The sequence below is a fragment of the Streptomyces sp. NPDC086989 genome (genome assembly GCF_044745505.1).
Lineage (GTDB): Bacteria > Actinomycetota > Actinomycetes > Streptomycetales > Streptomycetaceae > Streptomyces.
The window spans coordinates 9,299-65,498 of record NZ_JBIVAL010000019.1 but is presented as its reverse complement, the minus strand read 5'-3'; the positions used below and the strand labels follow the sequence as shown (position 1 = coordinate 65,498).

General features: G+C 73.8%; 50 protein-coding genes, 1 pseudogene and 1 riboswitch (1 of these 52 only partly in view). Of the genes and pseudogenes, 33 read left to right on the top strand and 18 right to left on the bottom strand.

The genetic code is table 11. The features are described 5' to 3' along the window. On the bottom strand, positions 1-1,371 hold the 5' portion of the coding sequence (locus ACIPK4_RS34050) for a chitinase C-terminal domain-containing protein (RefSeq protein WP_402320148.1). The gene continues 1,023 nt to the left of window position 1, outside the view; the window shows 1,371 of its 2,394 coding nt (coding positions 1-1,371); the start codon lies at positions 1,369-1,371; its stop codon lies beyond the left edge, outside the window. Positions 1,372-1,648: 277 nt separating this feature from the next. After that, positions 1,649-1,778, top strand: a riboswitch (FMN riboswitch). A gap of 224 nt (positions 1,779-2,002) precedes the next feature. Between ACIPK4_RS34050 and ribD the strand changes: the two genes are divergently transcribed. The 10 genes from ribD (at position 2,003) to ACIPK4_RS34000 (ending at position 10,796) form a co-directional block, all read left to right on the top strand. Next, on the top strand, positions 2,003-3,082 hold the full coding sequence (ribD, locus tag ACIPK4_RS34045; RefSeq protein WP_402320280.1) for a bifunctional diaminohydroxyphosphoribosylaminopyrimidine deaminase/5-amino-6-(5-phosphoribosylamino)uracil reductase RibD: 1,080 nt from the start codon (positions 2,003-2,005) through the stop codon (positions 3,080-3,082). Beyond that, positions 3,083-3,721: a riboflavin synthase gene (locus ACIPK4_RS34040; RefSeq protein ID WP_054220592.1), complete on the top strand. Its 639-nt coding sequence runs from the start codon at positions 3,083-3,085 to the stop codon at positions 3,719-3,721. Continuing rightward, a complete protein-coding gene (locus ACIPK4_RS34035) occupies positions 3,718-4,371 on the top strand; it encodes a nicotinamide riboside transporter PnuC (RefSeq protein ID WP_402320145.1) in 654 nt (217 codons plus the stop codon). The genes ACIPK4_RS34040 and ACIPK4_RS34035 overlap by 4 nt, the downstream gene beginning before the upstream one ends. Then, the gene (locus ACIPK4_RS34030) at positions 4,368-5,660 is read left to right on the top strand and encodes a bifunctional 3,4-dihydroxy-2-butanone-4-phosphate synthase/GTP cyclohydrolase II (protein WP_054220590.1); all 1,293 of its coding nucleotides are present in this window, start codon (positions 4,368-4,370) and stop codon (positions 5,658-5,660) included. Before ACIPK4_RS34035 ends, ACIPK4_RS34030 begins: the two co-directional genes overlap by 4 nt. Positions 5,661-5,740: 80 nt before the next feature. Continuing rightward, complete coding sequence (gene ribH / locus ACIPK4_RS34025) at positions 5,741-6,226, top strand: 6,7-dimethyl-8-ribityllumazine synthase (RefSeq protein ID WP_030298869.1); 486 nt, start codon at positions 5,741-5,743, stop codon at positions 6,224-6,226. A gap of 35 nt (positions 6,227-6,261) precedes the next feature. Beyond that, a complete protein-coding gene (locus tag ACIPK4_RS34020) occupies positions 6,262-6,543 on the top strand; it encodes a phosphoribosyl-ATP diphosphatase (protein ID WP_054220589.1) in 282 nt (93 codons plus the stop codon). 77 nt (positions 6,544-6,620) lie between these two features. Next, positions 6,621-7,469 (top strand): ATP phosphoribosyltransferase, encoded by an 849-nt coding sequence (gene hisG / locus ACIPK4_RS34015; protein ID WP_054220588.1) that lies wholly within the window; start codon positions 6,621-6,623, stop codon positions 7,467-7,469. Between the two features lie 52 nt (positions 7,470-7,521). Then, complete coding sequence (locus ACIPK4_RS34010) at positions 7,522-7,986, top strand: PH domain-containing protein (RefSeq protein ID WP_402320139.1); 465 nt, start codon at positions 7,522-7,524, stop codon at positions 7,984-7,986. 285 nt (positions 7,987-8,271) lie between these two features. Then, on the top strand, positions 8,272-9,726 hold the full coding sequence (locus tag ACIPK4_RS34005; RefSeq protein WP_376197061.1) for a hemolysin family protein: 1,455 nt from the start codon (positions 8,272-8,274) through the stop codon (positions 9,724-9,726). Further along, positions 9,723-10,796 (top strand): hemolysin family protein, encoded by a 1,074-nt coding sequence (locus tag ACIPK4_RS34000; RefSeq protein WP_376197063.1) that lies wholly within the window; start codon positions 9,723-9,725, stop codon positions 10,794-10,796. The genes ACIPK4_RS34005 and ACIPK4_RS34000 overlap by 4 nt, the downstream gene beginning before the upstream one ends. Positions 10,797-10,848: 52 nt before the next feature. Here the strand turns inward: ACIPK4_RS34000 and ACIPK4_RS33995 are convergent, their stop codons facing one another. Together ACIPK4_RS33995 and ACIPK4_RS33990 are read right to left on the bottom strand one after the other, a co-directional pair. Beyond that, positions 10,849-12,789 (bottom strand): AAA family ATPase, encoded by a 1,941-nt coding sequence (locus tag ACIPK4_RS33995; protein WP_402320135.1) that lies wholly within the window; start codon positions 12,787-12,789, stop codon positions 10,849-10,851. 378 nt (positions 12,790-13,167) lie between these two features. Next, the gene (locus ACIPK4_RS33990) at positions 13,168-13,803 is read right to left on the bottom strand and encodes a uridine kinase (protein WP_402320132.1); all 636 of its coding nucleotides are present in this window, start codon (positions 13,801-13,803) and stop codon (positions 13,168-13,170) included. 173 nt (positions 13,804-13,976) lie between these two features. On the opposite strand from ACIPK4_RS33990, the gene ACIPK4_RS33985 reads away from it, so the two are divergent. The 6 genes and pseudogenes from ACIPK4_RS33985 (at position 13,977) to ACIPK4_RS33960 (ending at position 19,283) form a co-directional block, all read left to right on the top strand. Beyond that, on the top strand, positions 13,977-15,389 hold the full coding sequence (locus ACIPK4_RS33985) for a peptidase C39 family protein (protein ID WP_402320129.1): 1,413 nt from the start codon (positions 13,977-13,979) through the stop codon (positions 15,387-15,389). A 105-nt stretch (positions 15,390-15,494) separates the two neighbouring features. Next, on the top strand, positions 15,495-15,917 hold the full coding sequence (locus tag ACIPK4_RS33980) for an SPW repeat protein (protein WP_402320126.1): 423 nt from the start codon (positions 15,495-15,497) through the stop codon (positions 15,915-15,917). Between the two features lie 116 nt (positions 15,918-16,033). Beyond that, positions 16,034-16,186, top strand: coding sequence for an SCO1431 family membrane protein (locus ACIPK4_RS33975; protein ID WP_107096132.1), 153 nt, complete (start codon positions 16,034-16,036; stop codon positions 16,184-16,186). A 536-nt stretch (positions 16,187-16,722) separates the two neighbouring features. Continuing rightward, positions 16,723-17,235 (top strand): annotated as a pseudogene (locus ACIPK4_RS33970) (TetR/AcrR family transcriptional regulator); the annotation flags it as partial. Positions 17,236-17,718: 483 nt separating this feature from the next. Continuing rightward, positions 17,719-18,894, top strand: coding sequence for an acyl-CoA dehydrogenase family protein (locus tag ACIPK4_RS33965; protein ID WP_054226859.1), 1,176 nt, complete (start codon positions 17,719-17,721; stop codon positions 18,892-18,894). Continuing rightward, positions 18,891-19,283 (top strand): GNAT family N-acetyltransferase, encoded by a 393-nt coding sequence (locus tag ACIPK4_RS33960; RefSeq protein WP_402320121.1) that lies wholly within the window; start codon positions 18,891-18,893, stop codon positions 19,281-19,283. The genes ACIPK4_RS33965 and ACIPK4_RS33960 overlap by 4 nt, the downstream gene beginning before the upstream one ends. Before the next feature lie 148 nt (positions 19,284-19,431). Here the strand turns inward: ACIPK4_RS33960 and ACIPK4_RS33955 are convergent, their stop codons facing one another. Then, positions 19,432-20,244 carry a phytanoyl-CoA dioxygenase family protein gene (locus ACIPK4_RS33955; protein WP_402320118.1) on the bottom strand — a complete coding sequence of 271 codons (813 nt, stop codon included), beginning with the start codon at positions 20,242-20,244 and terminating at the stop codon, positions 19,432-19,434. Between the two features lie 559 nt (positions 20,245-20,803). On the opposite strand from ACIPK4_RS33955, the gene ACIPK4_RS33950 reads away from it, so the two are divergent. Together ACIPK4_RS33950 and ACIPK4_RS33945 are read left to right on the top strand one after the other, a co-directional pair. Further along, positions 20,804-21,937: a hypothetical protein gene (locus tag ACIPK4_RS33950; protein ID WP_402320115.1), complete on the top strand. Its 1,134-nt coding sequence runs from the start codon at positions 20,804-20,806 to the stop codon at positions 21,935-21,937. 15 nt (positions 21,938-21,952) lie between these two features. Beyond that, a complete protein-coding gene (locus tag ACIPK4_RS33945; RefSeq protein WP_402320112.1) occupies positions 21,953-23,053 on the top strand; it encodes a phosphotransferase family protein in 1,101 nt (366 codons plus the stop codon). Between the two features lie 25 nt (positions 23,054-23,078). On the opposite strand, the gene ACIPK4_RS33940 is transcribed toward ACIPK4_RS33945, so the two are convergent. Next, positions 23,079-23,528 carry a hypothetical protein gene (locus ACIPK4_RS33940; RefSeq protein ID WP_054226855.1) on the bottom strand — a complete coding sequence of 150 codons (450 nt, stop codon included), beginning with the start codon at positions 23,526-23,528 and terminating at the stop codon, positions 23,079-23,081. A 217-nt stretch (positions 23,529-23,745) separates the two neighbouring features. Here ACIPK4_RS33940 and ACIPK4_RS33935 point away from each other — a divergent pair, with 217 nt between their 5' ends. The 4 genes from ACIPK4_RS33935 to fxsA all read left to right on the top strand — a co-directional run bounded on the left by ACIPK4_RS33935 (position 23,746) and on the right by fxsA (position 27,735). Beyond that, positions 23,746-24,186, top strand: a complete 441-nt coding sequence (locus tag ACIPK4_RS33935; protein WP_030240692.1) for an Lrp/AsnC family transcriptional regulator — start codon at positions 23,746-23,748, stop codon at positions 24,184-24,186. Positions 24,187-24,322: 136 nt separating this feature from the next. After that, on the top strand, positions 24,323-25,957 hold the full coding sequence (locus tag ACIPK4_RS33930) for an amidohydrolase (protein ID WP_402320108.1): 1,635 nt from the start codon (positions 24,323-24,325) through the stop codon (positions 25,955-25,957). 322 nt (positions 25,958-26,279) lie between these two features. Then, complete coding sequence (locus tag ACIPK4_RS33925) at positions 26,280-27,059, top strand: polyprenol monophosphomannose synthase (RefSeq protein ID WP_402320105.1); 780 nt, start codon at positions 26,280-26,282, stop codon at positions 27,057-27,059. A 94-nt stretch (positions 27,060-27,153) separates the two neighbouring features. Beyond that, positions 27,154-27,735, top strand: a complete 582-nt coding sequence (gene fxsA / locus ACIPK4_RS33920; RefSeq protein ID WP_402320102.1) for an FxsA family membrane protein — start codon at positions 27,154-27,156, stop codon at positions 27,733-27,735. Positions 27,736-27,859: 124 nt separating this feature from the next. Here the strand turns inward: fxsA and ACIPK4_RS33915 are convergent, their stop codons facing one another. The 3 genes from ACIPK4_RS33915 to ACIPK4_RS33905 form a co-directional block, all read right to left on the bottom strand. Continuing rightward, the gene (locus ACIPK4_RS33915) at positions 27,860-28,234 is read right to left on the bottom strand and encodes an RNA polymerase-binding protein RbpA (protein ID WP_007262928.1); all 375 of its coding nucleotides are present in this window, start codon (positions 28,232-28,234) and stop codon (positions 27,860-27,862) included. Between the two features lie 323 nt (positions 28,235-28,557). Then, a complete protein-coding gene (locus tag ACIPK4_RS33910; protein WP_402320099.1) occupies positions 28,558-29,937 on the bottom strand; it encodes an MFS transporter in 1,380 nt (459 codons plus the stop codon). A gap of 57 nt (positions 29,938-29,994) precedes the next feature. Next, on the bottom strand, positions 29,995-30,765 hold the full coding sequence (locus ACIPK4_RS33905; RefSeq protein ID WP_402320096.1) for a glycerophosphodiester phosphodiesterase family protein: 771 nt from the start codon (positions 30,763-30,765) through the stop codon (positions 29,995-29,997). A gap of 182 nt (positions 30,766-30,947) precedes the next feature. Between ACIPK4_RS33905 and ACIPK4_RS33900 the strand changes: the two genes are divergently transcribed. Beyond that, the gene (locus ACIPK4_RS33900) at positions 30,948-32,450 is read left to right on the top strand and encodes a PLP-dependent aminotransferase family protein (RefSeq protein WP_402320094.1); all 1,503 of its coding nucleotides are present in this window, start codon (positions 30,948-30,950) and stop codon (positions 32,448-32,450) included. 46 nt (positions 32,451-32,496) lie between these two features. On the opposite strand, the gene ACIPK4_RS33895 is transcribed toward ACIPK4_RS33900, so the two are convergent. Together ACIPK4_RS33895 and ACIPK4_RS33890 are read right to left on the bottom strand one after the other, a co-directional pair. Continuing rightward, positions 32,497-34,152 carry a hypothetical protein gene (locus tag ACIPK4_RS33895; RefSeq protein ID WP_402320091.1) on the bottom strand — a complete coding sequence of 552 codons (1,656 nt, stop codon included), beginning with the start codon at positions 34,150-34,152 and terminating at the stop codon, positions 32,497-32,499. 49 nt (positions 34,153-34,201) lie between these two features. Next, a complete protein-coding gene (locus ACIPK4_RS33890) occupies positions 34,202-34,396 on the bottom strand; it encodes a hypothetical protein (RefSeq protein WP_048475521.1) in 195 nt (64 codons plus the stop codon). 346 nt (positions 34,397-34,742) lie between these two features. Between ACIPK4_RS33890 and ACIPK4_RS33885 the strand changes: the two genes are divergently transcribed. Both ACIPK4_RS33885 and ACIPK4_RS33880 read left to right on the top strand, forming a co-directional pair. Beyond that, entirely contained in the window at positions 34,743-35,165 is a 423-nt protein-coding gene (locus ACIPK4_RS33885) for an ankyrin repeat domain-containing protein (protein WP_402320088.1), read from the top strand. Positions 35,166-35,508: 343 nt separating this feature from the next. Beyond that, positions 35,509-36,906 (top strand): HEAT repeat domain-containing protein, encoded by a 1,398-nt coding sequence (locus ACIPK4_RS33880; protein ID WP_402320085.1) that lies wholly within the window; start codon positions 35,509-35,511, stop codon positions 36,904-36,906. Between the two features lie 252 nt (positions 36,907-37,158). Here ACIPK4_RS33880 and ACIPK4_RS33875 read toward each other — a convergent pair whose 3' ends face one another. The 3 genes from ACIPK4_RS33875 to ACIPK4_RS33865 are packed head-to-tail and all read right to left on the bottom strand — an operon-like array spanning position 37,159 to position 39,430. After that, positions 37,159-38,040: a biotin-dependent carboxyltransferase family protein gene (locus ACIPK4_RS33875; RefSeq protein ID WP_402320083.1), complete on the bottom strand. Its 882-nt coding sequence runs from the start codon at positions 38,038-38,040 to the stop codon at positions 37,159-37,161. Beyond that, the gene (locus ACIPK4_RS33870; protein WP_402320080.1) at positions 38,037-38,654 is read right to left on the bottom strand and encodes an allophanate hydrolase subunit 1; all 618 of its coding nucleotides are present in this window, start codon (positions 38,652-38,654) and stop codon (positions 38,037-38,039) included. Before ACIPK4_RS33870 ends, ACIPK4_RS33875 begins: the two co-directional genes overlap by 4 nt. Further along, positions 38,651-39,430, bottom strand: coding sequence for a LamB/YcsF family protein (locus tag ACIPK4_RS33865; RefSeq protein ID WP_402320077.1), 780 nt, complete (start codon positions 39,428-39,430; stop codon positions 38,651-38,653). The genes ACIPK4_RS33870 and ACIPK4_RS33865 overlap by 4 nt, the downstream gene beginning before the upstream one ends. A 128-nt stretch (positions 39,431-39,558) precedes the next feature. Here ACIPK4_RS33865 and ACIPK4_RS33860 point away from each other — a divergent pair, with 128 nt between their 5' ends. From ACIPK4_RS33860 to ACIPK4_RS33850, 3 genes are all read left to right on the top strand, one after another. Then, a complete protein-coding gene (locus ACIPK4_RS33860; protein ID WP_402320074.1) occupies positions 39,559-41,064 on the top strand; it encodes a hypothetical protein in 1,506 nt (501 codons plus the stop codon). A 217-nt stretch (positions 41,065-41,281) separates the two neighbouring features. Then, complete coding sequence (locus ACIPK4_RS33855; RefSeq protein ID WP_402320071.1) at positions 41,282-42,205, top strand: hypothetical protein; 924 nt, start codon at positions 41,282-41,284, stop codon at positions 42,203-42,205. A gap of 54 nt (positions 42,206-42,259) precedes the next feature. After that, positions 42,260-47,071 (top strand): hypothetical protein, encoded by a 4,812-nt coding sequence (locus ACIPK4_RS33850; RefSeq protein WP_402320068.1) that lies wholly within the window; start codon positions 42,260-42,262, stop codon positions 47,069-47,071. 9 nt (positions 47,072-47,080) lie between these two features. Here the strand turns inward: ACIPK4_RS33850 and ACIPK4_RS33845 are convergent, their stop codons facing one another. Then, a complete protein-coding gene (locus ACIPK4_RS33845; protein ID WP_402320065.1) occupies positions 47,081-47,566 on the bottom strand; it encodes a hypothetical protein in 486 nt (161 codons plus the stop codon). Positions 47,567-47,913: 347 nt separating this feature from the next. On the opposite strand from ACIPK4_RS33845, the gene ACIPK4_RS33840 reads away from it, so the two are divergent. From ACIPK4_RS33840 to ACIPK4_RS33825, 4 genes are read left to right on the top strand one after another with little or no spacing between them, the layout of a single operon-like run. Then, entirely contained in the window at positions 47,914-50,715 is a 2,802-nt protein-coding gene (locus ACIPK4_RS33840; RefSeq protein WP_402320062.1) for a nitrate- and nitrite sensing domain-containing protein, read from the top strand. Next, positions 50,712-51,149, top strand: a complete 438-nt coding sequence (locus ACIPK4_RS33835) for a roadblock/LC7 domain-containing protein (protein ID WP_054222025.1) — start codon at positions 50,712-50,714, stop codon at positions 51,147-51,149. Before ACIPK4_RS33840 ends, ACIPK4_RS33835 begins: the two co-directional genes overlap by 4 nt. 10 nt (positions 51,150-51,159) lie before the next feature. Continuing rightward, the gene (locus ACIPK4_RS33830; RefSeq protein ID WP_402320059.1) at positions 51,160-51,603 is read left to right on the top strand and encodes a DUF742 domain-containing protein; all 444 of its coding nucleotides are present in this window, start codon (positions 51,160-51,162) and stop codon (positions 51,601-51,603) included. Beyond that, the gene (locus tag ACIPK4_RS33825) at positions 51,584-52,210 is read left to right on the top strand and encodes an ATP/GTP-binding protein (RefSeq protein WP_376197722.1); all 627 of its coding nucleotides are present in this window, start codon (positions 51,584-51,586) and stop codon (positions 52,208-52,210) included. The genes ACIPK4_RS33830 and ACIPK4_RS33825 overlap by 20 nt, the downstream gene beginning before the upstream one ends. 226 nt (positions 52,211-52,436) lie before the next feature. Here ACIPK4_RS33825 and ACIPK4_RS33820 read toward each other — a convergent pair whose 3' ends face one another. The 4 genes from ACIPK4_RS33820 to ACIPK4_RS33805 all read right to left on the bottom strand — a co-directional run bounded on the left by ACIPK4_RS33820 (position 52,437) and on the right by ACIPK4_RS33805 (position 55,296). Then, complete coding sequence (locus tag ACIPK4_RS33820) at positions 52,437-53,627, bottom strand: lipid-transfer protein (protein WP_402320056.1); 1,191 nt, start codon at positions 53,625-53,627, stop codon at positions 52,437-52,439. Next, positions 53,624-54,154, bottom strand: a complete 531-nt coding sequence (locus tag ACIPK4_RS33815; RefSeq protein WP_402320053.1) for a Zn-ribbon domain-containing OB-fold protein — start codon at positions 54,152-54,154, stop codon at positions 53,624-53,626. The genes ACIPK4_RS33820 and ACIPK4_RS33815 overlap by 4 nt, the downstream gene beginning before the upstream one ends. Before the next feature lie 76 nt (positions 54,155-54,230). After that, the gene (locus ACIPK4_RS33810; protein ID WP_402320050.1) at positions 54,231-54,569 is read right to left on the bottom strand and encodes an Mpo1-like protein; all 339 of its coding nucleotides are present in this window, start codon (positions 54,567-54,569) and stop codon (positions 54,231-54,233) included. 13 nt (positions 54,570-54,582) lie between these two features. Then, positions 54,583-55,296, bottom strand: coding sequence for a M15 family metallopeptidase (locus tag ACIPK4_RS33805; protein ID WP_402320047.1), 714 nt, complete (start codon positions 55,294-55,296; stop codon positions 54,583-54,585). 23 nt (positions 55,297-55,319) lie between these two features. Between ACIPK4_RS33805 and ACIPK4_RS33800 the strand changes: the two genes are divergently transcribed. Further along, positions 55,320-55,832, top strand: coding sequence for an NUDIX domain-containing protein (locus ACIPK4_RS33800; RefSeq protein WP_402320044.1), 513 nt, complete (start codon positions 55,320-55,322; stop codon positions 55,830-55,832). Positions 55,833-56,200 lie beyond the last annotated feature (368 nt).

Here is a 56,200-nt window from a genome sequence, read left to right as displayed (position 1 = left end):
CTCCAGGTTCTTGGCGTGCCACATCGGGTTGGAGCCCGCAGGGGACTCGGCCCCGTTGGTGTCCAGGTCGTGCCACAGGTTGTCGATGCCGACCGCGCCGTCACCGCACTTGGTCAGACCCGCGCCGGCCGGGCAGCTGGTCGCGGGTGCCCTGCCCCACAGGCCGTCCGTGCCGCCCTGCACGTTCTTGAAGCCGCGGGTGTAGTACGGCAGGCCCATGTTGATGCGGCCCGCCGGCATCGAGCCGCGGAAGTAGTGGTAGGCCCAGTCGGAGTTCAGGTAGCCGACGCCGCCGTACTGGGAGGTGGAGTAGACCCCGGCGGCGGCCAGTTCGCCGTCCTTGCCGTCGTCGAAGAGCGAGGCGTTCGGGCCGACGTACTCGTTCCATGCGCCGTGCAGGTCGTAGGACATGATGTTGACGTAGTCCAGGTACTTCTGCATCTGGAACGTCTCCATGCCCCGCAGCAGGTAGCCGGAGGAGGGGGCGGCGACGGAGAGCAGGTAGTGCCTGCCGTCGGCGGCGCCGGCGCGGTCGAGCCTCTCGCGCAGCGACTTCATCAGGGCGGCGTAGCCCTGGACGAGACCGGCCCGGCGGGCGTTGGAGAGCTGCCAGTCCAGCGGGTTGCCCGCGTCCTTCATCGTGGTCGGGTACTCGTAGTCGATGTCGACGCCGTTGAAACCGTACTTCCGGATGAACTCGACGGAGGAGTCCGCGAAGGTGTCGATGCCGGCCTGGTTGACGGAGCCGTCGGCGTTGGTGGCCATCGAGTAGAAACCGCCGGACGCGACGCGGTTGCCGTCGTCGCCGAAGTAGCCGCCCGTCTCGGCCCAGCCGCCGACCGAGATCAGCGTCTTGACGTTCGGGTACTGCTTCTTGAATTTGTTCAGCAGGTTGAAGTGGCCCTTGTAGGGGAGGGCCGGGTCCGTCTCGGCGCCCGCCACGCCCGGCCAGGTCATCCCGGTGGCGGCGTTGCCCGGGCCGTCCGTGCCGACCGAGATCTTGTTGTCGGCGCCCACGTGGGCGAAGGCGTAGTTCAGATGGGTGACCTTGGACCACGGGATGTTGTTGGCGAGGTAGGCGGGGGTGCCGTCCTTGCCGGTCCGCCAGCCGGTGAAGTATCCGATCACGCGGCGCTGGTGGTCGGCGCCCATCTTCTCGCGGCCCTCGGAGTCGTAGACCGAGCAGTACGGGACGTCGACCCCGGGCGTCTTGTACAGCCCGTCCGGGCGACAGCTCTCTCCCCCCGACTCCGTCTGGGGGGACCCCCAGGCGGAGTGCGAGAAGGTTGTCGAGAGCGCCGGCAGCAGCAGTCCGGCGATCGCCGCGCCGGATGCCAGGAGCATCGCTCTCGTACGTGTGGGGGACGGCATGGTGCCTCCTGGGGAGGGGAGGATGGCAGACACATAGGACACAACAGGCGTTGAATTGGTGCGTGTTGGCCCGTGACGTGCGCACATCTGACGGGCTGTCTCCCGGGGAGGATGAAGGGAACGTTAAGAGGACTAGACCAACCCGTCAATAGGTCTGGACCAATAGTCGTCCAACCTGACGGACTCCCGCGCGACGGGCCCCTTGTGACCCAGGCCACAGCACCTCGCCCGCATGGCCGACGATCGACCGTGGCAAACTGGCAGCAGTACCAGTAAGCAGCGCACTCCGGGGTCGGTGTAATTCCGAACCGGCGGTATAGTCCGCGACCCGTCCGCAGCCAGCGGCCGGTTGACCAGGTGAAATTCCTGGACCGACGGTGAAAGTCCGGATGGGAGGCAGTGCGCGGCGGGCCAGTCACCGGTACGCCGCCGTCGGCGGTTCATCGGCGCATCCCAGCGGATGCGTCCGGGCGGACCGTTTTTTCGGCCTCGGCGTCCCCCGTGTGTGCTGTACCGCTTCATCTGTCGTATCCCGACAGGCCCCGGAGTCCGTGCCCGATCGAGGCAGGAGGACCCGGTGGCGAACCACGCCGCACCCGCACCGCACGACGCCGAAGCCGACGTGCAGGCCATGCGCCGTGCCATCGAGCTCGCCGCCCGCGGCCTCGGCTCCACCAGCCCCAACCCGGTCGTCGGCTGCGTCATCACCGACGCGGCCGGCACGGTCGTCGGCGAGGGCTGGCACCAGCGGGCCGGCGGCCCGCACGCCGAGGTCCACGCCCTGCGCGCGGCAGGCGCGGCGGCCCACGGCGGCACCGCCTACGTCACCCTCGAACCCTGCAACCACACCGGCCGCACGGGACCCTGCGCCCAGGCGCTGATCGAGGCCGGCGTCACCCGCGTGGTCTACGCAGTCCCCGACCCGAACCCGCAGGCCAGCGGTGGCGCCACCACCCTGCGCGAGGCCGGGGTCAAGGCCGAGGGCGGCTTCCTGGAGGCCGAGGCCGCGGCCGGCAACGCCGCCTGGCTCACCGCCGTACGCCTGGGCCGCCCGCACGTCACCTGGAAGTACGCGGCCACCCTCGACGGCCGCAGCGCCGCCGCCGACGGCAGCAGCCGCTGGATCACCGGCCCCGAGTCCCGCGCCGACGTCCACCGGCTGCGCGCCGAGGCCGACGCCGTCCTCGTCGGCGGCGGCACCCTGCGCGCCGACGACCCGCACCTGGCCGTGCGCGGCGTCGACGGGGCCACCCAGCCGCTGCGCGTCGCCGTCGACACCCGCGCCGGCCTCCGGCCGACCGCCCGCGTCCTCGACGACGCCGCGCCCACGCTGCTCGTCGCCGGCGAGGACGCCGACACCCGGCACCTGCCCGGCGTCGACCTCCTCCGGCTGCCCCTGCACGACGGCCGCATCGCCGTCCACGACCTGCTCGGCGCGCTGTACGCGCGCGGCGTGCGCTCCGTCCTCCTGGAAGGCGGCCCCACCCTTGCGGGCGCCTTCCTCGAAGCCGGGGCCGTCGACCGCGTCGTCGGCTACCTCGCCCCGGCACTCCTCGGCTCCGGGCCCGCCGCCCTCGCCGACGCCGGCATCACGAACATCGCCCGCGCGGTACGCCTCCACATCACCGAGGCCGTCCGCGTCGGCACCGATCTGCGCATCACCGCCGTACCCGAAGCCGTCAGCACCCCCACCGCCCCCAAGGAGCACTGAGTGTTCACCGGAATCGTCGAAGAACTGGGCGAGGTCACCGCCGTCGAGCAGCTCTCGGAGGCCTCCCGCTTCCGCCTGCGCGGCCCCGTCGTCACCGACGGCGCCAAGCACGGCGACTCCATCGCCGTCAACGGCGTCTGCCTCACCGTCGTGGAGACCGCCGACGGCGAGTTCACCGCCGACGTCATGCAGGAGACCCTCAACCGCTCCAGCCTCGGCGCACTGCGGGCCGGCTCCCGGGTCAACCTGGAGCGCCCGATGGCCCTCGGCGGACGGCTCGGAGGCCACCTCGTCCAGGGGCACGTCGACGGCACCGGTGAGATCCTCTCCCGGACACCCTCCGAGCACTGGGAGATCGTCAAGGTCTCCCTCCCGGCGAACCTCGCGCGGTACGTCGTGGAGAAGGGCTCGATCACCGTGGACGGCGTCAGCCTCACGGTCGTCGAGGCGGCCGCCGACCACTTCAGCATCAGCCTCATCCCCACCACCCTCGCGCTGACCACCCTCGGCATCAAGAAGCCCGGCGACCCGGTCAACCTCGAAGTGGACGTCCTCGCGAAGTACGTCGAGCGCCTGCTGGCCGCCGGAGTCAACCCCCTGACCGCCACCCCCGACGACGCCCAGGAGGCCGGCCGATGAGCGCCCTGACCTGGCTCAACGCCGAGGCCTTCACGGTCTTCGGCCAGAAGGTCATCTGGTCCGACATGATCGGCAACCTGATGGGCCTGGCGGCCCTCGCCCTCGGCTGGCGCCGCTCCATCTGGACCTGGCCCGCCCAGCTGCTGTCCGGCCTGATCCTCATAGCCGCCTACGCCTCCGCCCACCTCGCCGGGGGCGTCGGCAAGCAGCTCCTCGTCATCGGCGTGGCCGCCTGGGGCTGGCGCGCCTGGCAGCTCGGCCGGCAGCAGGCCCAGGACGGCACCCTGGCGGTGCGCACCGCCACCTGGACCGAGCGCGGACTGCTCCTCGCCGGGGCGGCCCTCGGCACCCTCGCCGTCGGCGGCCTGTTCACGCTCTTCCCGAACCTGTCGTGGAGCCCGTGGGCCGACGCCTACATCTTCGTCGGCACGATCGTCGCGATGGTCGCCCAGGCCCGTGGCCTCGTCGAGTTCTGGTTCGCCTGGCTCCTCGTCGACCTGGTCGGCGTCCCGCTCGCCTTCACCAACGGTCTGGCCTTCTCCGGCCTCGTCTACGTCGTCTACTTCGCGCTCGTCCTGTGGGGCGCCCACGACTGGTACCAGCGTTCGCGCACCACCCCCGCCACGGCCCTGGAAGGAGCAACGGCATGACCACCCTCAAGCCCGTGCCCGACATCGACGCCGTCCTCGAAGCGGTCTTCCGGCTCGACCCCGTCGAGCAGGCCATCCGGGACATCGCGGCCGGCCGGCCGGTCGTCGTCGTCGACGACGAGGACCGCGAGAACGAGGGCGACCTCGTCATCGCGGCCGAGAAGGCCACCCCCGAGATCGTCGCGTTCATGATGAGCGAGTGCCGCGGCCTGATCTGCGCCCCCATGGAGGGCCCCGAGCTGGAGCGGCTCGAACTGCCCCAGATGGTCCAGAACAACACCGAGTCGATGAAGACCGCCTTCACCGTCTCCGTCGACGCCAGTGCCGCCCACGGCGTCACCACCGGCATCTCCGCCGCCGACCGCTCCACCACGCTGCGGATGCTCGCCGACGGCGTCTCCGAGCCCTCCGACTTCGTGCGCCCCGGCCACGTCTTCCCGCTGCGCGCCAAGCCCGGCGGCGTCCTGGTCCGCAACGGCCACACCGAGGCCGCCGTCGACCTCGCCCGCCTCGCGGGCCTGCGCCCCGTCGGCGCCATCGTGGAGATCGCCGGTGAGGACGGCGTCATGCTGCGCCTGCCGGAGCTGATCCCCTTCGCCCGCAAGCACGGCCTGACGATCATCTCCATCGAGGACCTGATCGCCTACCGCCGCTCCGCCGAGCCGACCGTGCGCCGCGAGGCCCAGGTCACCCTCCCGACCGCGCACGGCGACTTCACGGCCTACGGCTTCCGCTCCACCGTCGACGGCGTCGAGCACGTCGCCCTCGTCCACGGAGAGATCGGCGACGGCACGGACGTCGTGGTCCGGGTCCACTCCGAGTGCCTGACCGGCGACATCTTCCACTCCCTGCGCTGCGACTGCGGCCCCCAGCTGCACGCCTCCATGGCCCGCATCAAGGAGGAGGGCCGCGGCGTCGTCGTCTACCTGCGCGGCCACGAGGGGCGAGGCATCGGACTGATGTCCAAGCTGCGCGCGTACGAGCTCCAGGAGCGCGGCCGCGACACCCTGGACGCCAACCTGGAGCTCGGCCTCCCGGCCGACGCCCGGGACTACGCGGCCGGCGCGCAGATCCTCGCCGACCTGGGCGTCAAGAGCGTGCGGCTGCTGACCAACAACCCCGACAAGTCCGCCGCGCTCGTACGGCACGGCATCACGGTCAACGACCGGGTGGCCATGCCCACCGAGGCGGGCGAGCACAATCTGCGGTACCTGCGCACCAAGCGGGACCGGATGGGGCACGACCTGCCCTGGCTGGAGCAGACCGCGACCACCTGCGGCAACCAGTAACCGAGCACCACGCACCAAGCACCACGCACCACGAACCACGCACGACGAACCACGACCCACGAAGCACGAGGAGCACAGCTGTGAGCGGCAAGGGCGCACCCGAACTGAGTGTCAGGAACTGCGGAGACCTCCGGGTCGCCGTCATCGCGGCCCAGTGGCACGAGAAGGTCATGGACGGGCTCGTCGACGGCGCGCTGCGGGCCCTGCACGAGCTAGGCATCGACGAGCCCACCCTGCTCCGTGTCCCCGGCAGCTTCGAGCTCCCGGTCGTGGCGAAGGTACTCGCCGGTCGCGGTTACGATGCCATCGTCGCCCTCGGAGTCGTCATCCGCGGCGGCACCCCGCACTTCGACTACGTCTGCCAGGGCGTCACCCAGGGCCTGGTACAGGTGTCGATCGACACCGGAGTCCCCGTCGGCTTCGGCGTTCTGACGTGCGACAACGACGAGCAGGCGCTGGACCGTGCCGGGCTCGAGGGGTCGAACGAGGACAAGGGGCACGAAGCGGTCATCGCCGCCGTCTCCACCGCTGCGACCCTGCGGTCCGTCAGCGAACCCTGGCGCTGAGTGGCGGCGGGGGACCCCGTATTCTGAGGACCATCATGGCTAACGCACCCTCCAAGAGCTTCGAAGAGCTCTTCACCGAGCTCCAGCTCAAGGCCGCCGACGGCGACCCCGGCACCTCCCGCACCGCCGAGCTCGTCGGCAAGGGCGTCCATGCGATCGGCAAGAAGATCGTCGAGGAGGCCGCCGAGGTCTGGATGGCCGCTGAGTACGAGGGCAAGGAAGCCGCCGCCGAGGAGATCTCGCAGCTGCTGTACCACGTCCAGGTGATGATGGTCGCGCGCGGGATCTCCCTCGACGACGTCTACGCGCACCTCTAGGCCGGAGCCCTCCGCCGCCGGGCCCCCGCCCGCCCCAGTCCACACCTTTCGCACTCCACGCACTGAAGGAAGCCCCCATGCTGCGCATCGCCGTCCCCAACAAGGGTTCACTCTCCGGAGCGGCGTCGGCGATGCTCCATGAGGCCGGCTACCGCCAGCGCAAGGAGTCCAAGGAGCTCGTGGTCCTCGACCCCGAGAACGGCGTGGAGTTCTTCTACCTCCGCCCCAAGGACATCGCGATCTACGTCGCCTCGGGCAAGCTCGACATCGGCATCACCGGCCGTGACCTGCTGCTCGACTCCGGCGCCAGCGCCGAGGAGATCCTCCCGCTGAACTTCGGCCGCTCCACCTTCCGCTACGCCACCAAGCCCGGCACCGCGAAGGGCCCCGAGGACTTCCACGGGATGACGATCGCGACCTCGTACGAGGGAATCGTCGCCAAGCACCTCGCCGAGCAGGGCATCGACGCCTCCGTCGTGCACCTGGACGGCGCGGTCGAGACCGCCATCCAGCTCGGCGTCGCCCAGGTCATCGCGGACGTCGTCGAGACCGGCACCAGCCTGCGCAACGCCGGCCTGGAGGTCATCGGCGAGCCGATCCTCACCTCCGAGGCCGTGGTCATCCGCGGCAACGGCGCCTCCGCCGACAACCCGCAGGCCCAGCAGTTCCTGCGCCGCCTCCAGGGCGTCCTGGTGGCCCGCAGCTACGTGATGATGGACTACGACTGCCGCGCCGAGCACCTGGAGCGGGCCGTCGCCCTCACCCCGGGCCTGGAGTCGCCGACCGTCTCCCCGCTGCACAACGAGGGCTGGGTCGCCGTCCGCGCGATGGTCCCGGCCAAGGAGGCGCAGCGGATCATGGACGACCTGTACGAGCTCGGCGCGCGCGCGATCCTCACCACCTCGATCCACGCCTGCCGTCTCTGACCCGTACGTCCCCCGATCCGTACGTCCCCCCGCAGAAGGCATCACCAGCATCATGGCCGAGTCCGCCGCCCAGCCCGTACTGCCCGACCTGCCGGTCACCTTCCGGCCGACCCGTACCCGGGTCATCCTGCTGGGCGTCGGGCTCGCCATGTTCGCCACCATCACGGCGATCGCGTTCCTGCTGGAGAACCTCGGTCCGGGGGAGCGGGTCAGCTTCGTCTTCACCGCCGTCCTGCTGAGCTCCGTACTCGTCCTGCTCAGCCGCCCCAAGGTGGTCGCGGACGAGACGGGCGTCACCGTCGTGAACCTGACCAACACCCGCCGCCTGGAGTGGGCGCAGATCCTGCGCGTCAACCTCCGCCCGGGCGACCCGTGGGTGTTCCTGGACCTCAGCGACGGCACGAGCCTGCCCGCCCTCGGCATCCAGCCCGGCGTGGCCAGGCAGCAGGCCATCGGCGACGCCCGCGCCCTGCGCGCGCTCGCCGAGGCCCGGGGAACCGGGCCGCACCACCGCTGAGCCGCCGCCGCGCCGGCCTCGAACGGTCGTCGAACGGACGTTGAACGGGACTCGAACGGGCCTCGGGCGACTCTCGGACGAACCACCGGAGCCGCAGCCGACCGCTGCGTCCCATTGCGGCGGCGATCTCAGTGACTACCCTGGTGGCGGGGCGCACCTGTGCGCCCTCCCACCGGCCCCGGACCCTGAGGCCCGTGGGAACCTGCGACTTGAGGAGTGACTCCCTCCAGCAATGGACGGATCGTCCGGTAGTACCCGCGCCGCCCTCCCCGCGGAGGCGGCGGCATGACCATCCCGCTACTTCTGCTCGTGGCGGCATTCGCCCTGATCCTCGCCAACGGCTTCTTCGTGGCGGCCGAATTCGGCCTCGTCACCGTCGAACGCCCCGAGGCCGAACGCGCCGCAGCCGACGGCGACCGCCGTGCCCGCACGGTGGTCGAGGCCCTGCGGGAGCTGTCCTTCCAGCTCTCCGGCACCCAGCTCGGCATCACCATCACCTCCCTCGTGGTCGGCATGCTCGCCGAACCGGCCCTCGCCGGACTGCTGGACGGGCCGCTCGCGGCGACCGGCCTGCCCGCGGGAGCCGTCTCCGGCATCGCCGTCTTCATCGGCATGCTGCTCGCCTCCGCCGTCCAGATGGTCGTCGGCGAGCTCGTCCCGAAGAACTGGGCGGTCTCCCGGCCGCTCCAGGTGGCCCGGTTCGTGGCCGGCCCCCAGCAGGTCTTCTCCCGCGCCTTCCGGCCGGTCATCGCCGGCCTCAACGCCGTGGCCAACCGTCTCGTACGGGCGCTCGGCGTGGAGCCGGCGGAGGAGATGGCCTCGGCCCGCACCCCCGGCGAACTGGTCTCCCTGGTCCGCCATTCGGCCCAGGCCGGTGCCCTCGAACAGGACACCGCCGACCTCTTCGTACGGACCCTGTCGCTGGGCGAGCTCACGGCCCAGCACGTCATGACCCCCCGGGTGAAGGTCAGCGCCCTGCAGCACACGGCCACCGCGGCCGACGTGCTCAACCTGACCCGCGCCACCGGACTGTCCCGGTTCCCGGTCTACCGGGAGCGCATCGACGAGGTCACCGGCGTCGTCCACCTCAAGGACGCCCTCGCCGTGCCCGAGTCCGAGCGCGCCCGCACCACGGTCAGCCGCATCTGCGTCGCCCCGCTGCTGGTGCCCGGCTCGCTGCCGGTGCAGCCGCTGCTGGAGCGGCTGCGCAGCGAGCAGCCCATGGCCGTCGTCGTCGACGAATACGGCGGCACCGCCGGGGTGGTCACCCTGGAGGACATCGTGGAGGAGCTCGTCGGCGAGGTCCGCGACGAGCACGACCTCGCCGAGGACGAGGGCCCCGAACTGGCCGCCGTGCCCGCCGAGGACGGCCGCCCCTCCTGGGAGGCCGACGGCAGCTGCCGGGTGCAGACCCTGCGCCGGATAGGCCTGGAGGTGCCCGAGGGCCCGTACGAGACCGTCGCCGGTCTCGTCGCCGACCTGCTCGGCCGGATCCCCGCCCCCGGGGACCGTGCCGAACTGCCCGGCTGGAAGCTCTCCGTCCGCCAGGTCGGCCGTTACCGGGCCGAACGGGTCCGGCTGGTGCGGCTGCTCCCCGCCCCCCATCCGGCGCCCCACCAGGCGCCCCACCCCGCCCCGGCCGCACGCCCGGCCGCGGCCCCGGCCGCACGGCGGCCGGCGCCCCCCGAGCCCGGCCCCGTCGCCGGACACCCGGCCGACAGGGAGGCGGCGGTCCGATGAACGCACTGCAACTGCTCTTCGCCCTGCTCCTGGTCCTGGCCAACGGGTTCTTCGTGGGCGCCGAATTCGCCCTCGTCTCCGTCCGGCGCAGCCAGATCGAGCCGCTGGCCGCCGAGTCCAAGCGGGCCCGCCAGGTGCTGTACGGCCTGGAGAACCTGCCGCGGATGATGGCGGCGGCCCAGTTCGGCATCACCGTCTGCTCCCTGACCCTGGGAGCCGTCGCCGAGCCGACGATGGCCCGCCTGCTGGAGCCGCTGTTCCACGCTGCGCACGTCCCGCCGGGCATGATCCACCCGCTCGGCTACGCGGTGGCCCTCGCCGCCGTCGTCTTCCTGCACCTGGTCATCGGCGAGATGGTGCCCAAGAACCTGGCCATGGCCGCCCCCGAGAAGACCGCACTCTGGTTCAGCCCGGGCCTGGTGGCCTTCGCCAGGCTGTGCGGCCCCGTCACCACCGCGCTGGGCTCCTGCGCGCACCTGGTGCTCCGCCTCTTCAAGGTGGAGCCCAAGGACGAGGTCGAGGCCGTCTACACCAGCGCCCAGCTCGGCCGGCTCGTGGAGGACTCCCGGCAGGCCGGGCTCCTGGAGCCGGGTGAGCAGGAGCGCCTGGAGGACGCCCTGGAACTGGGCAGCCGCCCGGTCACCGACGTCCTGCTCGCCCGGGACCGGCTCGTCACGGTCGGCCCCTCGGCGACCCCGCGCCAGATCGAGCAGCTGACGGTCCGCACGGGCTACTCCCGCTTCCCCGTCCGTTCCGAGAACGGCGCCTTCATGGGCTACCTGCACGTCAAGGACGTACTGGACCTGGAGGAGCGGGAGCGAGCCGTGCCCCAGCGGGTCTGGCGCCGGATGCCCACGCTGTCCTCGACGCTCCCGCTGGACGACGCGCTCAGCGTCATGCGCCGCGACGCCACCCATCTGGCCCAGGTAGCCGACCCGGCCGGCCGGGTGCTGGGCCTGGTCGCCCTGGAGGATGTCCTGGAGATGCTGGTCGGCGAGGTCCGCGACCCCGCGCACCGCGTTCCGGCCCGCCGCCCCGGCCCCCGGCCGGAGGGCGCCCTGATCGGCTGACCGGCCCGTCCGCCGCCGCCGCTGCCCGGCAGGGGTCCCCGCCGGGCGGCGGTCACAGCGGCGGCGGCTCCGGGCGGTCGCGGTCCTGGGGGCCGCGGCCCGACAGGACCTCCCCGTACGCCTGCATCAGGTCGGGCAGCCGCAGCGTCGCCAGATCCTCCCGGGAGGGCTCGCCGGGGAAGCCCGCCAGCCGCAGGTCCCGGTACGCGCAGCTCTTCTCGTACAGGGTGCGCAGGAAGCGGCCGTTGCCCAGCTCGTCGATCCAGCCCTGCTCCACCACGTGCCCGCTGATGCTGCGCAGCTCGTCCAGGGCCTCCTCGTCCCAGCAGTCCCCGTTCGCGTCCGCCAGCACCCCGCCGATCGCCGTCAGCTCCAGCGGCCGGTAGCTGGGGAAGTCCACCCGGGTCGTGAACCGCGAGGACAGCCCCGGGTTGGCCGCCAGCAGCCGGTCCATCCCCGCCGGATAGCCCGCCAGGATCACCACCAGGTGGTCCCGGTTGTCCTCCGCGCGTTTCAGCAGCACCTGGAGCGCCTCGTCGCCGTACGCGTCGCCCTTGCTGTACCCGGTGTTGGACAGGCTGTACGCCTCGTCCACGAAGAGCACCCCGCCGATCGCCGAATCGATCAGCTCGTTCGCCTTGACGGCGGTCTGCCCGAGGAACTCGCCGACCAGATCCGCCCGTTGGGCCTCCACCAGATGGTCCCCGCCCAGCAGCCCGAGCGCGTAGAAGACCCGGCCCAGGATCCGCGCCACCGTCGTCTTGCCCGTGCCCGACGGCCCGGAGAACACGAAGTGCCGCTTGGGCGGCTGCACCGGCAGACCCTGACCGGCCCGCAGCCGCGCCATGTGCAGCTGCGCGGAGAGCGCCTTCACCTGCCGCTTCACCGGCTCCAGGCCCACCATCCGCTCCAGCTCCGCGAGCGCCTCGGCCAGCAGCGCGGGGTCGGCCGGCCCGGCCGGCAGCCCCCCGGGCGCCGTCTGCGGCGGCACCGCCACCTTGCGGCGCACGCCCTCCACCCGGCCCGTCCCCGGAGCCCCGAACCGCGGGTCCGGCTCCGGCACGACCAGCGGGTCCGGCTCCGTCTGCCCGTCCGCCGCGACGTCCTGGACGGGGCCACCGCCGAGGGCCACCGCCGCGAAGTCCCCGCCGACGGGGGACAGGTCGTGCCCGGCGTACCCCTCGTAACCGGCCGCGGCGTACCCGGCGTACCCGTCGGCACCGTCCACGTAGTCGCTGTCCTCGATCGCCGTCAGCCGGGCCGCCGTGTCCATGAACGCCGGATCCACCCGGTGCACCGCCCGGTACAGCGGCAGCGCCGCCGCGCTGCGCCCGGTCCCCTCGTGCGCCCGCGCCAGCCAGTACCGCAGCTCCTTGCGCTGCGGCTGCTCGCTGCGGCAGCGCATCAGCGCCGCCGAGAGCATCGGCTCGGCCTGCCCGTACATCTCCAGCCGGACCCGGGCCATTCCGCCGAACAGGCCCGCCTCGATGCCCAGCAGCGGATCGTCCACCAGGGGTTCGGTGTGCCGCACCAGCTGTTCCCAGTCCTTGACCAGGTAGGCCCGGCACGCGTGCAGGAACCGGACCTGCGCATCGGTGTCCACCGGCGGCAGCGCGGCCAGCGCCTGGTCCAGCTCGGGGACGTGCCGGCCGTCCAGCCAGTGCGAGGCGTGGGCCAGCAGCAGGTCCCGGCGGCTCTCCAGGACGGGCTGCACCCACCAGCCCAGCCAGTACCAGGAGTTCAGCGTCCGCCGGTGGCGGGCCCGCTGCTCCCCGAAGCGGTCGCGGTGGGTGTACATGCGCAATAAGGCGTTCGTGGTGTCCACCCGGAGCGCGTGCAGGCCCAGCCATGCGTCGGCCATCGAGGGATCCAGTCGTACGGCCGCCCGGAACTCCTCCTCGGCCTGCGGATAGGCGCCCATGGTGCAGGCGTCGACCCCGCGCAGCCAGGCGAGTTCGGCCGGGGCGTGCGTGCCCGGCGTGCCGAAATCCATCACATCCCCCACAAGCCTGCCCCCGTGGTGCACAGCAACCCCCGCGTCGCGCCCGCGAGTTGTCCACTGCGCCGATGAAATCAGGGGTGCATCGTACCTGCGGCAACGCACCATACGTAGGGTGCGGCGGACACCGGTCGGAGGCGCACCAGGGGCGCGCGAGGTGACTCAGGGTGAAGATCTCGCGGGGACCGGGCCCGCGCGCAGCCGCTGCGGAACCCTCCGGGGGCAGAACGAAGCCCCCGATCACGGGGGAACAATCGGGGGCTCCGCGTCTGCTGCGGCCTGGAAAGACCGCGCATTCAGAACGTAAGGCCGGTGCGGGGCCCAGGTCAAGCAAGTCGGTGCAGGCCCGCTCGAGGGCTGTGCGGGAGCGGCTCAGGCCCGGGGGAGTTCGTCACCCTCGGTGATGGAAGGGGCCCTTCCGGCGGTCGCATCCGTCCCGAAAGACCACTCGTATCCCGTACCGCTCTGGCGTACCAAAGTGTCGGCGAAGGGGCGCGAAGGATCATCCGAGAAGTGCGCGAGCTCCGCGCGCTCCCATCCGTCCCAGAAGTCGGAAAGTTCACGCCCGTCCCGATTTCGTCCGCGCCCCCAGGACTGCGCGCGCGGTGTCTCCATCCACAGCAGGCGCGCCAGATGCGGGCGCAGCGCCCGCCGGCCGGCCCCGACCCCCTCGATCAGCAGCACCGGCGCCGGCTCCAGCACCCGCTGCGGGCCGAAACGGCGCTCCACCCAGTCGTACGGGGCCCAGTGGGCCGGCCGTCCGGCGGCGAGCGGCTCCAGCACCTGCGCGCGCAGCCGCTCGGGCCAGCCGAACAGCTCCCCGTGCGTGGCCACGTCGTCCAGGTGCAGTACCGGTGCCCCGCCCAGTGCCTCGGCGAGCCGTCCGGCGAAGGTGCTCTTCCCCGAGCCGGCGTGGCCGTCGATGCCGATCAGCCGCACCGGGCCGAGCGAGGGCGGCAGGGCGGCGAGCTCGCGGGCGAGTGACTGAAGTGACTGCTGAGGCTCCACCCGGCCAGCGTAGAGCCCCTGCGGCGGCGCCCGGGGCACCCGCCCGGCGCACGGCCCCCCGCACGGCGCCCGGCGCCACCCGCGACACGGGGCCGGGGCTTCGGTGCCCGGCGGGCGGGAACTGCAAGGGTGGGGAAGCCGACCCGCCGCACCGACCCTTGGGGGCCACGCCGATGACCGCACCCACACCTCGCAGGGCCCTGCTGGCCCTCGCCCTCGCCGCTGCCACCGTGGTCAGCGTCCCCGGCGGCCGGGCCGCGGCGGCGCCTGCCGAAGCGGAATCCGCCGCAGGGGAACCCGCCCCGGCGGAATCCGGCGAAGGCGGGCCGGCCGGAGAAGGCGCCGGCCGGACCGTCGACAACCGGTTCTGGCACTCGTACGCCCACTGGCGGGCCGGCACCCACCAGGGCACCACCGCCCGCCACGGCCACCGCCCCGGTCTGGCGATCGCGACCCCGGCCGGCCGCACCGAGTACACCGACCCGCACACCGGCAGGAAGGGCATCTGGGAGTACGCCTCCTGGACCTCCCCGGTGCACCGCTCCCGGGTGCCCGGCACCGAGGCCATCCCCTCCTGGAACGCCCACACCCCGGCCGGCACCTGGATCCAGGTCGAACTGCGCGCCGGCTACGGCACCCGCGGCGCCACCCCCTGGTACGTCATGGGGCGCTGGGCCTCCGGCGACGGCGACATCCGCCGCACCTCCGTCGACGGCCAGACCGACGGCACCTCCACGGTGTGGACCGACACCCTGGCCGTGGACGCCCCCGCGCGGGCGAACGGCGTACGCCTCGCGGACTGGCAGCTGCGCCTGACCCTGCACCGCAGGCCCGGCGCCGCCGAAGGTCCGACGGTGTGGCTGGCCGGCGCCATGGTCTCCGACGTCCCGGACCGGTTCACCGTCCCCGCCGCCGCGCCCTCGGGCAGGGCCCACGAGCTGGAGGTCCCCCGCTATTCGCAGGAGGTCCACAGGGGCCAGTACCCCCAGTACGACAACGGCGGCGAAGCCTGGTGCAGCCCCACATCCACCCAGATGATCATCGAGTACTGGGGTCACAAGCCCGCCGCGGCGGACCTGGCCTGGGTCGATTCCCGTTACGCCGACCCGCAGGTCTGCCACGCGGCCCGGCTCACCTATGACAGTGCCTACAAGGGCTGCGGCAACTGGCCCTTCAACGCCGCCTACGCCGCCACCTACGACGGTCTGGCGGGCGTCGTCACCCGGCTGCGCTCCCTCGCCGACCTGGAGACCCTGGTCCGGGCGGGCATCCCCGCGATCACCTCGCTGTCCTTCCGGACCGAGGAGCTCACCGGCGCGGGCTACGGCACCGCGGGCCACCTGATGACCGTCATCGGCTTCACCGTCGCCGGGGACGTGATCGCCAACGACCCGAACTCGCCCGACAACCCGTCGGTCCGCCGCGTCTACGAGCGCCGCGAGTGGGAGAACGCCTGGCTGCGTACCAAGCGCCACAACGCCGCCGGCAAGGTCGCCACCGGCTCCGGAGGCATCTGCTACCTGTACGCGCCGGCCCGCCCGACCGTGGCCCAGATCGGGGCGCTGAGGGCGGTGGGAGTGCTGTGAGGCAGACGTCGAAACGTCCCGGATTTCCCGTTGACCCGGAACGTAGATAAGCGGAACATAAAGCCATAAAGGGCACATAAAGGCTTCTACAGGAGGCGGCCCGCCATGACCACCCACAGCATCGAACACCACCCCGACCTCGCCGAGATGCGCTCACGGTTCGAGCGGGTCACCAGCACCCCCGCCGCGCAGGCCGTGGAGGCACTCGCCCTCATCACGGGCCTGTACCTGGCGGCCTCCCCGTGGATCGCCGGGTTCAGCGGGCTCGGCCCGCTGGCGGTCAACAACCTGATCGCCGGCCTGGCCTACTGCCTGTGCATGAGCGGACTGGGCTCCGCCTACGAACGCACCCACGCGATGGCCTGGACGGCGGTCGTCATCGGAGCCTGGACGATCGTGGCTCCGTGGCTCATCGCCGGGGACGTCAGCACCACCCGCAGCGTGGTCAGCAACGTGATCGCAGGCGCCGTCGCCCTGCTGCTCGCGCTCTCCATGGCGGGCATGGCGGGCCGAAACCGCACCGCCTGACCCCCGGTACGCCCCGGGCCCCGACCGCACTGCGGCCGGGGCCCGGGGCGTGATGCGTGCCACGGGTGACGCTCGTCTCTACCGTGAAAGCCGCAAACGCTGTCACATTGGACGGCATGACCGCACACAGCGCCGCCCTCACCGCCCGCGCCCGCAAGCTCGTCGGGACCGGCGGCCCCAAGGAAGACCCCACGTGGCTGGAGCACGTGCTCGGCTGGACGCTGGTGGTCGTCGTCGCCATGTTCGTCACCCAGGTCGGCTGGCTCTGACCCGCACCCCGGCCCCGCGGCTCCTCGTCCCGAGGCCGCCCCGCAGTTCGGGGGAGTCGGCCGCCGGCCGGTCCTCCTCGGGTCCGTCACGGGTGCGCAGCCGGTAGTCGTCGAGCGAGGCCGCGCGCATCGTCAGGACCGGCGCCCGCAGCGGACCGTCCGCGGTCGCGACCTCGGTGACGCCCGCGAACGCGAAGCCCTGCGGGGCGAAGCGAGGTAGTCACCCTCGGCGGCGTCCGGGCCGCCACCGGTGCCCCGGAGGTCCGCCCGCGGCCCGGCGGGCGGGGGTATGCGCCGGCGGCGGGGACCGCCACGGCGGCCGACTTCCGCCGGCGACCCGGCCTTCGCGCCGGCCGGGCCGCGACGGATCCGCGGCCCTGCCCGTGCGCCCGGAAGTGCGCCTGGACGCGCCTGTGACCGTGCCCCTGATCGAGCCCGTGGAAGTGCCTTCCGTACGTCGTCCGTGCAGCGGAAGTGCATGAGACAGGTCTGCCATACTGCGGGCATCCTGTGGCAGTTCGAGGCTAGGGCCGAATTTGAATAATAGTCAACAGCGTGGTGCGACCGGGCGTTCGCAGGTCCGCAGGGCGGAACTCATAGCCACCGGACGCAAGTTGTTCGCCGATACCTCGTACGACGCGCTCTCCATGGACGACATCGCCAAACAGGCGGGCGTCGCCAAGGGGTTGATCTACTACTACTTCAAGAGCAAGCGCGGCTACTACCTCGCCATCGTCGAGGACTCGGTCGCCGAGCTCGTCGCCCGCGCCGCCGGGGAACCGGACCTGCCCAAGGTCGAGCGGGTGCGTCGCACCGTCGACGGCTACCTCCGCTTCGCCGAGCAGCACCAGGCCGCCTACCGCACCATCGTCGCCGGGGGAGTGGGCTCCGACGCCGAGGTCCTCGCCATCCGCGACGCGGTCCGCGAGGAACTGGTGGCCACGATCGCCGAGGGCGCGTACGGGCACCGGGTCGTCCCGCCGCTCGCCCGGCTCGCGCTGGTCGGCTGGCTGTCCGGGGTCGAGGGGGCCACCTTGGAGTGGATCGGCGCGCGGGCCGCCGAAACAGCCTCCCCGGCCGCCTCCCCGGCCGCTTCCGCGGACGCGGACAACGATGTCGACGTCCAGGGCCATGCCGACGGCGGTGCCGATGACGAGGGCGACGGCGTCGCGCCGGAGGGGGCGCCGCACGACGGGGCGGGAGCCGGTCCGCGCCCCGCGTACCCGCAGCCCGAACGGACCCGGCTCGGAGCCCTGCTCGTGCGCCAGCTGCGCGCGACTCTGACGGTGATCGGGGAGTTCGTCCCGGAGTGTCCACCCCCTCCCCTTCCCGAAGAGGCGTTCGAGACCGTCGGTGATCTTGCCCCGGTGACGGGACGCTCCTGATCGGGCATACTCAAGCCGCCGCAGCCACTGAACTGCCCCTTCCGTGATCCGGGAGGGCAGTATCGGCTGTGAGAGCACCGATACCCGGCGGCGCGTCCCACACCTCACGCGTCGCCGCCGTGCCCGACGAGGGAGAAGAGCGCCGCCATGACTGACCGCGCCCCGCAGCCGGTGGACCGTCAGCTGCCCACCGAGGAGTCCCGGGATCTCCTCGCACTCGTACGAGAGATCGCCCAGCGGGAGATCCGCCCCGTGGCCGCCGACGAGGAGGACGCCGGGCGCTTCCCGCGGGCGATCTTCACCCTGCTGTCGGAGGCCGGCCTGCTCGGTCTTCCGTACGCCGGCGAGTACGGCGGCGGCGAGCAGCCGTACGAGGTCTACCTCCAGGTCCTGGAGGAGCTGGCCGCGGCCCGCCTGACCGTCGGGCTCGGCGTCAGCGTGCACTCCCTGGCCTGCCACGGCCTGGCCGGATACGGCACCGAGGAGCAGCAGAAGGCCCACCTGCCCGCCATGCTCGGCGGCGGCCTGCTCGGCGCGTACTGCCTCTCCGAGCCCGCCTCCGGCTCCGACGCCGCCTCGCTGACCACCAAGGCCGTGCGCGACGCGGGGGGAGACTGGGTCATCACCGGCACCAAGGCCTGGATCACCCACGGCGGGGTCGCGGACTTCTACACCGTCCTCGCGCGCACCGGCGGCGAGGGCCCCAAGGGCATCACCGCCTTCCTGGTGCCCGGCGACGCGGAGGGCCTGACGGCCGCCGTCCCGGAGAAGAAGATGGGCATGAAGGGCTCGCCCACCGCCCAACTGCACTTCGACGGGGTCCGCGTCCCGGACACCCGCCGCATCGGCGAGGAGGGCCAGGGCTTCACCATCGCCCTGGCCGCCCTGGACGCGGGCCGCCTGGGCATCGCCGCCTGCGCCATCGGTGTCGCGCAGGCCGCCCTGGACGAGGCCCTCACGTACGCCCTGGACCGCAAGCAGTTCGGCCACCCGATCGCGGACTTCCAGGGCCTGCGGTTCATGCTCGCCGACATGGCCACCAAGATCGAGGCCGGCCGGGCGCTGTACCTGGCGGCCGCGCGGCTGCGCGACGCGGGCAAGCCGTTCTCCCGCCAGGCGGCGATGGCGAAGCTGTTCTGCACCGACGCCGCCATGGCCGTCACCACGGACGCGGTCCAGGTCCTCGGCGGCTACGGGTACACCGCGGACTTCCCGGTGGAGCGGCTGATGCGCGAGGCGAAGGTCCTCCAGATCGTCGAGGGCACCAACCAGATCCAGCGCATGGTCATCGCCCGCCACCTGGCCGGCCCCGAATCGCGTTGACGCCCGCCCTGGTCCTGGAGGTCCGTCCGGCCCTGGCCGACGCCGAACTCAACGAGCTGTTCGGCGCGGCCTGGCCGGGGCACCGGACGGCCGCGTTCGGGCCGGTGCTGGAGCGCAGCACCGCGTGGATCACGGCCCGCCGCGGCGGACGCCTGGTCGGCTACGTCAACGTCGCGGGTGACGGCGGCGCGCACGCCTTCGTCCTGGACACCACCGTCCACCCGGACGAACGCCGCCGCGGCCTCGGGGTCCGGCTGGTCCGGGCAGCCGCCGAGGCGGCGCGCGCCTCCGGGGCCCAGTGGCTGCACGTGGACTACGAGCCGCACCTGGAGCCCTTCTACGCCCGGTGCGGGTTCCGGCCGACCGCCGCGGGGCTGCTCGCCCTCTAAGGGCTGTCCCGCAATCCCCGGTGGATCAGCGCGCGGCGTCGGATGCGGTGCACGCACGGCGCAGGGGCGTCCGCATACCGTGCTGGTGCGGGCGTTCCCCCGACAGTGCAGCGAGGTGCCGTAGCCGACGCCGCGCGCCCGCCGGGGCTTAGGGGACAGCCCTCAGCCCCTCGACGGGCAGCGGTTTGGCGTCGTGGTTGACGAAGCAGTCCGGCCGCGCGCCCGGGTGGCCGGCGGGCGGTGCGTTGGACACCGCGTTGTAGCTGATCAGGGCGAGCGTGCGGGTGTGCGGGGAGCGGTTCGGGCCCGAGCTGTGCACCAGGTTGCCGTGAAAGAACACCACCGTGCCGGCCGGCCCGGTGGCCTCGTACACGCCCCGGGTCCGGGCGAGCTCCTCGGTGGAGGGGTCCGGGAGCGCGTAGGCGAGCCGGCTGGAGGTGATCCAGGCCCAGTCCCCCTCCTCCCGGCCGGGGCCGCCGGAGGGGGCGGGCTCCTCCGGCCGGTCGGTGTGGGTGCCCGGTATCAGACGCAGCGGGCCGTTCTCCCCGGTGACCTCGTCGAGGAACACGGCGGCGGTGAGCGCCGCCGGGCGGGGCATCCCGTCGGTGGCCCTCCAGAAGTCGAAGTCCCGGTGCCACTGCCAGCGTTCACCGCGCCGGGCCGCCTTCGGATTGACCTTCCACTGGTACACGTACATGTCCTCGCCCAGGAGCAGCCGGGCCAGTGCGGTCAGCGGCGACCTTTCGGCCAGGGCCTGCCAGGGGCCGCCTCTGCGGTGGAGTCCGTAGACGGCGCGCACGCTCGTGCCGTCCTCCTCGAAGAACCGCTGCGGTCCCTCCTCGGCGAGGACGGAGGGCAGCTCCCCGGTCAGGGGGGCCCAGATCTCGTGCGGAGTGATCGGTGGGACGACGGCGAAGCCGTCGCGCCGGAAATCGGCCAGGAGCCGCTTCGGGTCGGTCATGGCCCCAGGGTGCCGACCGGCCCGCGGCGCGGCGAGGCAGCACGGGGAGCGCACGTGGGGTGCGCCGGGTCACCGGGACGCCCCTACTCGCCGTCGTAGAGCGGGCCGGCCGGCCAGATGGGCGAGCCGGCGACCCGGGACCACTCCGGATCGCGGCGGCCCGGCAGGGTGCGTCCGTCCGCGGCCCAACGTGCCAGCAGCGCCTGGCAGATCGGCGGATCGGACTGCCGCTGCGGAACCGATTCTTCGTAGCCGGGCGGCGCCGGACGCCGCCGTCGGCCCGTTCTTGCCCCAGGGGCTTCGAGCGTGGTCATGCAGGGCCAACGCGCCGTTCGAGCCACGGGTAACCGCCCCGGCCCTGCGGGTATCCGTTCGAGGTGTCCCCGTCGTGCCGGGGCCCGGCCCGCTCCCCGAGGTGGCCAGACGTGCCGGGATGTCAGGGAGTGACAGAAGTCTGGCCCCGGGCTCCAGATCTGACGTACCGTCATATCCGCCCGAGCCGACGCCGCGCCCCCGCGGCCCCGCACCCCGCGCCACCACGCCGCCCAGGAGGTTTGCCATGCCCGCGGACCGACCCGTACCCCTCGACGAATACCCCGTCCACCAGGCCCCGCTCTCGATGAAGCACGTCGTCAGCGGCGACCGGAACGCCTACGACCGCTGCATCTTCCACGTCTTCGACCACGCCGGCCGGGCCGTCCTCATCCTCGGTCTCGGCGTCTACCCCAACGCCGGGGTCATCGACGCCTACGCCACCCTGCGCACCGGCGACGAGCTCCTCGCCGTCCGCGCCTCCGACGCCCTCACCGACGACCGCATGAACCTCTCCGTCGGCCCGCTGCGGATCACCGTCGACGAACCCCTGAAGCGGATCACCCTCCGGTGCGCACCCGACCCCACCGACCCCGACGGGCTCTCCTGCGACATCACCTGGACCGCCGAGTTCCCCGCCGTCTGGGAGCCGCACCACGTCCAGCGGCGCGGCGACCGCCTCATGCTCGAAGGCCGCCGCTTCGTCCAGGCCGGCCACGTCACCGGCACCATCCGGGCCAAGGGCGGCGAGCACACCCTCACCCCCGGCGAGTGGACCGGCACCCGCGACCGCAGCTGGGGCGTGCGCCCCATCCCCGGCGAGGACGGCGGCCGCGCCGCCGAGGAGCACCGCCCCGAAGGCTTCCACTGGCTCTGGATCCCCGTCCGCTTCGAGGACCGCTTCGTCATGGTCATCGCCCAGGAGGACGCCGACGGGCACCGCACCCTGAACGAGGCCGTCCAGGTCTTCCCCGAGGACAGCGGCCGCCACGACGTACAGCTCGGGTGGCCCCAGACCGAGATCCGCTACCGGCCCGGCTCCCGCCACCCCGAGAGCGCCGTCGTCCACCTCACCGACCCGGCCCGCAAACCCCTCGAACTCGGCGTCGAGGTCCTGAACTCCTCCCCGCTCGCCGTCGGCGCCGGCTACCCGCCCGCCGCCGACTGGCAGCACGGCACCTGGCAGGGCCGCGGCTGGACCGACCGCCGCACCTACGACCTCTCCGACCCCACCGCCCACCCCATGGCCGCCTTCGGAGTCACCGACCACTCCGCCCGCTTCACCCTCGACGGACGGACCGGCTTCGGCATCTTCGAACACGGCAGCTTCGGCCGCCACGACCCCAGCGGCTTCACCGACTACAGCTCAGTGGCCCAGTAGAGGAAAGGGGAAGTCATGGCAGCACCGGCACCACGCCCGCGCACCTCCACCCGCGAACCCGGGGAACTCGGCCGGCGCCTCGCCGCCTGGCTCGCCGCCGAACTCCCCGGCGCGCAGATCACGGGCGTCCGCGTCCCCGGATCCAACGGCATGTCCAGCGAAACCCTGCTCTTCGACATCGAGCACCCCGACACCCCCGTCCGCTCCTGCGCCCTGCGCCTCGCCGCCGACCCGGCCGCGTACACCGTGTTCCCCGCGTACGACATGCCCCGCCAGCACCGGGTGATGAGCCTGGTCGCCGCGCACACCGACGTGCCCGTCCCGCGCGTGCTGTGGCTGGAACAGGACCCCGGACCGCTCGGCGCACCCTTCTTCGTCATGGCCCGCGCCGAGGGCCGGGTCCCGCCCGACGTCATGCCCTACACCTACGAGGGGAACTGGCTGCACGCCGCGAGCGACTCCGAACGCGCCGTACTCCAGGAGGCGAGCATCTCGCTGCTGGCCCGGCTGCACGACCAGTTCCCCGCGAAGGAGGCCGAGTTCCTCCTCCCCGGGGGAACCGGCAGCCCCCTGCGCCGCCACGTCGACGCCCAACGCGCCTACTACGCCTGGGTGGTCGACGGACTCGCGCCGTCCCCGCTGCTGGAGCGGGCCTTCGACCGCCTGGAGGAGCTGTGGCCCGCGGACGAGGGCCCCGCCGTCCTCAACTGGGGCGACGCCCGCATCGGCAACGTCGTCTACCAACCAGACGGGTTCGAGCCGGTGGCCGTCCTGGACTGGGAGATGGCCGCGTACGCCCCGCGCGAGGTCGACCTCGGCTGGACCGTCTACCTCCACCGCTTCTTCCAGGACCTGACCGTCGGCTTCGGCCAGAGCGGCCTGCCGGACTTCCTGCGCCGCACCGACCTGGAGCGCCGGTACGCCGAACTGACCGGGCACACCCCGCGGGACATGGAGTTCCACACCCTGTACGCGGCCCTGCGGCACGGCATCGTGATGCTGCGCATCGCCTACCGGCAGGCGCACTTCGGCGAGGTCGAGGTCCCGGCGGACCCCGACGCACTGATCCTCCACCACGCCACCCTCAGGGCCATGGTGCAGGGCACGTACTGGTGACCGCGGCCCGGGGGCCGGGAAGCCGTCAGGCGGCCTGCGCGTGCTGGCGCATCTGCGGCAGCAGCGCCGGCGCCGGCATCCGCACGGGACGCGAACCGGGACCGCCGACGTGCGAGAACGGCTGGGTGCGCCAGTCCAGGCCCTGCGGCAGGTCCAGCAGCACGACCTCCAGCTCCGCGGACTGGTCGGGGGCCGCGCCGACGGTCGGCAGCCCCTCGGAGGCCGGGCGGCCCGTACCCGCGCACACCGTGAGCCCGAACGGGTTCCACGGGGTCAGGCAGAGCCCGTGCTCCGGCAGGTACTCCTCGTCCGCGACGAGGGCGATCGACTGGCCGCAGTCCGGGCAGGTCGCGTGGTGGATCTCGAACCCGTCGAACCCGAACCCGTCGGCGTCTTCGAGGTACTCGTCATCGCCGGCGTCGACGAATTCCAGGGGCTCCGGTTCGGTGCGACCGGCGCGCTTGGTGTTCTGCATGGATGTACTCCCCCTTGGGTGGGCCGGGCGGGCAGGTTCTACGGCCTCGGCCACAGCAAGCACTTCCCGCCGCGCGGCACGAGTAACCACAACATCCCGCCGCATGCCTGCATACCCTTGTGGCTTTGGTCACATGCCCGCCGCAGGTGCCACTTGTGGCCGGACAGCACTGTGCCTGGAGCACCCTTGGGCCTTAGGTTGAGCGGCTATGAGCGCAATGGAGGAGCTGGACCGCCAGATCGTGGATCTGCTCGTGCGGGACGGGCGGATGAGCTACACGGATCTGGGCAAGGCCACGGGACTGTCCACGTCGGCGGTCCACCAGCGAGTACGCCGTCTGGAACAGCGCGGGGTGATCCGCGGGTACGCGGCCGTCGTCGATCCCGAAGCCGTGGGCCTGCCCCTGACGGCCTTCATCTCGGTGAAGCCCTTCGACCCGAGCGCACCGGACGACATCGCCGAGCGGCTGGCCGGCGTACCCGAGATCGAGGCCTGCCACAGCGTCGCGGGCGACGAGAACTACATCCTGAAGGTCCGCGTCGCGACCCCGCTGGAGCTGGAGGACCTCCTGGGCCGGCTGCGCGCCCTGGCCCACGTCTCGACCCGCACCACCGTCGTCCTCTCCACCCCGTACGAGGCCCGCCCGCCCCGGGTCTGAACCCTGCTGACGCCCCCCGCGGGGCCCGGCCCCGGGGCGCTCCGGCCCCCCCGCCGGTCCGCCGCGCCGGACCCCGTCCGGCCGACACCCGGGGGGCGCGGTCGAGACGGGCCCGCGGACCCGCGAAACTGTGCGCATGACTGACCGCACCGCCAACTCCGCCGACGCCGCCGGAGCCCCCGCGTCCGAACGGACCGTTCTCCTGCGCGGGGGCGAGGTACACAGCCCCGCCGACCCCTTCGCCACCGCGATGGTCGTCGAGCGCGGACACATCGCCTGGGTCGGCTCCGAAGGCGCCGCCGACGCCTTCGCCCAGGGCGTCGACGAGGTCGTCGACCTGGACGGGGCGCTCGTCACACCCGCCTTCACCGACGCACACGTCCACACCACCTCCGCCGGACTCGCCCTCACCGGCCTGGACCTCACCGGTGCGGCCTCCCTCTCCGAGGCCCTCGGGCTCGTCCGCGCGTACGCCGGACGCCGCCCCGCCGACCGGGTCCTCCTCGGCCACGGCTGGGACGCCGCCCGCTGGCCCGAGCGCCGCGCGCCCCGCCGCGAGGAGCTCGACGAGGCCACCGGCGGCCGCCCGCTCTACCTCAGCCGCATCGACGTGCACTCCGCCGTCGTCACCACCGCCCTGCTGGACCTCGTCCCGGCCGTCACCGTCCGCGGCGACGAGCCGCTGACCCGCGACGACCACCACGCCGTCCGCCGGGCCGCGCTCGCCGCCGTCACCCCCGCCCAGCGCGCCGAAGCCCAGCGGGCCGCCCTCGACCGGGCCGCCTCCCTCGGCATCGGCTCCGTCCACGAGTGCGGCGGCCCCGACATCTCCTCCGCCGAGGACTTCGCGGACCTCCTCAACCTCGCCCGCGAGCGGCCCGGCCCCCGCGTCTTCGGCTACTGGGCCGACCGCGACCTCGAACAGGCCAAGGCGCTCGGCGCCATCGGCGCCGCCGGCGACCTCTTCGTGGACGGCGCCCTCGGCTCCCACACCGCCTGCCTGCACGCCCCGTACGCCGACGCCGGCCACACCGGCACCGGCTACCTCGATGCCGCCGACGTCGCCGCGCACGTCGCCGCCTGCACCGAGGCGGGCCTCCAGGCCGGATTCCACGCCATCGGCGACGCCGCCCTCACCGCCGTGGTCGAGGGCGTGCGGGCCGCCGCCGACAAGGTGGGCCTCGCCCGCGTCCGCGCCGCCCGGCACCGCGTCGAGCACGCCGAGATGATGACCCCCGCCACCATCGCCGCCTTCGCGGACCTCGGCCTCACCGCCTCCGTACAGCCCGCCTTCGACGCGGCCTGGGGCGGCGAGGACGGCATGTACGCCGACCGGCTCGGAGCCGAGCGCGCCCGCACCCTGAACCCGTTCGCCGCCCTGCTCAAGGCCGGCGTCCCGCTGGCGTTCGGTTCGGACGCGCCCGTCACCCCGTTCGACCCCTGGGGCACCGTCCGGGCGGCCGCCTTCCACCGCACCCCCGAGCACCGGATCTCCGTACGGGCCGCGTTCACGGCCCACACCCGGGGCGGCTGGCGGGCGCTGGGCCGCGACGGCGCGGGCGTGCTGGTACCCGGAGCCCCCGCCGACTACGCCCTCTGGGAGACCGCCGAACTGATCGTCCAGGCCCCCGACGACCGGGTCGCCCGCTGGTCCACCGACCCCCGTTCGGGGACCCCCGGGCTGCCCGACCTGACCCCTGGCGGCGACCTGCCGGTGTGCCTCGCCACCGTCGTCGGCGGGCGGGAGGTATTCGTACGGCCACAGGGGTGATCCGGTCGGCCTCGGTTCGGTACGGGCGCTCGGACCCGGATAGGTTCGGCCGGGTCCACCACCGGACGTCCGTACCGGGCGGCTCCGACTGCTCAGCGCGCCCGCGCCTCGGGGGCGAGGGAAGGTTTCGCCGGACGGGGGTCCCCCCTGCTCCGAGGGAACTCGGGGGAAGGTGGCCCCGGTCGGGCCCCGCGGTCCAGTAGACAACGGTCACGGCGACCCGCAGCCAGCGGGAGCCGGACCGGCCCGAAGGACCGCGGGCCCCGGCCACTGTTCTAGAGTCCTCTGTGACAGGACGTACGAGAACACGAAGGCGGACCCGGTGAGCGACGGCGGACAGCGGGGTCACGGACCGCTCGGAACGGCCTTGGTGATCATTCCGACCTACAACGAGGCGGAGAACGTCGGGCCGATCGTCGGCCGCGTGCGCGCTGCGGTTCCCGAGGCCCACGTCCTGGTGGCGGACGACAACAGCCCCGACGGCACCGGCAAGATCGCCGACGGGCTCGCGGCGGGCGACGACCACGTGCACGTCCTGCACCGCAAGGGCAAGGAAGGCCTCGGCGCCGCCTACCTGGCGGGCTTCGCCTGGGGCCTGGAGCGCGACTACGGCGTCCTGGTCGAGATGGACGCCGACGGCTCCCACCAGCCCGAGGAACTGCCGCGGCTGCTCACCGCGCTCGCCGGGGCGGACCTCGTCCTGGGCTCGCGCTGGGTGCCGGGCGGCCGGGTGGTCAACTGGCCCAAGAGCCGTGAGTTCCTCTCACGCGGCGGCTCGACGTACTCCCGGCTGATGCTGGACGTCCCGATCCGGGACGTGACCGGCGGCTACCGGGCCTTCCGCCGCGAGACCCTGGAAGGACTGGGCCTGGACGAGGTCGCCTCCGCCGGCTACTGCTTCCAGGTCGACCTGGCCCGCCGGGCCGTGCGGCGGGGATACCGCGTCGTCGAGGTGCCCATCACCTTCGTCGAGCGCGAGTTCGGCGACAGCAAGATGAGCAAGGACATCGTCGTGGAGGCCCTCTGGCGGGTCACCCAGTGGGGGCTCAGGACCCGCGCCGCCAGACTGACCGGCCACGTCAAGGGCGCGCGGCGCGCCTGACCAGCGGCCGGAGGCACCGGCAGCAGGCCCCCTAGGGGATGTCCGGTACCTCCGGCTGAGGTCGCTTTTATGCCGCCCCAGGCACACTGGGGGCATGACGACCGGCGTTCCCCTTTCGACGGCCCCCCGACGGCGCTCGCGCGCCCGCACGTTCCTTCCCCTGGCGGTCGCCGCCTGGATGATCCTGGAGATCTGGCTGCTGAGCCTGGTCGCCGGAGCGGCCGGCGGGCTGACCGTCGCTGCGCTGCTCATGGGCGGGATCGTGCTGGGCGCGGTGGTCATCAAGCGGGCCGGACGGCGTGCCTTCAAGAACCTGACGAACACCTTCCAGCAGGCTCAGCAGGGTCGGCAGCCCACGCCGCAGCAGCCGGGCGGCGGCAACGGCCTGACGATGCTGGCCGGTCTGCTCCTGATCCTGCCCGGCCTGCTGTCCGACGTGGCGGGCCTGCTCCTGCTGATCCCGCCCGTCCGGGCCCTCGTCGGCCGCCGGGCGGGCCGTTCCCTGGAGCGCAGGATGGCCGCGGCCCCGGCCGGCAGCTTCGGCGACGCCTTCCAGCAGGCCCGGATCCACCAGCCCGACGGCAAGGTCGTCCAGGGCGAGGTCATCCGTGAGAACGATCCGCAGCGGGCCGCCCCCGGTCCCCACGCCGGATACCGGCCGCCGCTGGCGCCCTGAGCCGGGGCAGGGACGAACCCCGGGCAGGGACGAAGCCGAGGCAGGACAAGCAGAAGCAGGCAAGCCGAGGGCCCCCGCCACAGTTCGTGGCGGGGGCCCTCGGCTTGTACGGTGCGTCCGGCTGTCAGGCGGACTTGCGGCTGTCCCGCGGATGCACGGCAATGTTCATGGCGCCGGAACGCAGGACCGCCAGCCTCTCGGCCAGCACCTCCTCGAGTTCCTCGCGGGTGCGCCGCTCCATGAGCATGTCCCAGTGCGTTCGCGCAGGCTTGCCCTTCTTCTCTTCGGGCCCGTCCCCGTCCACCAGGAGTGCCATGGCGCCGCACGCCTTGCACTCCCACTCCGGCGGAATCTCTGCCTCAACCGAGAACGGCATCTCAAATCGATGTCCGTTCTGGCATGCGTACTCCACCGCCTGGCGCGGGGCCAGATCGATGCCGCGGTCCGTCTCGTAGCTGGTAACCACGAGCCGCGTACCGCGGAGAGCTCGCTCACTCATGAATCGTGCCTCCCGGGCTTGTCGCCCACAGGACAGGTGTCGCTGTCGTCGTCATCCGGTCAACGTCCGGTCGGCGGTATAGATTCCCGCTCCGGGTGATGCGTCGCCCGTCGTGCCGCCCCTTGTTGTACCCACCAATGCCCGTTTTGTCACATCTGGCAGCAGATGTCACCCAACGTCTACACTTCTCAAGCGCGCAGTAACGGTCCGCCTGGCAGGCCAAAGGCGTACACTACCGGCCCTTCGCTTCAACGTCGAAATCCGTTCGGAATTCGTATGAAGATCCGGGTCCGATCCGCGGCCGGGGCGGCCGTCGGATCCGGTCAGATCCGCTCGGGTACAGGATTCCCCGCCGCCTCCACCGCACGCCGTACCGGCACCCGTGCCAGGAGCACGAAACCCAGTGCGAAGAACACCACCAACGAGATGATGGCGTCGCGGTAGCTGCCCGTGACCTGGTATGTGAGCCCGAACACCAGCGGCCCCACCCAGCTGACCCCGCGGTCGCTCATTTCGTACGCCGAGAAGTACTCCGCCTCCTTGCCGGCCGGGACCAGGTGGGAGAACAGCGAACGTGACAGCGCCTGGCTGCCGCCCAGCACCAGTCCGATCATCGACGCCAGTATGAAGAACCACACCGGTGCGCCCGCGGGCAGGAAGAAGCCGGCGCCCAGGGTCACCGTCCAGGCCACCAGGGACCCGAGGATGGTCTTCTTCGCGCCGTACGACACGGCCAGCCGGCCCATCGCCATCGCGCCCGCCACGGCGAGGATCTGCACCAGCAGCACCGCCGTGATCAGCGTCGAGTCCTCCAGCTTCAGCTCCTGCTTGCCGTACACGGACGCCTGCGAGATCACGGTCTGGATCCCGTCGTTGTAGACCAGGTACGCCAGCAGGAACGACAGCGTCAGCGGGTGCCGCCGCATGTCCTTCAGCGTGGCGACGAGCTGCTTCCACCCCGAGCCGGCGGCCGCATGGTCGGCGCCCGACCGCACCACCGCCCGGTCCCGCAGCCGGCGCAGCGGGATGATCGCGAACGCGCCCCACCACAGGCCCGCCGAGGCCAGGCAGATGCGCACCGCCGCGTCCTTGGAGATCCCGAAGGACTCGTGCGACTGGAACAGGACCAGGTTCAGGATGAGGACGAACGCCCCCGCCGTGTAGCCGAACGCCCAGCCGCGCGAGGAGACGGCGTCCCTCTCCTCCGGCTCCGCGATCTGCGGCAGGTAGGAGTTGTAGAGCACCATCGACACCGACATCGCGGCGTTCGCGAGGATCAGCAGGACGCCGCCCAGCAGGTAGCGGTCGCCGCCCAGCAGGAACATCGCCGTGGTCGCCGCCGCGCCGGTGTACGCCGCCGCCGCGAGAAGCGGCTTCTTGCGGCCCGTACGGTCCGCGGCCGCGCCCACCAGCGGCATCGCCAGCACCGCGACGATCACGGACACCGAGACGGCGTACGCGAAGAACGAGCCGGACCGCACCGGGATCCCCAGCGGGTGGACGTACCCCTGCGCGTCCTGGGCGGCCTCGGCCATCGCCGTGAGGTACGGGCCGATGAACACCGTCAGCACGGTCGAGGAGTAGACCGAGCACGCGAAGTCGTAGAAGTACCAGCCGTGCTGCTCGCGCTTGCGTTCCGCCGCGCTGGGTGCCGGCTCCCCGCGCGCGGCCCCCGCGCCCTGTTCCGTCGTCTCCGCACTCACCGGTGCCCCCTCGTTCCCGTCCGGCACGTGAAGGGTGACGGCGGCGGTCCTGGCAGGTCAGGCCCAGGCTCCGCGCTGGTCCAGCACCGTGCGCAAGATGTCGATCCGGTCGGTCATGATGCCATCCACCCCCAGGTCGAGGAGAGCCTCCATACGTTGCGGTTCGTTCACGGTCCACACGTGGACCTGGAGGCCCCGGTCGTGGGCCGTCTTCACGAACCGCCGGTCGACCACGCGGATACCCGCCTGGGTCTCCGGAACCTGCGCCGCCACCGCCCCGACCCGCAGGGCCGCCGGGATCGCGTACGAGCGCAGCCGCAGGCCGAGCACCCCGCGCACCCCGTACGAGGTCGCCAGCCGGGGACCGGCGATCTTCTGGGCGCGGGCCACCCGGCTCTCCGAGAACGAGCCCACGCACACCCGGTCCCACACGCCCGCCCGGGCGATCAGGTTGACCAGCGGATGAAGGGCCGACTCGGACTTGACGTCGATGTTCCAGCGGGCTTCGGGGAACTCCTCCAGGAGCTCCTCGAACAGCGGCAGCGGCTCGGTGCCCGCCACCCGCGCCTCGCGGATCCTGCCCCACGTCAGCTCCGCGATCCGGCCGTGCCCGTCCGTGACCCGGTCGAGCGTGGAGTCGTGGAAGGCGACGAGCTTGCCGTCGGCGGTGGCGTGCACATCGGTCTCGAAATACCGGTAGCCCGCGTCGGCGGCCCGCCGGAAGGCCGCGGCGGTGTTCTCCAGCCCGTCCGCCGCGCCTCCCCGGTGCGCGAAGGGAATCGGAGCCGGGTGGTCCAGATACGGATGGCGAAGGCGTACGTGCGTCACCCGCCGCAGTATGCACCGTGACACCCGTGGGGAGGGAGCGACCCGATGGCCGCGTGGTGAACGCCGCACCACCCCTGGCCCCGGTGGACCCCGTCATGACAGGCTGTCGGTGCGGAAGCAATCCAATACCGGCATCGCTCGGGGCAGGGCGAGGCCAATTCGACGAAGGTGGACCGGACAGCATGGCAGAGTGGACCTCGGCGGTGGGTGCCGCACAGCTCGCCCGTCTCATCACCTCCCAGCAGGAACGGCCCAGCGTCCCCGGGGCGCGCAGACTGCCCGCCTACCGGACCCTCGCCGACGGCATCCGGCTGCTCGTCCTCGAAGGCCGCGTCCCCGTCGCCGCCCGGCTGCCCGCCGAGCGGGAACTCGCCGTCTCCCTCTCCCTCTCCCGCACCACCGTCGCCGCCGCGTACGAGGCCCTGCGCGGGGAGGGCTTCCTGGAATCCCGCCGCGGCGCCGGCAGCTGGACCTCCGTGCCGGCCGGGAACCCGCTGCCCGCCCGGGGCCTGGAACCGCTGCCGCCCGAGTCCCTCGGCTCGATGATCGACCTCGGCTGCGCCGCGCTCCCGGCCCCCGAGCCCTGGCTCACCAAGGCCGTGCAGGGCGCGCTGGAGGAACTCCCGCCGTACGCGCACACCCACGGGGACTACCCCGCCGGGCTCCCCGCCCTGCGGCGCATGCTCGCCGACCGCTACACCGAGCGCGGCATCCCCACGATGCCCGAGCAGATCATGGTCACCACCGGTGCGATGGGCGCCATCGACGCCATCTGCAGCCTCTTCGCCGGCCGCGGGGAGCGCATCGCCGTCGAATCCCCGTCCTACGCCAACATCCTCCAGCTCATGCGCGCCGCCGGGGTGCGGCTCGTACCCGTCGCGATGGCCGCAGGTCTGGCCGGCTGGGACATGAACGTGTGGCGACAGGTGCTGCGCGACGCCGCACCCCGCCTCGCCTACGTCGTCGCCGACTTCCACAACCCGACCGGAGCCCTCGCCTCCGAGGAGCAGCGCCGCGCCATGGTGGAGGCGGCCCGCTCCGCAGGCACCGTCCTCGTGGTCGACGAGACCATGGCCGAGCTCCGGCTGGACCCCGAACTGGAGATGCCCCGCCCGGTCTGCTCCTTCGACCCGGCCGGCTCCACCGTGATCACCGTCGGCTCCGCCAGCAAGGCCTTCTGGGCCGGCATGCGGATCGGCTGGGTCCGTGCGGCCCCCGACGTCATCCGCAGCCTGGTCGCCGCCCGCGCGTACGCCGACCTCGGCACGCCGGTGCTGGAACAGCTCGCCGTGAACTGGCTGATGCGGACCGGCGGCTGGGCCGAGGCCGTGGAGATCCGCCGCACCCAGGCCCGGGAGAACCGGGACGCACTGGTCGCCGCGGTGCGCCGGGAGCTGCCCGACTGGGAGTTCGCGGTGCCGCAGGGCGGGCTGACCCTGTGGGCCCGCGCCGGCGGGCTCTCCGGCTCCCGGCTCGCCGAGGTGGGGGAGCGGGTCGGCGTACGGGTCCCCTCCGGGCCGCGCTTCGGCGTCGACGGGGCCTTCGAGGGCTACGTCCGGCTGCCGTTCACCGTCGGCGGGCCGGTGGCCGAGGAGGCCGCGGCCCGGCTCGCGGCGGCCGCCCGGCTGGTCGGCACGGGCGCGGGCGGCGGCGGGGCCGAGCCCCCGCGCACCTTCGTGGCGTAGGACGGCGGACCGGAGTCGGGCCAGGGGTGCGCGGTCCGGCCCGGGTTCAGGGGCCCACGGGCCAGGGACCGCGGGCCGGCGGCGCCTCGGCCGGGACCTCCTCGATCTCCTCGGCGTCGCCCGACGGCCCCGGGGGCTGCACGATGTGCAGCGGCTTCGACAGCGTGACCCGGCCCGGCGCGCCAGGGGCGGGCAACTGCCGTCCCGGCAGCAGCTCCAGCACCGCCTGTCGGTGCTCCGGGTTCGCGGCGTCGTCGTACGGGTCCGGCGTGGCGGGCACCTGCACGCGGTGCACGGGACCCGAGCCGAGCCGCGCGTACCCCCGGCCCGGCGGCAGCTGGGCCGTCGGGGTGGTGTGCGGCGGCAGCCCCAGCACGTCGGTGATCTGCTGGATCGCGGCCGGACCCAGCACGACCCGGGCCCGGGTGTGCTGCCAGACGGCGTCGTTCAGCAGCTCCAGGTGGTCGAACTGCTCGGCGACGACGACCGTGACGTGGGCGGCGCGCCCGTGCCGCAGCGGGACCTGGAGCCGGGCGAGGGGGTCGGGGCCGCCCTCCGCGGTCGCGAGGTGCGCCAGCACGCTGGGCCGGTCCAGCAGGATCCACAGCGGCCGCCGGGTGTCCTCGGGCGCCGGACGGCCGGCCTCACGGGCCCGGTGCGCGGCCATCAGCCGCCGCTCGGTCTCGCGCGCGGCCCACTCCAGGGTGGCCAGCGCCCCGGCCGGGCCGCATTCCACGGCCAGCACGCCCGTCCGCCCGGACAGGCAGGAGAACTCCCCGCTGCCCCCGCCCTCCACGATCAGCACCTCGCCCCCGTGGTGCAGGGCCTGCAGGGCGATCGAGCGGAGCAGGGAGGAGGTGCCGCTGCCGGGCCGGCCCACGGCCAGCAGGTGCGGCTCGGTGGAGCGGGGGCCGGTGCGCCAGATCACCGGCGGCACGTCGCGAGGCTCGTCGTCCTCCAGGACGGGCAGGGTGCGCTGCACGCTGCCCGCGTCGGTGAATCCGAGCACGGTCTCGCCCGGCGAGGTGACGAACGGCTGGGCGGCGATCCCCGTCGGCAGCGGTGCGAGCACCGTCAGGTCGAGCTGGTTGCCCTCCTCGTCCCAGTCGAAGAGGTACTCCCGCCCGCGTCCCGACTTCGCGTGCAGCAGGGCCTCGATCCGGGCCCGCGAGGCGGCCTCGCCGTCGGTGAAGTAGGCCGGGTAGCGGATCCGGAGCCGGGTGACGCGGCCCGCGTCGTCGAACGCGTAGCCGCTGAACGCCCGGTCCCACTGCCCGCCGTGGGCGAACAGCGGGTTCGGGTCCTCAGGGGTGGAGAAGTACGGGACGAGGGCCTCGTACAGGGAGCCGAGCCGTTCGCTCTCGGCCTCGCTCGGCCCGGTCTTCACCGGTGTACGGTCGCGTCCCCGCCAGGCCGCCGCCGCCATCAGGGTGATCAGGCCGGCGAGGGGGCCGTAGGGGACGAGCGCGACCACGAGGACGCAGGCGGCACCCAGGAACAGCGCGGGACCACGCTTGTCCTTGGGGGTCCGGGCCCACTTCTGCCGCCCGGCCGCGGCCAGGACGCGCAGGCCGCGCCCGATGACGAGGAGCGGATGGAGGACGTCCGTGGCGCTGTCGGCGGCCGTGCGAGCGAGGTCGCGGCCCCGGGCCAGCGAGGTGGTGCCGCTGCTGAGGATGCGGGGGAGTGGGCGCCGGGCCACGGGCGTCTCCTGGAGTTGTCGCGGTGCGGGACGGTCCGGTCGGGCGGCGCTAGAGCTTGATCCCGCCGAGCAGGCTCGCCAGGCTCGCCGTGCTCGCGGTGATGCTGGGGGCGATGGCGGAGCCGGCGAGGAAGAAGCCGAACAGCGAGCAGACGAACGCGTGGGACAGCTTCATCCCGTCCTTCTTGAAGAAGAGGAAGGCGATGATGCCGAGCAGGACGACGCCTGAGATGGACAGGATCATGAGAAGTTCTCCTGGTGGGTGGGGACGGTCACCATCAGTTGTTCCAGGCTCACAGGAAGTATCAATGCGATAAAAGGTGCATACGGGTGAATCCAGCCTTTTTTCACTTGACCGGCGCAGCTCGACTGGCGCGACCGGCACGAAGCGGACCCAACCGGGCCGACCCCGTGCCGACCCGCGCCCACGGGGATCCCTGCCTCGGCCTGGCCCCCCGTATGTGCAGGTCCGGGCGCTACCCTGGCGATTCACCCGTACGGCCGCAGCGCCGTACGCGCCCCTGCCCGCCCGGCCCGGGGAACCTCACGTCCGCAGCGACGTCAACAGCGAGTGGAAGGCGGTACGACAGATGAGCGAGCACGAGCCCACCGAGGGCGGCTCCCAGGGCGCTCCCGACGAGGACGTCATCGAGCTGGCCACCAAGATCTTCGACCTCGCCCGCCAGGGCGAGACCGAGACGCTCACCGCGTACCTGGACGCCGGAGTGCCGGCGAACCTCACCAACGACCGCGGCGACACCCTCGTCATGCTGGCCGCCTACCACGGCCACGCCACCACCGTCACCGCCCTGCTGGCCCGCGGCGCCGAGGCCGACCGCGCCAACGACCGCGGCCAGACCCCGCTCGCCGGCGCCGTCTTCAAGGGCGAGGAGGCCGTCATCCGCGCCCTGCTCGCCGGGGGCGCCGACCCCGGCGCCGGAACCCCCTCCGCCGTGGACACCGCCCGCATGTTCGCCAAGGCCGACCTGCTGGAACTCTTCGGAGCCAAGTAGTCCGTTTTTGCCCGTGACCTGGCGAGGTCCGACCGGCCCGCCACCTCACGGGTTGGTCACGGCGGCCGTAAATGTGGTCGCGGCGCACAAACCGGCTGGGTCATCATGGCGTCGGATTCGATTCGCGAGCACGGCGGAAGGGCAGGAGGCGGCAGGACACGACGGGTGTCCGAACCCACCCCCTGCGAGAACCGGCCGACGTGGTCGCGAAGCACCGACGAGAGTGAGAAGGCAATGGTCTACATCGAGCGGAACATGACGGCGGACGTCCTCACATGCTGTTACGCGGCCCTGTGAATCCCGATTCCCGGTTGCGTCCCCAGCTTGATTTGAGGCCATTCCCATGTTCGAACCAGTCATAGCGCCAAGCGGCACCCTGCTCGGGCTCCTCCAGCGGGGCCGCGGCGACGGCACGCTGCACGCCCTCGCAGCGCCCCGCGCCGAGGCCCTCGCGGCCCTCAACCAGTGCGTGGTCAGCGACCCGCGCCAGGACTGGCAGGTCGAGAACCGCTCGCTCTACTACGCACGCCTGTACCTCGATCTCGACGGCCCCCTCGCCGGCATCGAGAGCCACCTCTTCAGCGCCGACGACCTCGTCGACGACACGGACCACCGGACCGGTCTCGCCCTGTCCGTCCTGGGCCACCTGGCCTCCTACGGCCGTGACGACGCACTCATGCTGCTGCGCCGCTACGCCGCCTCCGGGGCCAACTGGGCCTGGGCCCTCGACGAGCTCGCCCTGCGCGACGACGACGAGGGACTGCGCGGCCTCGCCGCACCCGTGCTCGCCAGGTTCCCGGCCACCGCCGAGGGTGAGGCGCGGCTGGCCGCCGCCATCCGCGACGCGTACGAGCCCCGGCCCTGGTGCCTGTGGGAGGAGTCCCCCGAGTACGGCGACCGGCTGCGCGCAGCCCGCCAGCAGGGCTCCTTCGACCGCTGGCAGCGCCAGCTCACCCCGAACGGGCCCCGGCCCGGCTGGGGGGTCCAGGCCGTCTTCGACTGGGCCGCCGACGGACTGCGCCGCGGCACCCCGCTGCACGTACCCGCCGCCCGCTGTCTGGCCGCCGTCGCCGGACCCGAGGACCGCTCCGCGATCCTCGCGGCCGCGGCCGGCGCCGGCGGCGAGGCCGCCCGCGCCACCGCCCTGCACCACCTGGTCCTCGCCGAGCCGGAGAACCCGGCCGTCCTCGACCTCATCGAAGCCGCCGGGGACGAACCCGCCGTGGCCGCCTACGAGCGCATGTGCGGCCCCACCGCCCTCGACCGGGCCCGCCAGTGGGTCCACCGCCCCGACGCCCTGGGCGCGGCCGCGGCCGCCCTCCTCGCCGCCAGGGGCGGGGCCGAGGACACCGGACTCGTCCTGGGCGCCCTCCGCTCCACCGTCCGCGGCTCCGGCCCGGACGCCCAGCGCCTCTTCGCCCTGGTCGACGGGGCGGGCCGGCTCTCCATCGGCTGCGCGGCACCGGTGCTGCGCCACATCTACCGCGAGACGGCCTCCTCCCACCTGCGCGGGCGCGCGGCGCGCGCCCTGGCCAGCACGGACCCGACCTTCGCGGCCGGCTTCGCCGTCGAATGCCTCTGGGACTGCGAGGAGACCACCCGCGAGGTGGCGGCCCACCACGCGGAGACGGCGGACGCCCGTGTGGCCCCGAGGCTCCGCAGACTGGCGTCGGACCCGGCCGAGGAGGAGGACGTCCAGTCGGCGGTCCGCAACAGGATCACCCCGGAATCAGCGGTGTAGCCCCCCACCCCCCGCTCCGCACGGCATCGCCCAGGGCCCCTCGGGTCCTGGGCCAAGGGGGCGGGGTCTGAGCGGGGCGGAGCCGAGGTGGACCGGCGCGACGCCCCCGGACCCCTCCTGCACCCCCGGACCTCTCCTGCACCCCCCGGACCTCCTCCGGCACCGCCCCTGGACCCCCGGGTCCCGAACCCCCCGACCCCGGACCCTGCGTCCCGCCCCACCTCTCCGTCCCCCCGGCAGCCCGCCCCGCCCCTACCCCCGGACGAAGCGGATCGGCAGGCCCGGTCCGGCCTGGGCTGCCGCGTTCAGAGGTGGGCCCGGGGGGACCACGCCGAGGACCGGGTAGCCGCCCGTCACCGGGTGGTCGGCCAGGAACACCACCGGCAGGCCGTCCGGGGGGACCTGCACCGCACCCAGGACCATGCCCTCGCTCGGGAGTTCACCGCCGCGGCTGCGCACGAGCCGGGCCCCCGCCTCGGTGCGGAGCCCGATGCGGTTGGACGCCGGGGAGACCCGGAACTCCGCCCGCCACAGCGCCGCGACCGAAGCCGGCTCGAACCAGTCCGCCCGCGGCCCCAGCCGCAACGGCAGCACCAGCTCGGTCGGCGCCCCCGGCACCCGCAGCTCATCCGCCCCGCGGACCGGATCCGGCCCGGCCGGGCCCACCGGCAGCACCGTCCCGGCGACCGGCACGCCCGGCCCCAGGCCCGACAGCAGGTCCGTCGAGCGACTGCCCAGCACCGGCGGTACGGCGAACCCTCCCCGCACCGCGACGTAGCTGCGCACCCCCGACTCCGCCCGGCCCACCTCCAGCTCCGCCCCGGCCCGAAGCCGGACCGGGGCTCCCCAGGCCGCCGCCCGGCCTGACACCCGTACCGCACAGGGCGCGCCCGTGACCGCCACGGTCACGGGGGCCAGCGCCCGCAGGCCGACCCCGTCCAGGGTGGTCTCCAGGACGGCCGCGTCCGGCGGGTTGCCCAGCAGCCGGTTGGCCAGCCCGTACGCCCCCGCGTCCAGCGCGCCCGACCTGGGCACCCCCAGGTGTGCGTACCCGGGCCGGCCCAGGTCCTGGAGCGTGGTCAGCGCCCCCGCCCGGATCACCTCCAGCGCGGCCTCCGGCGCACCGCCGCTCACCCCGCCACCTCCTCGAACCGCACCCGTACCCCGGGCGCGAACAGCGCCGCCGGTTCCCTCCCCGGATCCCACACCACCGCGTCCGTGGTCCCGATCAGCTGCCAGCCGCCGGGGGAGGAGCGCGGGTACACCCCCGCGTACTCGCCCGCGAGTGCCAGGGAGCCGGCCGGGACGGCCGTGCGGGGCGTGTCCCGCCGGGGCAGGTGGAGCCGCTCCGGCAACCCGGTCAGGTAGCCGAAGCCGGGCGCGAACCCGCAGAAGGCCACCCGGAACTCCGTCCCCGCGACGATGCCCGCCACCTCCCGCTCCGCGACCCCCCACCGCCTGGCCACCTCCGTGAGGTCCGGCCCGTCGTAGCGCACCGGCACGGTGACGAGCGGTCCCTCGGTCCGCGCGAGCGGCGGCACCTCCCAGCGGGCGATCCGCTCCGCCAGCGCGCCCGGCCCGGCCACGCCGTCCAGCAGCACGGTCCGCGCCGCCGGCACGACGTCCCGTACGTCCCCCAGCTCGCCCGCCTCCCGCCGCCGGAGCAGCTCCGCGTGCAGCGCCGCCACCTCCTGCGCCGAGTCAAGCTCGATCAGCAGCGCCTCACCGCCCACCACCAGCGGCCTCATGCGAAGGCCTCCACCCGGACCCCCGCGGCGCCCAGCGCCTCGCGGACCCGCCGGGCGAGCCCCGCCGCCCCCGGGGTGTCCCCGTGCAGGCACAGCGAGCGCGCCTCCACCGCCACCCGGGAGCCGTCGGCGGCCGTCACCGCACGGTCGGCGGCCATCGCGACCGCGCGGGCGACCACGGCGTCCGGGTCGTGCAGCACCGCCCCCGGCTCGGCGCGCGGCACGAGCGTCCCGGCCGGCGTGTACGCCCGGTCGGCGAAGGCCTCGGGCACGGCCGTGAGCCCCGCCGCGTCGGCGGCGGCCAGCAGCAGCGATCCCGGCAGACCCAGCACCGGCAGGTCCCCGGCCCCGGCCGCGGTCCGCACCCCGGCGACGACGGCGCCCGCCTGATCGGCGTCGCCGACCGTGCGGTTGTACAGCGCGCCGTGCGGTTTCACGTACGACACCCGTGAGCCGGCGGCCCGTGCGAAGACCTCCAGCGCCCCGATCTGGTACGCCACCTCGTCGGCCAGCTCGTCCGCCGGCACGTCCATCGAGCGCCGCCCGAAGCCCGCCAGATCGCGGTACGAGACCTGCGCCCCGATCCGTACGCCCTGCTCGGCGGCCAGCTCGCAGACCCGCCGCATGATGGACGGGTCCCCGGCGTGGAAACCGCACGCCACGTTCGCGCTCGTCACGACGGACAGCAGCGCCTCGTCGTCGGTCAGCGTCCAGCGCCCGAAGCCCTCGCCGAGGTCGGCGTTGAGATCGATCAGAGGTGTGATCATGGAAGCCATGCGGTGAGCGTAGAGCAGCCCCCGTGCGGCGGTGAGCGGTTCGGCGGCACGTCCGGCGGGGTCGGGGACCGATCCGGCCGAACCATGCCGTTTGGGATGTTGTCCGTGTCAGCGCCTAGTCTTTGTCCGTGACTCTCCCCGCCCCGGCGAAGCCCCTTCCGTCTCCGGCGCCGGGCCCGGCCGCCGACGAGGGCCTGGCCCGGCGGCTGCGCGCCCTCGCGTGCACCGCCCCGCTGCACGATCTCGACGTACGCAAGGCCAATCTCGCCGGCGAGTACGGGATCTACGCGATGGCGGAGGTCGCGCTCGCCGCGATCGACCTGGTCACGCTCAACATGGACTTCGACACCGGCGCCGACCACGAGCAGATAGTGGCCCGGCTGCTGCCCCGCGTCGCCGCGCAGGCACCGCAGCGCCCGGCGGCCGAGCACGAGCGGGTGGCCCGCTGGGTGCTCGAAAACCTCATCAACGTCGGCAGCGTCGACCGGGGTTTCCGCGCCATCTACGGCACGTTCGGCCCGGACGGGGTGTACGTCCGCCGCGACTACGACTTCAAGCTGATCGAGGAGGTCCCCGGCTACGGCGGGGCGGTCTACCTCCGTACGACCGACGAAGCCGTCAACGTGCTGGTCGGCGCCCTCGACACGGACGTCACCAGCGCGCAGATCGCGGCCGAGGTGAAGCTGGAGGTCCTCATCAGCCGCGGTCGGCTCGCCGACGCCCAGCTCGCCGCCGAGCAGGCCCGCTACCGCACGGTGCAGTACGCGGAGACCCTGCGCCGCACCCTGGACGCGACCCGGCGCAACGTCCGGGCGGTGGACTGGCTCCGGTCCGTGCCCGACATGATCGAGGAGGCCCTCGACCACGTCGCCGACCGCTACCGGCACGAGAACGCGATCCTGACGAACATCCGCAAGGCCCGGGACGAGGCCGAGGAGCCGGAGAACAAGCGGCGCGCCGCCGAGCTCGTCGACATCGTCAAGGACTGCATCCGCCGCCACACCCAGCTCCAGTCGAGGCTGCTGGACGCGGGCCCCCTGTTCCGCGCCGAGCAGGACCGCCAGGCCTTCGCCGCGCCCGCGCCGCGCTCCGGGATCGACCTCTACGGGCAGCTCGTGGCCCCGATCCTGCCGCTGCCGGTCGCGCAGGCCGGCCGGGTCACGGACGCGTTCTTCGCCGCGGGCACGGGCCTGCGCACGCCCGTCTCCGTGCGCGTCGCCGACCTCGTCGAAATCCTGCTGACGCCGCCGGTCGAGCGCGAACATCTCGGCGCGGAGATGCCGGAACCGGACCTCATCGCCACCCCGGACGACAGCCGCTTCAGCGAGGAGCAGCTCGCCGCCGCGATGGAGCTCCTGGACCTGCCGCACGACGCCCCGCGCCGCCTGTCGGGCCTGCTCGCCGAGGCCCGGCGCAGCGACCCTGACCTGCCGTACCTGGTGGCCCTGCTGGCCGTCCACGCGGCGAGCCCGGCGGTCGGCACGGCGTACCGGCAGGGCGAGGAGCGGCTGCTCTTCGCGGTGGACGACGGCACCGAGCTCGACGACCCCGAGTTCGGCGGGGCCGACCTCATCGTCGGCACCGCCCTCCTGGACGCCGCCGCGATGACCGCGGACCGCACGGAGGCGGCGTGACCGCCCCCGCCCCGGCCGGGCTGCCGTGCCGGGCCGCCCCGGTCCCGCCGAATCCGCCGCAGCACCCGACAGACCGCCGTGCCCCCACCCCCGGGAGCGGGCGGGGGCCGACCGCCGCCGAGCCGCCCCGTACCGAACCCCGCACCGCCCGAACGACCCGCACCGCCTGCTCGATCCGCACCGCCCGACCGACCCGCACCGCCGAGGAGACGTACCCGTGAGCGACCACCACGCCGAGCACCCCGCGTGGAGCGAGCGGCACCCCGCGTGGAGCGAGCCCGACGCGCCGCAGGCCCCCGCCGCGCCCGCCCCCGGCGGTTCCGTCACGCCCGCCGACGCCGCGGACGCGGCCCGGCTCGTCGCGTTCGGGCTCCAGCCCAAGCTGCTCCCCGCCCGCGACGCCGAGTACGCCGAACTGCTGCGCCGCTACCGCGAGGACCCGGCCTTCGGCCGCCTCGCCGACGCCGTCGCCACCGGCCTGGGCCTCGTCGTCCTGGAGGTGTCCCCGCGCGCCGGCATGGCCGTCGCCGCCGACGAGGACTCCGTCTTCGCCGTCCGGATGGGCGACTACGCCCGCCGCACCGCTGCCGACTCGGCCGACCGGTTCCTGCACGGCCTCGCCCATCTCGCCGTCGCCGCCCTCGCGTTCCCCCGCCCCGAGGACCTCGCCGACGACGGCTACATCGGCCGCGTCACCGTCAACGGCGTCGACGCGTTCGTCCGCCAGACGTGCCGCCGCCTGGAGGAACGCGCCGAGGAGCTCGGTGAGAACACCGACCCGGCCACCGACGCCCCCGGCCTCGAAGCCGCCTGGCGCGTCTACGCCCGTCGCAGCGCGACCGGAGCCACCAAGGACGCCCGCCGCCTGGCCGGCTCCACCACCGGCATCGTCGGCAAGGCCGCCGCGTTCCTCACCGACTCCGGCTTCCTGCAGCGCACCGGCGACGACGCCGGAGGCACGTACCGCACCACCCCCCGCTACCAGCTCCAGGTCCGCGACATGGCGGGCAGCGCGGCCATGGCCGAACTCCTGGAACTCGGCGTGGTCCCCGTCAGCGACGGCTCCGCCACCCTCCTGCCGCCGCCCGAGGGCGACGACCTGGAGCTGGCCGCCGACGCCGGCCTGCCGTTCCACGCCTGAGCCACCCGCCCTTCCGTACCGAGAACCACCGAGAATCCACGAGAGTCCGCCGCCATGTACGAGCTGTCCCGGATCCGCCTCTACTCCATCGGGCCCGCCGGTGCGCGCTACGCCGACACCGTGCTCGACCTGCGCGGAGTCGGCGAGCCGGTGCCCCACCCGGCACCCGCGCAGGCGGAGTTCTTCGAGGACGAGCCCAGCGGGCCGCCGCGCCGTCCCGCGCCCGCCGGCGTGCTCTTCCTGGAGAACGGCGGAGGCAAGTCCGTCCTGCTCAAGCTGATCTTCTCGGTGATGCTCCCCGGCCACCGCAACACCCTCGGCGGCGCCAGCTCCGGCGTCCTGCGCAAGTTCCTGCTCGCCGACGACTGCGGTCACGTGGCGCTGGAGTGGCAGCACACCCAGACCGGCGAGTGCGTGGTCGTCGGCAAGGTCAGCGAATGGCGCGGCCGCCAGGTCTCCAACGACCCGCGCAAGTTCGCCGAGGCCTGGTACTCCTTCCGTCCCGGGCCGGGGCTGAGCCTGGACAACCTCCCGGTCGCCGAGGCCACCGCCGTCCGCCCGCCCGTCGAGGGCGCCTCGGGTGCGCAGGGGCGGCGCCGCACGATGAAGGGCTTCCGCGACGCCCTCACCGAGTCCGGCAAGGCGTACCCCCATCTGGAGGTGTACTTCGAGGAGATCCACGACCGCTGGAACGAGCACCTCACCGAACTCGGCCTCGACCCCGAACTCTTCCGCTACCAGCGCGAGATGAACGCCGACGAGGGCGAGGCCGCCGGTCTCTTCGCGGTCAAGAAGGACTCCGACTTCACCGACCTGCTGCTGCGCGCCGTCACCGACACCCGGGACACCGACGGTCTGGCGGACCTGGTCCACGGCTTCGGCAACAAGCTCGGCCGCCGCGCCGAGCTGATGGCCGAACGGGACTTCACCGCCGGTTCCGTGGACCTGCTCACCAAGATCGTCGAGGCCGCCGGTACCCGTTCCCGGCTCCGCGACGTCCACGCGGGCGCGGAACGCCGCACCCGCACCCTCGCCCGGCGGCTGTCCGCCCGCGCCGCCGAGGAGCGCGGCCGCGCCGCCGACCTCGCGCAGCGGGTCACCGGCGCCGCCCACGGGGTCACCGCCGCCGAGTCCGCGCGCGCCCGCAGCGCCGCCGTCTCCGCCGAACTCGCCTACCGGCACGCCTCGCTGGCGCTGACCGTCGCCGACAAGGCCGCCGCCGCCCAGCGCCGCGAGCTCCTCGAAGCACGCACCCTGCACTCCGCGTGGCAGGCCGCCGAGACCGTGCTGCGCCACCGCGCCGCCTCCGACCGCTCCGCCCGGGTCGCCGCCGCGATCCTGGAGGCCGAGCGGGACGCCGCCCCCGCGCTGGCCGCCCGCGCCACGGCCGCCGCCGCCCTCGTACGGGCCCTGCACACCGCCGCCGAGGACGGGGAGCGGGTCGCCAACGAGGAGGAGGAGCGGTCCGCCGCCCTCCAGGAGGCGGGCGAGGCCGCCCACCGCGACGCCACCGCCGCCGCCACGGCCGCCCAGCGGGCCCGCAGCGAGGCCGAACACCTGCGGGCCCGGCTCGCCGAGGTCGAGCAGGAGACCGCCGAGGCCGTCCGGGCCGGCTGGCTCGACGACTCGGCGCCCGACGCCGACCCCGCCCGCGCGGCCCTCGCCGCCAGTGACGCCGAGAAGACCGCCGTCGCCGCCTGGGACGAGTCCCGCGAGGCCGCCCGCGCCACCGCCGACGCCGCCCGCGAGGCGGCCGCCGCGGAATCCCGCGCCGAACTCACCGCCGCCCGCGCCGCGGACGCCGCCGACGCGGCCGAGGCCGCACACGACGCCGAGTACCGGGCGGCCGCCTCCCTGGCCGCAGCCCCCCGCCTGGCGGAACTCCTGGGCCTCCCGGCGGTCCCCGAAACCTTCCTGCCCCACCCGCGCACGGGCTCCCCGGGATCCGCTGCGCCGGCCGGGGCGGCAGCAGCGGCCCACGGCTCCGCCACCTCCGGGCACCCGGGATCCGGCACGCCGACGGGCCCGGCAGCCCCCGGCTCCGCGGCAGCCGAACCGGCCCCGACGGCCCCCGCCGCCACCGGGCACCCCGCAGCCGCGGGCTCCCGCACCGCCGATGCGACCGCCGGAGGCGGCGGGCTCACCGTCGCGGACCTCGACCGCAACGCCGACCAGCTGCACGAGATGCTCACCCGCGGAGTCGGGGCCGCCGAGCGGCAGCTGTTCGAGCTGCGCACCGCCGCCGCCGACGACGCCCGCATCCTCGGCGCGCTCGGCGACGGCGGCCTGCTGCCGCCCGGCCCCGACGTCCTCGCCACCGTCGAGTACCTCGGCGAGCACGGCATCCCGGCCCTGCCGGGCTGGCGCTACCTCGCCCAGGCGGTGGACCCGGCCGACCACGCCGCCGTCCTCGCGGCCCGCCCCGAGCTCGTCGACGGCGTCGTCATCACCGACCCCGACACCCACGCGCGGGCCCGCGAGGTCCTCTCCGGCGCCGCCCTGCTGCCCCGCTCCACCGTCGCCGTCGGCACCGCCGCGGCCCTGCTGGCCCCGGTACCGCCCGCCGACGCGGATTCGGCGGTCTCCGGCATCTTCATCGTCTCCCCGAACCCGGCCATGCACGACGAACAGGCCGCCGACGAGGAGCGCCGGGCGCTGCGCGCCCGCGCCACCGCCCGCGACACCGAGATCCGCGACCTGGCCGCCCGCCTCGCCGCAGACCGGGAACTCGCCGCCCGCCTCGCCTCCTGGCGCACCGGCTGCCCGGCCGGCCGCCTCGCCGAGCTCGCGCAGCAGGCCGAGGCCGCCCGCGGTTTCGCGCAGGAGGCCGACGCCGAACTCGCGGAGGCCCGTACCCTGCGCGCCGAGGCCGACGAGGCCGCCGCCGACGCCGCCCGCGTCCGCGACGAGCGGCAGGACGCCGCCCAGCGGGCCCGCCGCGCCGCCGACGCCCTCGCCGGACTCGCCTTCCGCCTGCGCGAGCGCGCCGGCTGGCAGGCCAAGGTCCGCGAACTCGCCGACGACGCGGCCGAGTCCGAGGCCCGCGCCGAGGTCTGCCTGGACCGGGCCCGCGCCGCCGACGAGGACCGCCGCGCCGCCCAGCGCGCAGCCGACGACGCCCGCCGCACCGCCCGCGCTCTGCGCGCCGAGCGCGCCGAGATCGCCGGCGCCCCCGAGTCGCTGCCCGAGGACGACGGCACCGCCAAGGCGCCGCTGCCCGACCTCCGCGAGGCCTACCGGGCCGCCTCCCAGCTGTACGAGAAGGTCGGCGTCGGCGCCGACCTGCGCGCCGAACAGGCCCGCGCCGAAAGCGACGAGAGCGCCGCCCTCGCCGAACTCGACCGACTCACCAACAAGGTCCGCACCCGCGCCGCCCAGCTCCTCGAAGGCACCGACGGCGCCGACGGCCCCTCCCGGCAGGCGGCCGCCGCCCGCGCCGAATCCCTCGTCCAGATGCTGGAGACCCGCGCGCAGGCCGCGAGCGAGCAGCTCGGCCGGCTCCGGGGCGAGGCCGAACGGCACGCCCCCACCGAGGGCGAGGCGCACACCGAGCTGCCCGAGGAACTGGTCCCCGCCGACGTCGAGCAGGCCCAGGCGATGCTGCGCACCGCCACCGCCCAGCTCGCCGCGCACACCGCGGCCGTGGAGACCGCCCGGGCCGCCCACGCCGACCTGCTGCGCGCCCACCGCACCGCCGAGGACGGCGCCGGAGGCTTCGACGAGACGGCGGCGATGCTGCGCGACCTGCTGCGCGACCACGCCCACCAGGACGACGAGCAGGAACCGGCGGCCCACCCGGGCACGCTGGAGGAGGCCCGGCAGTCCGCCGCCGAGGCACGGCGCTCCCTGCGCGGCTGCGCGGCCGACCTCTCGGCCGCCGAGTCGGCGGTGCGCGAGGCGAGCGACATCCTGGTCCGCCACGCCAACGCCAACCGGTACGAGCAGGTCCGCACCCCCGCGCGCCAGCAGATCCGGGAACTGCCCGCCTCTGCCCTGCCCGAGCACGCCGCTGCCTGGGCGGCGGCCTTCGCGCCCCGGCTGCGCGTCCTCACCGACGAGCTGGCCCAGCTGGAACGCAACCGCGACAGCATCGTCGACCGGCTGCGCGGACTCGTGGAGTCCGCCCTGGCCACCCTGCGCTCCGCCCAGCGGCTCTCCCAGCTCCCCGAGGGACTGGGGGAGTGGTCGGGCCAGGAGTTCCTGCGCATCCGCTTCGAGGAGCCGGACCAGGCCACCCTCACCGAACGCCTCGGCGAGGTCATCGACGAGGCGACCCGCACCGCGGTGAAGAAGAACAGCAACGCCTCCTTCGGCGAGGGCCGCCGCGACGGCATGTCCCTGCTGCTGCGCGGGGTCCAGGCGGCCCTGGAACCCAAGGGCATCGCCGTCGAGATCCTCAAGCCGGACGCGGTGCTGCGCGCCGAGCGCGTGCCCGTGGGCCAGATGGGCGACGTGTTCTCCGGCGGCCAGCTGCTGACCGCCGCGATCGCGCTGTACTGCACGATGGCCGCGCTGCGCAGCAACGACCGCGGCCGCGACAAGCACCGCCACGCGGGCACGCTGTTCCTCGACAACCCGATCGGCCGCGCGAACGCCACGTACCTGCTGGAACTCCAGCGGGCCGTGTCCGACGCGCTCGGTGTCCAGCTGCTCTACACGACCGGCCTGTTCGACACGACGGCCCTCGCCGAGTTCCCGCTCGTCATCCGGCTGCGCAACGACGCCGACCTGCGGGCGGGCCTGAAGTACATCAGCGTCGAGGAGCACCTGCGCCCGGGCCTGCCCCAGCAGTCCGCGGAGGGCGAGACGATCCACGGCGAGATCACGGCGACCCGCATGTTCCGGCGTTCCGCGGTCACTTCCTGACCGCGGCCGTCACCGGCCCGAGCCCGCCGGGTAGCCGTGGTCCGCGCCGGGAGACTGCCACCTGGCCGGGCGGACGCCCGCGGCCTCGGCGCCCCGGGGTATCCGGGCCGGGCCGCCGCCCGGCTCCGGGCGGGCCTCCCGGCGGGCCCGGCGCCGCTCGCGCCGGCGGTCCCGCGCCGTGCTGCTCGGCACCGACACCACGCCGTACCGCTGGTTCCACATCTGCCGGGTGATCAGTACGTCCAGCACGCCCCACGTGGCCACCACGGTCCCGGCTATCGCGCACAGGCCCATCGGCAGGGCCAGCCAGGACCCGGTGAGCATCAGGAAGAACGCGATGCTCGCCCCGGTCAGCGTGACGGCCACGATCAGCACCGCCCGCACCGCCGACTCGCGCACCGGGTCAGGCATCCTGCGCCGCCCGGCCGGCTCTTCCTCCCACAGCGACCGCCCGGGCGCGCCCACCACCGCGCCGGTGTCCTCATGGATCCCCATCACACGCTCCCGCCCCGATTCATCCCCTCGAACTGGTAGACGTACGACACCGCCGAGAGATTCCCGTATCCCGGACTCCTCCCCAGCACCTGCCCACCCCGGAACAAAGAATTCCAGCCATCCATCCGGTTGCGGTAACTGACACCCCACCAAGTGTCATCTGCCGCATAACGGACCGCTCTTGACCGGATGTGTCGGACAACTCATGATCTACGCTGGGCGGCCCGGCCGAAAACGTCCGGACACGCCTTCGAAGCCGCTGCCCGGCAGTAGTAGGCTCACGCCGTTTAAATGACGGAACACCGACCCCCGACAACGGGGTTGAGCTGGGGGAGGCTGGGGAGGCCATGCGCTTTCGCGGGAAGTCCATCCGCCGGAAGATCGTGGCGTTGCTCCTTGTGCCGCTCGTCTCCCTCACCGCCCTCTGGGGCTTCGCGACCGTGCTCACCGGCCGCGAAGCGGTCCAACTCCTCGACGTCGCCTACGTCATCGACAAGGTCGGCTACCCCGTCGAGGACGTCGTCCGCGTCATCCAGAAGGAACGCCGCCAGACCCTCGTCGTCCTCGGCGACCCGCGCGCCGCCACCGCCACCGCCGAACTCACCAAACGCCGCGCCGCCACCGACGAGCTCGTCGACCGCATCAGCAAGAACGCCAAGGACCCCGAGGTCGCCGACGAGCTCGCCCCCGCCGCCGCCCAGCGCCTCGACTCCATCCTCGACGCCTTCCGCGGCATCGGCGCGCTGCGCCGCTCCGTCGACCAGAACACCCTGGACCCGAGCCAGGCCCTGGAGCTCTACAGCCGGCTCGTCGACCCCTGCTACGACTTCCTCATAAACCTCCACGCGCTGGAGAACGTGGAGATGGACAAGCAGGGCCGCGCCCTCGTGGGGATCACCCGCGCCCGCGAGACGCTCTCCCGCGAGGACGCCGTCATCGCCGCCGCCCTCGCCGCCCGCAACGTCAGCTCCGCCGACGTACGGCGCGTCTCCGACCTCGCCGCCAACCGCTCACTGCTCTACGAGTTCAACCTCGCGATCCTCCCCGCCGACGACCGCGAGCTGTTCGAGCAGTACTGGAGCAGCCCCGAGACCAAACCGCTGCGCGACGCGGAGGAACGCTTCATCACGGGAGGCCCCGGAAAGAACCCCCGGATCACCGCCGCCCAGTGGGACGAGGCCGCGAGCAAGGTCCTCGACGACCTCGCCACCATGGGCACCGCCGCCGGAGACCGCTACCAGAAGCGCGTCGAACCCCTCGCCATGGACGTCCTCGTCCAGGCGGCCATCGCCGGAGTCCTCGGGTTCATCGCCCTCCTCTTCTCCGTCGTCCTGTCCGTGCGCATCGGCCGCGACCTGGTCCGCGACCTGTCCCGGCTCCGCAAGGAGGCCCACGAGGTCTCCGGCGTCCGGCTGCCCGCCGTCATGCGCCGCCTCGCCGCCGGCGAACACGTCGACGTCGAGACCGAGGCCCCCCGCCTGGAGTACGAGAAGGACGAGGTCGGCCAGGTCGGCCAGGCCCTCAACACCCTTCAGCGCGCCGCCGTCGAGGCCGCCGTCAAACAGGCCGAGCTCCGCCGCGGCGTCTCCGAGGTGTTCGTCAACCTGGCCCGCCGCAACCAGGTCCTGCTGCACCGCCAGCTGACCCTGCTCGACACCATGGAGCGGCGCACCGAGGACACCGAGGAGCTCGCCGACCTCTTCCGCCTCGACCACATGACCACCCGCATGCGCCGCCACGCCGAAGGCCTCGTGATCCTCTCCGGGGCGGCCCCCTCCCGGCAGTGGCGCAAACCGGTCCAGCTCATGGACGTCGTACGGGCAGCCGTCGCGGAGGTCGAGGACTACGAGCGCATCGAGGTACGCCGGCTGCCGCGCCTGGGCATCGCGGGCCCCGCCGTGGCCGACGTCACCCACCTCGTCGCCGAACTCCTGGAGAACGCCACCGTGTTCTCGCCGCCGCACACCGGCGTCCAGGTGCACGGCGAACGCGTGGCCAACGGATTCACCCTCGAGATCCACGACCGCGGTCTCGGCATGAACCCGGAGGCCCTCCTCGACGCGAACCTCCGGCTCGCCGAGACCCCCGAGTTCGAGCTCTCCGACACCGACCGCCTCGGCCTGTTCGTCGTCAGCCGCCTCGCCCAGCGCCACGGCGTCAAGGTCGTCCTCCAGCCCAGCCCGTACGGCGGCACCACCGCCGTGGTGTTCCTCCCCGCGGCCCTGCTCACCGAGGCCCCCGAGACCAACGGCAACGGCCTGCGCCTCGGCGAGGCCAAGGCCGTCCGGGCCGGCCACGGCGCCAGGAACGGCCACGGCCCCGCCCGCACCGCCGCGGCCGCCGTGGAGCGCGCCCCGGCCGGCCGCCCGCCGGCCGCCCCCGAACTGCGCGGTCCGGTCGAACTGGAGGCACCGCTCGGCGTGCTCGGGCTCGACGGCCTCGACGACCAGGCCGCCCTGGACGAGGTCGGCACCGGCATCACCGGGCTCACCGGCGTGGGCGGCCGTCCCGCGATGGCCACCCTCGACGACGAGACCCCGCCCAACGGCACCTCGCGCAGCGCCCTGCTGGGCCTGCGCCCGGCGGACCGCCCGTACACCGACCGCAAGGGCGGTCCGGACCGGGAGCCTGCGGCCCCCACCGGCCCGGTCCGGCTGGACGGCCACCGCCCCGAAACGGTCCGCGGCGCCCGCCCGGACGGTCCCCGCTCCCCGGGCGCCGTGCCGCTCCCGCGGCGCCGCCCCACCCCGACGCTGGTCGCGGAGCACGGCCGCCGCGTGCAGCCCCGCCCGGTGTCCGCGGTCCCCAGGCCCGCGCCGGCCCCGGAGCCGGACACCGCGCCCGCAGCGGCGGGCCCCGCCGCCGCCGGCGGAGCCGTTCCCGCCCAGGGCCCCGGCGGGCTGCCCAAGCGGGTCCGGCAGGCCAGCCTGGCGCCCCAGTTGAAGCAGACGCAGGCCCCGGCACCCGCCGAAGCCGCCGCGGACCCGGTGGCCCACCGCGACGCGGACGAGGTACGTACGCGGATGTCCGCACTCCAGCGCGGCTGGACGGCGGGCCGCGAACAGCAGGCACAGCAGCAGTCAGGGACCGGGGCAGGCACTTCCGCCGCCACAGGTCCCGGATACGAGAACGAGGGGAACGGTCGATGACCGCACCGCAGACCGGCAACGACACCCGGGGCCGCGGCTCCGGTCCGCTCAACTGGCTCCTCGACGAGCTCGTCGACCGGGTCGGAAGCATCCGCAAGGCGGTGGTCCTCTCCGGCGACGGCCTGCCCACCGGCAGCTCGAAGGACATCACCCGCGAGGACAGCGAACACCTGGCCGCCGTGGCCTCCGGCTTCCACAGCCTGGCCAAGGGGGTGGGCCGCCACTTCGAGTCCGGCAGCGTCCGCCAGACCGTGGTCGAGCTGGACGAGGCCTTCCTCTTCGTCATGGCCGCCGGCGACGGCAGCTGCCTGGCCGTGCTGTCCGACGCCGACTCCGACGTCGGGCAGGTCGCGTACGAGATGACCCTGATGGTCAAGCGGGTCGGCGACCACCTGGCGACCGCTCCCCGCTCCGGGCTGCCAGCCGGAGGGTGAGGCGGACGGGATGAGCGAGCCACCCCAGAACCGCCAGGACCGTCCCGCGGGTGCCGCGGGGGTGCCCCCCGAGGGGGTCCACCCGCACTGGTTCGACGACGACGCGGGTCCCGTCGTACGCCCGTACGCCATGACCCGCGGCCGGACCAGCCACTCCGGCCGGCACCGGCTCGACCTGATCGCGCTCGTCGTCGCCGAACCGGCGGCCGACGACCCGGTCTGGGACGCGACGCTGTCCCCGGAGCACTCCGACATCCTCGGACTGTGCCGGGATCGGCCCCAGTCGGTCGCCGAGCTCGCCGCCGAACTCGACCTCGCGGTCGGGGTCGTACGCGTCCTCATCGGCGACCTGGCCGAAGAGGAACTGGTCCACGTGACCCGGCCGGTACCACCGGCCGAACTGCCCGATGAATCCATTCTGCGTGAGGTGATCGATGGCCTTCGGGCGCTCTAGCCGCACCGGTGCCATGCACGCCGTGTCACCGGTCGAGCCGCTGACCCTGAAGATCCTGGTCGCGGGCGGTTTCGGGGTGGGCAAGACCACCCTGGTCAGCGCGGTGAGCGAGATCAGACCGCTGCGGACCGAGGAACTCCTGTCCGAACCGGGCGTCGGCATCGACGACACCGGGGGAGTGGAGGGCAAGAGCACCACCACCGTGGCCATGGACTTCGGACGCATCACGCTGCGCGAGGACCTGGTGCTGTACCTGTTCGGCACGCCCGGGCAGGACCGCTTCTGGTTCCTGTGGGACGAGCTGGCCCAGGGCTCGCTCGGCGCGGTGGTCCTCGCCGACACCCGCCGCCTCGCCGACTGCTTCGCCGCCGTCGACTACTTCGAGCGGCGGGGGATCCCGTTCGTGGTCGCCGTCAACTGCTTCGACGGCGCCGAACGCCATCCGGTGGTGACCGTGCGAGAGGCGCTGGACCTCGATGCAGGGGTGCCGGTGCTGCTGTGCGACGCGCGGGACCGGGAGTCCGTCAAGGACGTACTGGTCGGGGTGGTGGAACACGCGATGTCGCTGGCGCGGGCCCGGCGTCACAGCCTGACCGCCGGGAGCTGACAGGAGGCGGCCCGTACCCCCGCCGACTGGGGTACGGGCCGCAGCTCTCATGGGGGGACGGAGGGGCCTCGGCCGTGGCGTCGTAGGCGGCGGGAGGCTGTGGAGCGAGTGTGAACCTGCCGCCGGGGGCCGTCAAGCGTTCGGACAACAGCACTTGTTCAGCGTCCGCGCCCGGCCGCCGCCGACCCCTCCGGCGCAGCCGCCGGCGCCTGCGCCCCGGCCTTCGTCAGCGCACCGCCACGACGGCCGACCCGTGCCCGAACAGCCCCTGGTTCGCGGTGATCCCGGCCCGGGCGCCCGGCACCTGACGGTCCCCGGCCGTGCCCCGCAACTGCCAGGTCAGCTCGCACACCTGGGCGATGGCCTGCGCCGGCACCGCCTCCCCGAAGGAGGCCAGGCCGCCTCCGGTGTTCACCGGCACCCGCCCGCCGAGCGCCGTCGCCCCCTCCCGTACGAGTTTGGCCCCCTCGCCCTCGGCGCACAGACCGATGTCCTCGTACCACTCCAGCTCCAGGGCGGTGGAGAGGTCGTACACCTCGGCGAGCGAGAGGTCCCCGGGCCCCAGCCCGGCCTCCTCGTACGCGGCCCGGGCGATCGACGCCCGGAACGAGCCCGCCGCGGGCTGCACGGCGGTCACCGAGTCGGTGGCGATGTCCGGAAGGTCCAGGACCGTACGGGGATACGTCGGGGTCACCGTCGACACCGCCCGGATCCGCACCGGATCGGCGACCCCGCGCGAGCGCGCGAAGTCCATGCTGGTCAGGACCAGGGCAGCGCCCCCGTCCGAGGTGGCGCAGATGTCGAGCAGCCGCAGCGGATCGGCGACGACCGCCGACCGGGCGACCTCCTCGGCCGTGACCGCCTTGCGGTAGCGGGCGTACGGGTTGAGCGCGCCGGCCGCGGCGTTCTTGACCTTCACCAGGGCGAAGTCCTCCGGGGTGTCCCCGTACACGGCCATCCGGCGGCGCGCGTACAGGGCGAAGTAGGCCGGGTTCGTCGCACCCAGCACCCGGAACCGCAGCCAGTCCGGATCGTCCGGCCGGTTCCCGCCCGCCGGGGCGAAGAACCCCTTGGGCGCCGCGTCCGCACCGACCACCAGGACGACGTCGGCCAGGCCGGCCAGGATCTGCGCCCGCGCCGCGCCGATGGCCTGGGCCCCGGAGGCGCAGGCCGCGTACACGCTGGTCACGCGGGCGCCCTGCCAGCCGAGGGCCCGGGCGAAGGTCGCGCCGGCCACATAGCCGGGATATCCGGAGCGGACGGTGTCGGCGCCGACGATCGACTGGACGTCGGCCCACTCCAGGCCAGCGTCGGCGAGGGCGGCCCGGGCCGCGGCCCGCCCGTACTCGACGAAGCTGCGGCCCCACTTTCCCCAGGGATGCATCCCCGCCCCGAGGACCGCGATGTCGGCGCTCATGCGGTGCCCCCCGTCGGCCGGAACCGCCAGGTGGTCCAGACGGTCCCGGTGTCGGCGTCCTCGTTCAGCACCCCGCCGACCACCTCGACCTCCATCCCGACCGCCAGATCGGCGACGGTGACCCCGTCGGCCGCCTGCCCGAGCACGACCATCCCCTCGGCCTCCAGCTCCACCGCGACCAGGGTGTACGGCTCCCACGGCGCGTCCGGGTCGGACGCGTACGGCGCGGGCGGCCGGTACCGCCCGTCGGTGTAGGACCACACCCGGCCCCGCGGGGACAGCGGAACCTCGGCGAGCCGGCCGTCCCCGGGGCACTGCGGATTGCGGCAGTAGGCGTCCTCGCGGGGGAAGAACACCGCGGTGCAGGCGGAGCAGCGGGTGCCGAGCAGGCGGAACCCGCCCTCCGCGCCTTCGGCCCCTGTGCCCGCGGCCCCTGTGCCCGCGGCCCCCGCGCCCGCGGCCCCCGCGACCTCCCCGCCCGCCTCGGTGAACCACCCGCTCACGACCGGTGTACGTGTGCGTTCCAAGACCCCTCCCGAGCGCTGGCATGCAACTGGTCATCTGACGAGTCGTCAGAAGTCTGCCACGGGAGGGCGGTACGGGTCACCGGTTCCCGGCGAGCCACTTCTGCGCGATCGCGTCCAGTTCCGCGTCCCGCCCGGCCAGCATCATCCGGATCATCTGCGCGTCCCCGCGCAGGGACCAGCCGGGGTGCGCGAACGTCGCCGGGTTGTTCCCCTCGATCAGGAAGTGCGCGGGCCAGGCCGTCCCGTACCCGATCAGGGGGAGGGCGGCGAGGTAGCGCGTGCGGCCGCGTGCCAGGCCGTACGCGGTGAGGGCGAGCCCGGTCAGGGTTCCGGCGAGATGGACCCAGCGGGTGGCGGCGCGGGAGTGCATGGCGACGTAGTAGGGCCAGAACTCCTCGTACGAACTGAATTCCATGCAGGCACGGTACTCACGGCCGGACCGAGGCGACAGCGACCGGGAAGTCGAACCGGGAGTCCGGGAACGCCTCGGGCTCCCACGTGAAATGCCACCATTCCTCGGGCAGGTTCACGAACCCCTGCGCGGACAGCACCTGCCGGAGCAGGTCCCGGTTGCGCCGGGCGGCCCCGGTGATCCTCGGGTCGTCGGTGTGCGAGAGCGGATCGAAACGGTCGAACGCCGTCCCCATGTCGACGGGCCGGCGCAGCGGCAGCCGCACCAGGGTCACATCGACGGTGCTCCCGCGGCTGTGCCCGGACCTCTCGGCGATGTAGCCGTCCGGAATCAGCCGCGCCTTGTCGACGTCCGGGTAGAACTCCGCCTTCGTGGACTGGTCCCGGCCGTCCGCCGCCCACCGTACGAAGCGGTCCACCGCGCGCTGTGGCCGGTAGCAGTCGTACACCGTCAGGGAGTACCCGCGCGGCAGCAGCGTCCGCTGGGCGGCGCGCAGCGCCTCGGCCGCCGGGCGGGCGAGCAGGCACACGGGCTCCTCGTACCCGTCCACGACCGCACCGGTGAAATTGTGGGCGGTGGCGTACCTGATGTCCTGCCCGACGGTGGGATCGACCTCCGCCAGCGCCACGAACCCGCGCGGCGCCGGACCCGCGCCCGGACTCCCGCCGCCCCCGACGCACGCCGCCCAGCCCAAGACCGCCGCAACTCCCGCAACTGCAAGCACCCTCATACCCCTTGGCATACCATCGCGGCATGCAGGCACAGCCGAGGAACTCGCACTGCTCCACCTGTGGATCACTGTTCGACACCGCCGACTGGCCCCGTACGTGTGCCTCGTGCGGCGCGGTCACCTACCGCAACCCGCTCCCGGTGGCCGTCGCGCTGCTCCCGGTCGAGGACGCGGCCGGCACCGGACTGGTGGTCATCACCCGCACCATCGAGCCGGCCCTCGGGGGCATCGCCCTGCCCGGCGGCTTCATGGACTTCGGCGAGGACTGGCGTGACGCGGTCGTCCGCGAGCTGCGCGAGGAGACCGGCATCCACGCCCCGGCGGCGGAGGTCACGCTGGCCGACGCCATGAGCTCCCCGGCCGGCCACCTGCTGCTCTTCGGCCTCCTGCCGCTACGCCCGGCGGAATCCCTCCCGCCGTCGGCCCCCACGGACGAAACCACGGGCTGGCACGTGCTGCGCACCCCGGCGGAACTGGCGTTCCCCCTCCACACCCGGGCCGCGGCCGCCTGGTTCGCGGGCCGCTACGGCCCCTGAGCCCAGCGGCCGACCGCCCGCCCGGCGCCCGGCCTGCCCGGCCGTGCCCGGCTTGACCTGCGGTGCGGTTTGATCGGCCCGCCCGGCTTGATCGGCCGTGCGGCGCGCCCGGTTTGACCGGCCGTGCAGCTTGACCGGCCGTGCCCGGCCCGCCCGGCTTGACCGGCTGTGCGCCTTGATCGGCCTGACGGGACTGATCGGCCGTGCGGCCTGACCGGCTTGACCGGCTTGACCGGCTTGACCGGCTTGACCGGCCATGCGGCCCGCCCGGCCTGACCGGCCGTGCAGCTTGACCGGCCGTGCCCGGCCCGCCCGGCTTGACCGGCTGTGCGCCTTGATCGGCCTGACGGGACTGATCGGCCGTGCGG

Excerpts from the sequence above, each read along its gene's own strand:
- ribD (WP_402320280.1), top strand. The coding sequence starts at position 2,003 with ATGCGCCGTGCCATCGAGCTCGCCGCCCGCGGCCTCGGCTCCACCAGC.
- ACIPK4_RS34035 (WP_402320145.1), top strand. The coding sequence starts at position 3,718 with ATGAGCGCCCTGACCTGGCTCAACGCCGAGGCCTTCACGGTCTTCGGC.
- ACIPK4_RS34030 (WP_054220590.1), top strand. The coding sequence starts at position 4,368 with ATGACCACCCTCAAGCCCGTGCCCGACATCGACGCCGTCCTCGAAGCG.
- ACIPK4_RS34020 (WP_054220589.1), top strand. The coding sequence starts at position 6,262 with ATGGCTAACGCACCCTCCAAGAGCTTCGAAGAGCTCTTCACCGAGCTC.
- hisG (WP_054220588.1), top strand. The coding sequence starts at position 6,621 with ATGCTGCGCATCGCCGTCCCCAACAAGGGTTCACTCTCCGGAGCGGCG.
- ACIPK4_RS34010 (WP_402320139.1), top strand. The coding sequence starts at position 7,522 with ATGGCCGAGTCCGCCGCCCAGCCCGTACTGCCCGACCTGCCGGTCACC.
- ACIPK4_RS34005 (WP_376197061.1), top strand. The coding sequence starts at position 8,272 with ATGACCATCCCGCTACTTCTGCTCGTGGCGGCATTCGCCCTGATCCTC.
- ACIPK4_RS34000 (WP_376197063.1), top strand. The coding sequence starts at position 9,723 with ATGAACGCACTGCAACTGCTCTTCGCCCTGCTCCTGGTCCTGGCCAAC.
- ACIPK4_RS33995 (WP_402320135.1), bottom strand. The coding sequence starts at position 12,789 with ATGGATTTCGGCACGCCGGGCACGCACGCCCCGGCCGAACTCGCCTGG.
- ACIPK4_RS33985 (WP_402320129.1), top strand. The coding sequence starts at position 13,977 with ATGACCGCACCCACACCTCGCAGGGCCCTGCTGGCCCTCGCCCTCGCC.
- ACIPK4_RS33980 (WP_402320126.1), top strand. The coding sequence starts at position 15,495 with ATGACCACCCACAGCATCGAACACCACCCCGACCTCGCCGAGATGCGC.
- ACIPK4_RS33975 (WP_107096132.1), top strand. The coding sequence starts at position 16,034 with ATGACCGCACACAGCGCCGCCCTCACCGCCCGCGCCCGCAAGCTCGTC.
- ACIPK4_RS33965 (WP_054226859.1), top strand. The coding sequence starts at position 17,719 with ATGACTGACCGCGCCCCGCAGCCGGTGGACCGTCAGCTGCCCACCGAG.
- ACIPK4_RS33955 (WP_402320118.1), bottom strand. The coding sequence starts at position 20,244 with ATGACCGACCCGAAGCGGCTCCTGGCCGATTTCCGGCGCGACGGCTTC.
- ACIPK4_RS33950 (WP_402320115.1), top strand. The coding sequence starts at position 20,804 with ATGCCCGCGGACCGACCCGTACCCCTCGACGAATACCCCGTCCACCAG.
- ACIPK4_RS33945 (WP_402320112.1), top strand. The coding sequence starts at position 21,953 with ATGGCAGCACCGGCACCACGCCCGCGCACCTCCACCCGCGAACCCGGG.
- ACIPK4_RS33940 (WP_054226855.1), bottom strand. The coding sequence starts at position 23,528 with ATGCAGAACACCAAGCGCGCCGGTCGCACCGAACCGGAGCCCCTGGAA.
- ACIPK4_RS33935 (WP_030240692.1), top strand. The coding sequence starts at position 23,746 with ATGGAGGAGCTGGACCGCCAGATCGTGGATCTGCTCGTGCGGGACGGG.
- ACIPK4_RS33930 (WP_402320108.1), top strand. The coding sequence starts at position 24,323 with ATGACTGACCGCACCGCCAACTCCGCCGACGCCGCCGGAGCCCCCGCG.
- fxsA (WP_402320102.1), top strand. The coding sequence starts at position 27,154 with ATGACGACCGGCGTTCCCCTTTCGACGGCCCCCCGACGGCGCTCGCGC.
- ACIPK4_RS33915 (WP_007262928.1), bottom strand. The coding sequence starts at position 28,234 with ATGAGTGAGCGAGCTCTCCGCGGTACGCGGCTCGTGGTTACCAGCTAC.
- ACIPK4_RS33900 (WP_402320094.1), top strand. The coding sequence starts at position 30,948 with ATGGCAGAGTGGACCTCGGCGGTGGGTGCCGCACAGCTCGCCCGTCTC.
- ACIPK4_RS33890 (WP_048475521.1), bottom strand. The coding sequence starts at position 34,396 with ATGATCCTGTCCATCTCAGGCGTCGTCCTGCTCGGCATCATCGCCTTC.
- ACIPK4_RS33885 (WP_402320088.1), top strand. The coding sequence starts at position 34,743 with ATGAGCGAGCACGAGCCCACCGAGGGCGGCTCCCAGGGCGCTCCCGAC.
- ACIPK4_RS33880 (WP_402320085.1), top strand. The coding sequence starts at position 35,509 with ATGTTCGAACCAGTCATAGCGCCAAGCGGCACCCTGCTCGGGCTCCTC.
- ACIPK4_RS33870 (WP_402320080.1), bottom strand. The coding sequence starts at position 38,654 with ATGAGGCCGCTGGTGGTGGGCGGTGAGGCGCTGCTGATCGAGCTTGAC.
- ACIPK4_RS33865 (WP_402320077.1), bottom strand. The coding sequence starts at position 39,430 with ATGGCTTCCATGATCACACCTCTGATCGATCTCAACGCCGACCTCGGC.
- ACIPK4_RS33850 (WP_402320068.1), top strand. The coding sequence starts at position 42,260 with ATGTACGAGCTGTCCCGGATCCGCCTCTACTCCATCGGGCCCGCCGGT.
- ACIPK4_RS33845 (WP_402320065.1), bottom strand. The coding sequence starts at position 47,566 with ATGGGGATCCATGAGGACACCGGCGCGGTGGTGGGCGCGCCCGGGCGG.
- ACIPK4_RS33840 (WP_402320062.1), top strand. The coding sequence starts at position 47,914 with ATGCGCTTTCGCGGGAAGTCCATCCGCCGGAAGATCGTGGCGTTGCTC.
- ACIPK4_RS33835 (WP_054222025.1), top strand. The coding sequence starts at position 50,712 with ATGACCGCACCGCAGACCGGCAACGACACCCGGGGCCGCGGCTCCGGT.
- ACIPK4_RS33830 (WP_402320059.1), top strand. The coding sequence starts at position 51,160 with ATGAGCGAGCCACCCCAGAACCGCCAGGACCGTCCCGCGGGTGCCGCG.
- ACIPK4_RS33825 (WP_376197722.1), top strand. The coding sequence starts at position 51,584 with ATGGCCTTCGGGCGCTCTAGCCGCACCGGTGCCATGCACGCCGTGTCA.
- ACIPK4_RS33820 (WP_402320056.1), bottom strand. The coding sequence starts at position 53,627 with ATGAGCGCCGACATCGCGGTCCTCGGGGCGGGGATGCATCCCTGGGGA.
- ACIPK4_RS33810 (WP_402320050.1), bottom strand. The coding sequence starts at position 54,569 with ATGGAATTCAGTTCGTACGAGGAGTTCTGGCCCTACTACGTCGCCATG.
- ACIPK4_RS33805 (WP_402320047.1), bottom strand. The coding sequence starts at position 55,296 with ATGAGGGTGCTTGCAGTTGCGGGAGTTGCGGCGGTCTTGGGCTGGGCG.
- ACIPK4_RS33800 (WP_402320044.1), top strand. The coding sequence starts at position 55,320 with ATGCAGGCACAGCCGAGGAACTCGCACTGCTCCACCTGTGGATCACTG.